At 71.1% G+C, this 57,671-nt stretch carries 46 protein-coding genes and 1 pseudogene (1 of these 47 running past the window's edge); 25 read left to right on the plus strand and 22 right to left on the minus strand.

Features of this window, described 5'->3' with window-relative positions; genetic code table 11:
* The 3 genes and pseudogenes from AB0I71_RS21060 to AB0I71_RS21070 form a co-directional block, all read right to left on the minus strand.
* A pseudogene (locus AB0I71_RS21060) lies at window positions 1-260 on the minus strand (1,4-beta-xylanase); the annotation flags it as partial.
* A 263-nt stretch (window positions 261-523) separates the two neighbouring features.
* On the minus strand, window positions 524-1,570 hold the full coding sequence (locus tag AB0I71_RS21065; RefSeq protein ID WP_357587067.1) for an acetylxylan esterase: 1,047 nt from the start codon (window positions 1,568-1,570) through the stop codon (window positions 524-526).
* 21 nt (window positions 1,571-1,591) lie between these two features.
* Window positions 1,592-2,623 carry a substrate-binding domain-containing protein gene (locus tag AB0I71_RS21070; protein WP_357587069.1) on the minus strand — a complete coding sequence of 344 codons (1,032 nt, stop codon included), beginning with the start codon at window positions 2,621-2,623 and terminating at the stop codon, window positions 1,592-1,594.
* Window positions 2,624-2,919: 296 nt separating this feature from the next.
* Here AB0I71_RS21070 and AB0I71_RS21075 point away from each other — a divergent pair, with 296 nt between their 5' ends.
* From AB0I71_RS21075 to AB0I71_RS21100, 6 genes are all read left to right on the plus strand, one after another.
* Complete coding sequence (locus AB0I71_RS21075) at window positions 2,920-5,307, plus strand: glycoside hydrolase family 3 N-terminal domain-containing protein (RefSeq protein ID WP_357587071.1); 2,388 nt, start codon at window positions 2,920-2,922, stop codon at window positions 5,305-5,307.
* Window positions 5,304-6,284, plus strand: coding sequence for an ABC transporter permease subunit (locus tag AB0I71_RS21080; protein WP_357587073.1), 981 nt, complete (start codon window positions 5,304-5,306; stop codon window positions 6,282-6,284). The genes AB0I71_RS21075 and AB0I71_RS21080 overlap by 4 nt, the downstream gene beginning before the upstream one ends.
* Window positions 6,281-7,213, plus strand: a complete 933-nt coding sequence (locus tag AB0I71_RS21085; RefSeq protein WP_357587075.1) for a carbohydrate ABC transporter permease — start codon at window positions 6,281-6,283, stop codon at window positions 7,211-7,213. Before AB0I71_RS21080 ends, AB0I71_RS21085 begins: the two co-directional genes overlap by 4 nt.
* A 46-nt stretch (window positions 7,214-7,259) precedes the next feature.
* Window positions 7,260-8,900: an extracellular solute-binding protein gene (locus AB0I71_RS21090; RefSeq protein ID WP_357587077.1), complete on the plus strand. Its 1,641-nt coding sequence runs from the start codon at window positions 7,260-7,262 to the stop codon at window positions 8,898-8,900.
* A gap of 63 nt (window positions 8,901-8,963) precedes the next feature.
* Window positions 8,964-10,484, plus strand: coding sequence for a xylan 1,4-beta-xylosidase (locus tag AB0I71_RS21095; RefSeq protein ID WP_357587079.1), 1,521 nt, complete (start codon window positions 8,964-8,966; stop codon window positions 10,482-10,484).
* Entirely contained in the window at window positions 10,481-11,188 is a 708-nt protein-coding gene (locus AB0I71_RS21100; protein ID WP_357587081.1) for a DUF624 domain-containing protein, read from the plus strand. Before AB0I71_RS21095 ends, AB0I71_RS21100 begins: the two co-directional genes overlap by 4 nt.
* Before the next feature lie 32 nt (window positions 11,189-11,220).
* On the opposite strand, the gene AB0I71_RS21105 is transcribed toward AB0I71_RS21100, so the two are convergent.
* Window positions 11,221-11,940: an AAC(3) family N-acetyltransferase gene (locus AB0I71_RS21105; RefSeq protein ID WP_357587083.1), complete on the minus strand. Its 720-nt coding sequence runs from the start codon at window positions 11,938-11,940 to the stop codon at window positions 11,221-11,223.
* A gap of 152 nt (window positions 11,941-12,092) precedes the next feature.
* Complete coding sequence (locus AB0I71_RS21110) at window positions 12,093-12,542, minus strand: MarR family transcriptional regulator (protein ID WP_357587085.1); 450 nt, start codon at window positions 12,540-12,542, stop codon at window positions 12,093-12,095.
* Between the two features lie 66 nt (window positions 12,543-12,608).
* Here AB0I71_RS21110 and AB0I71_RS21115 point away from each other — a divergent pair, with 66 nt between their 5' ends.
* The gene (locus AB0I71_RS21115) at window positions 12,609-13,382 is read left to right on the plus strand and encodes an SDR family oxidoreductase (RefSeq protein ID WP_357587087.1); all 774 of its coding nucleotides are present in this window, start codon (window positions 12,609-12,611) and stop codon (window positions 13,380-13,382) included.
* Window positions 13,383-13,539: 157 nt separating this feature from the next.
* Window positions 13,540-13,902, plus strand: coding sequence for a hypothetical protein (locus AB0I71_RS21120; protein WP_357587089.1), 363 nt, complete (start codon window positions 13,540-13,542; stop codon window positions 13,900-13,902).
* 27 nt (window positions 13,903-13,929) lie between these two features.
* On the opposite strand, the gene AB0I71_RS21125 is transcribed toward AB0I71_RS21120, so the two are convergent.
* Window positions 13,930-14,520, minus strand: a complete 591-nt coding sequence (locus AB0I71_RS21125) for a TIGR03086 family metal-binding protein (protein ID WP_357587091.1) — start codon at window positions 14,518-14,520, stop codon at window positions 13,930-13,932.
* Between the two features lie 73 nt (window positions 14,521-14,593).
* Entirely contained in the window at window positions 14,594-15,475 is an 882-nt protein-coding gene (locus tag AB0I71_RS21130) for an AraC family transcriptional regulator (RefSeq protein ID WP_357587270.1), read from the minus strand.
* 141 nt (window positions 15,476-15,616) lie between these two features.
* On the opposite strand from AB0I71_RS21130, the gene AB0I71_RS21135 reads away from it, so the two are divergent.
* Window positions 15,617-16,267, plus strand: a complete 651-nt coding sequence (locus tag AB0I71_RS21135; protein WP_357587093.1) for a class I SAM-dependent methyltransferase — start codon at window positions 15,617-15,619, stop codon at window positions 16,265-16,267.
* Between the two features lie 79 nt (window positions 16,268-16,346).
* Here AB0I71_RS21135 and AB0I71_RS21140 read toward each other — a convergent pair whose 3' ends face one another.
* Together AB0I71_RS21140 and AB0I71_RS21145 are read right to left on the minus strand one after the other, a co-directional pair.
* A complete protein-coding gene (locus AB0I71_RS21140) occupies window positions 16,347-18,404 on the minus strand; it encodes an alpha-glucuronidase (protein WP_357587095.1) in 2,058 nt (685 codons plus the stop codon).
* 109 nt (window positions 18,405-18,513) lie between these two features.
* Window positions 18,514-19,383 (minus strand): AraC family transcriptional regulator, encoded by an 870-nt coding sequence (locus AB0I71_RS21145; protein WP_357587097.1) that lies wholly within the window; start codon window positions 19,381-19,383, stop codon window positions 18,514-18,516.
* Between the two features lie 165 nt (window positions 19,384-19,548).
* Here AB0I71_RS21145 and AB0I71_RS21150 point away from each other — a divergent pair, with 165 nt between their 5' ends.
* On the plus strand, window positions 19,549-19,953 hold the full coding sequence (locus AB0I71_RS21150; protein WP_357587099.1) for a DUF2267 domain-containing protein: 405 nt from the start codon (window positions 19,549-19,551) through the stop codon (window positions 19,951-19,953).
* Window positions 19,954-19,965: 12 nt separating this feature from the next.
* Here the strand turns inward: AB0I71_RS21150 and AB0I71_RS21155 are convergent, their stop codons facing one another.
* The 3 genes from AB0I71_RS21155 to AB0I71_RS21165 are packed head-to-tail and all read right to left on the minus strand — an operon-like array spanning window position 19,966 to window position 24,255.
* A complete protein-coding gene (locus tag AB0I71_RS21155; protein WP_204007461.1) occupies window positions 19,966-20,388 on the minus strand; it encodes a roadblock/LC7 domain-containing protein in 423 nt (140 codons plus the stop codon).
* Between the two features lie 49 nt (window positions 20,389-20,437).
* The gene (locus tag AB0I71_RS21160) at window positions 20,438-22,957 is read right to left on the minus strand and encodes a LuxR C-terminal-related transcriptional regulator (RefSeq protein WP_357587102.1); all 2,520 of its coding nucleotides are present in this window, start codon (window positions 22,955-22,957) and stop codon (window positions 20,438-20,440) included.
* A 5-nt stretch (window positions 22,958-22,962) separates the two neighbouring features.
* Window positions 22,963-24,255: an Hsp70 family protein gene (locus AB0I71_RS21165; protein WP_357587104.1), complete on the minus strand. Its 1,293-nt coding sequence runs from the start codon at window positions 24,253-24,255 to the stop codon at window positions 22,963-22,965.
* Between the two features lie 295 nt (window positions 24,256-24,550).
* On the opposite strand from AB0I71_RS21165, the gene AB0I71_RS21170 reads away from it, so the two are divergent.
* From AB0I71_RS21170 to AB0I71_RS21180, 3 genes are all read left to right on the plus strand, one after another.
* The gene (locus tag AB0I71_RS21170) at window positions 24,551-25,444 is read left to right on the plus strand and encodes an IniB N-terminal domain-containing protein (RefSeq protein ID WP_357587106.1); all 894 of its coding nucleotides are present in this window, start codon (window positions 24,551-24,553) and stop codon (window positions 25,442-25,444) included.
* Between the two features lie 97 nt (window positions 25,445-25,541).
* The gene (locus AB0I71_RS21175) at window positions 25,542-27,389 is read left to right on the plus strand and encodes a dynamin family protein (protein WP_357587108.1); all 1,848 of its coding nucleotides are present in this window, start codon (window positions 25,542-25,544) and stop codon (window positions 27,387-27,389) included.
* Window positions 27,386-28,843, plus strand: coding sequence for a hypothetical protein (locus tag AB0I71_RS21180; protein WP_357587110.1), 1,458 nt, complete (start codon window positions 27,386-27,388; stop codon window positions 28,841-28,843). Before AB0I71_RS21175 ends, AB0I71_RS21180 begins: the two co-directional genes overlap by 4 nt.
* Window positions 28,844-28,849: 6 nt before the next feature.
* On the opposite strand, the gene AB0I71_RS21185 is transcribed toward AB0I71_RS21180, so the two are convergent.
* On the minus strand, window positions 28,850-30,103 hold the full coding sequence (locus tag AB0I71_RS21185; protein ID WP_357587112.1) for a hypothetical protein: 1,254 nt from the start codon (window positions 30,101-30,103) through the stop codon (window positions 28,850-28,852).
* Between the two features lie 69 nt (window positions 30,104-30,172).
* On the opposite strand from AB0I71_RS21185, the gene AB0I71_RS21190 reads away from it, so the two are divergent.
* The 5 genes from AB0I71_RS21190 (at window position 30,173) to AB0I71_RS21210 (ending at window position 35,380) form a co-directional block, all read left to right on the plus strand.
* On the plus strand, window positions 30,173-30,760 hold the full coding sequence (locus AB0I71_RS21190) for an RNA polymerase sigma factor (RefSeq protein WP_357587114.1): 588 nt from the start codon (window positions 30,173-30,175) through the stop codon (window positions 30,758-30,760).
* On the plus strand, window positions 30,753-31,487 hold the full coding sequence (locus tag AB0I71_RS21195; RefSeq protein ID WP_357587116.1) for a hypothetical protein: 735 nt from the start codon (window positions 30,753-30,755) through the stop codon (window positions 31,485-31,487). The genes AB0I71_RS21190 and AB0I71_RS21195 overlap by 8 nt, the downstream gene beginning before the upstream one ends.
* 680 nt (window positions 31,488-32,167) lie before the next feature.
* Window positions 32,168-33,469, plus strand: a complete 1,302-nt coding sequence (locus AB0I71_RS21200; RefSeq protein ID WP_357587118.1) for an extracellular solute-binding protein — start codon at window positions 32,168-32,170, stop codon at window positions 33,467-33,469.
* A 10-nt stretch (window positions 33,470-33,479) separates the two neighbouring features.
* Window positions 33,480-34,502, plus strand: coding sequence for a sugar ABC transporter permease (locus tag AB0I71_RS21205; RefSeq protein WP_357587120.1), 1,023 nt, complete (start codon window positions 33,480-33,482; stop codon window positions 34,500-34,502).
* A 62-nt stretch (window positions 34,503-34,564) separates the two neighbouring features.
* Window positions 34,565-35,380, plus strand: coding sequence for a carbohydrate ABC transporter permease (locus tag AB0I71_RS21210; protein ID WP_357587122.1), 816 nt, complete (start codon window positions 34,565-34,567; stop codon window positions 35,378-35,380).
* A gap of 124 nt (window positions 35,381-35,504) precedes the next feature.
* Here AB0I71_RS21210 and AB0I71_RS21215 read toward each other — a convergent pair whose 3' ends face one another.
* Window positions 35,505-36,017, minus strand: a complete 513-nt coding sequence (locus AB0I71_RS21215) for a hypothetical protein (RefSeq protein WP_357587124.1) — start codon at window positions 36,015-36,017, stop codon at window positions 35,505-35,507.
* Window positions 36,018-36,150: 133 nt separating this feature from the next.
* Window positions 36,151-36,816: a TOPRIM nucleotidyl transferase/hydrolase domain-containing protein gene (locus tag AB0I71_RS21220; RefSeq protein WP_357587126.1), complete on the minus strand. Its 666-nt coding sequence runs from the start codon at window positions 36,814-36,816 to the stop codon at window positions 36,151-36,153.
* 181 nt (window positions 36,817-36,997) lie between these two features.
* Between AB0I71_RS21220 and rph the strand changes: the two genes are divergently transcribed.
* Together rph and AB0I71_RS21230 are read left to right on the plus strand one after the other, a co-directional pair.
* Window positions 36,998-39,712, plus strand: coding sequence for a rifamycin-inactivating phosphotransferase (gene rph, locus AB0I71_RS21225; RefSeq protein ID WP_357587128.1), 2,715 nt, complete (start codon window positions 36,998-37,000; stop codon window positions 39,710-39,712).
* Between the two features lie 32 nt (window positions 39,713-39,744).
* Window positions 39,745-40,368 (plus strand): DUF664 domain-containing protein, encoded by a 624-nt coding sequence (locus AB0I71_RS21230; protein ID WP_357587130.1) that lies wholly within the window; start codon window positions 39,745-39,747, stop codon window positions 40,366-40,368.
* Here AB0I71_RS21230 and AB0I71_RS21235 read toward each other — a convergent pair.
* Both AB0I71_RS21235 and AB0I71_RS21240 read right to left on the minus strand, forming a co-directional pair.
* Window positions 40,270-40,875, minus strand: a complete 606-nt coding sequence (locus AB0I71_RS21235; RefSeq protein WP_357587132.1) for a DUF998 domain-containing protein — start codon at window positions 40,873-40,875, stop codon at window positions 40,270-40,272. The genes AB0I71_RS21230 and AB0I71_RS21235 overlap by 99 nt on opposite strands.
* Before the next feature lie 52 nt (window positions 40,876-40,927).
* Complete coding sequence (locus tag AB0I71_RS21240) at window positions 40,928-41,683, minus strand: DinB family protein (RefSeq protein WP_357587134.1); 756 nt, start codon at window positions 41,681-41,683, stop codon at window positions 40,928-40,930.
* A 207-nt stretch (window positions 41,684-41,890) separates the two neighbouring features.
* On the opposite strand from AB0I71_RS21240, the gene AB0I71_RS21245 reads away from it, so the two are divergent.
* Together AB0I71_RS21245 and AB0I71_RS21250 are read left to right on the plus strand one after the other, a co-directional pair.
* On the plus strand, window positions 41,891-43,984 hold the full coding sequence (locus tag AB0I71_RS21245) for a glycoside hydrolase (RefSeq protein ID WP_357587136.1): 2,094 nt from the start codon (window positions 41,891-41,893) through the stop codon (window positions 43,982-43,984).
* 118 nt (window positions 43,985-44,102) lie between these two features.
* A complete protein-coding gene (locus tag AB0I71_RS21250) occupies window positions 44,103-45,065 on the plus strand; it encodes a hypothetical protein (RefSeq protein ID WP_357587138.1) in 963 nt (320 codons plus the stop codon).
* Window positions 45,066-45,163: 98 nt separating this feature from the next.
* On the opposite strand, the gene AB0I71_RS21255 is transcribed toward AB0I71_RS21250, so the two are convergent.
* The 4 genes from AB0I71_RS21255 to AB0I71_RS21270 all read right to left on the minus strand — a co-directional run bounded on the left by AB0I71_RS21255 (window position 45,164) and on the right by AB0I71_RS21270 (window position 49,746).
* Entirely contained in the window at window positions 45,164-46,579 is a 1,416-nt protein-coding gene (locus tag AB0I71_RS21255) for a GH1 family beta-glucosidase (protein WP_357587140.1), read from the minus strand.
* Complete coding sequence (locus AB0I71_RS21260; RefSeq protein WP_357587142.1) at window positions 46,576-47,415, minus strand: carbohydrate ABC transporter permease; 840 nt, start codon at window positions 47,413-47,415, stop codon at window positions 46,576-46,578. Before AB0I71_RS21260 ends, AB0I71_RS21255 begins: the two co-directional genes overlap by 4 nt.
* Complete coding sequence (locus AB0I71_RS21265) at window positions 47,408-48,385, minus strand: sugar ABC transporter permease (protein WP_357587144.1); 978 nt, start codon at window positions 48,383-48,385, stop codon at window positions 47,408-47,410. The genes AB0I71_RS21260 and AB0I71_RS21265 overlap by 8 nt, the downstream gene beginning before the upstream one ends.
* Before the next feature lie 65 nt (window positions 48,386-48,450).
* Window positions 48,451-49,746, minus strand: a complete 1,296-nt coding sequence (locus AB0I71_RS21270; RefSeq protein ID WP_357587146.1) for a sugar ABC transporter substrate-binding protein — start codon at window positions 49,744-49,746, stop codon at window positions 48,451-48,453.
* A 144-nt stretch (window positions 49,747-49,890) separates the two neighbouring features.
* Here AB0I71_RS21270 and AB0I71_RS21275 point away from each other — a divergent pair, with 144 nt between their 5' ends.
* Together AB0I71_RS21275 and AB0I71_RS21280 are read left to right on the plus strand one after the other, a co-directional pair.
* The gene (locus AB0I71_RS21275; RefSeq protein WP_357587148.1) at window positions 49,891-51,090 is read left to right on the plus strand and encodes an ROK family transcriptional regulator; all 1,200 of its coding nucleotides are present in this window, start codon (window positions 49,891-49,893) and stop codon (window positions 51,088-51,090) included.
* Between the two features lie 565 nt (window positions 51,091-51,655).
* Window positions 51,656-53,881: a discoidin domain-containing protein gene (locus AB0I71_RS21280; RefSeq protein WP_357587150.1), complete on the plus strand. Its 2,226-nt coding sequence runs from the start codon at window positions 51,656-51,658 to the stop codon at window positions 53,879-53,881.
* A gap of 46 nt (window positions 53,882-53,927) precedes the next feature.
* Here the strand turns inward: AB0I71_RS21280 and AB0I71_RS21285 are convergent, their stop codons facing one another.
* On the minus strand, window positions 53,928-54,824 hold the full coding sequence (locus tag AB0I71_RS21285; RefSeq protein WP_357587152.1) for an alpha/beta hydrolase: 897 nt from the start codon (window positions 54,822-54,824) through the stop codon (window positions 53,928-53,930).
* A gap of 142 nt (window positions 54,825-54,966) precedes the next feature.
* Here AB0I71_RS21285 and AB0I71_RS21290 point away from each other — a divergent pair, with 142 nt between their 5' ends.
* On the plus strand, window positions 54,967-57,671 hold the 5' portion of the coding sequence (locus tag AB0I71_RS21290; RefSeq protein ID WP_357587154.1) for a BTAD domain-containing putative transcriptional regulator. 619 nt of this gene lie beyond the right edge of the window; 2,705 of the gene's 3,324 nt are visible here — the first part of the coding sequence; the start codon lies at window positions 54,967-54,969; its stop codon lies off the right edge, out of view.

Here is a 57,671-nt window from a genome sequence, read left to right on the forward strand (position 1 = left end):
GTGACCGAGTTGAACTCACGATTGAGGATGCCGACATAGGTGGAATCGGAGAGCTTGTTCGCCGCCACCGCAGCACCGAAGTAACGGCCGGACTGCGCGGCAGCCGCCCCAAGGGTGGACTCGGCAGCCTGGGCACTGGAGGTCACCACCACCATGCTGGTGGCGACGAGGGCGAGACCGGCTGCGGCCGAGACCAGCGCGGCGCGCGGTCGCAGTCGGGTAGCCAGCCGCCCGCTGGCGCGGGCGAGGGCGTTGTTCATGGCATGAGCCTTTCGACGAAGCCGTGCTGATGAGTAGCCGGCCCCGACTACTGCCCAGCACGATGGCCCTCCCTCGCCGACGCGGTCGCCCGGATGCCGCGTCGGCCGGTGCATTCAGCCGACCATCGTGAGTAGATCGAGGCTGTTGTATCGAAAACAGTATCGAAACAGGTCCGAAAGCTCAACGCGCCCGAGCAGTCTTCGACTGTTCGTCCGAGTCACGGTTCGTCTCCGGCACCGGCGGTGCGCCATGGGGAACTCGGTCACGCAGGCGAGATCAGCGCCCCCGAAAGTTTCGGTCCGTGCGGCCGGTCCGAAGTCCCGCCGCCGAGCACGTCGGCCAGCCAGCGGAGCTGCCGTCGCACGTGGGTGGCGTCGCCGTGCTCGTGGCCGTTGAACGGATACACGTGCATCGTCCGCTCGGCAGGCGGGCCATCGGCGGCGGCGCCGTAGTGGTTGTAGGCGGCGAACCCGGTGCTCGGGGGGCAGACCATGTCTCGCAGCCCGATCCCGAAGTGGACAGGTGCCACGGCCCGACGAGCGAAGCTGACCCCGTCGACGTAGGACAGGGTGCGCCGTACGACCGGCTCCGCGTCCCGGTTGACCGCCAGGTAGTTGACGATCTCGCCGTAGACGCCGACCTCGGTGATCTCGATGGCCCGTTGCAGGTGGCAGAGGAACGGCGCGGTGGTGAGCACGGCGGCCAGTTCGACGTCGAGCCCGGCAACAGCCAGGGCCAGGCCGCCGCCCTGGCTGTTGCCGGCCGCCACGACACCGTGCGGATCGACCCCCGGCAGGGCCCGCGCGGCCTCGACCGCGCGTACCGCGTCGGTGATGAGGCGGCGGTAGTAGTAGCCCTCCGGGCTCAGGATGCCTCGGGTCACCGGCGACGGCCCGCCCTGCGCCTGGCCGTGCGGGTCCGGTGTGTCTCCCGCGCCGTACTGGCCCGACTGCCCCCTGGCGTCCATGAGCAGGTGGGCGTAACCGGCGACCGGCCAGGTCAGACGTTCGTGCGGCAACCCACGGCCACGGCCGTAGCCGACATACTCGACGATCACCGGCAACGCGTCGTCGACTCCGGCGGGCCGGTTGTACCAGGCCCGGACCGGATCACCACCGAAGCCGGCGAAGGTGACGTCCCAACTGTCCACCAGGCGCAGGTCGGTCGGTACGGGGCGGACGTCGAGCAGCACCGGTGACTGCGCCGCCGCGTCCAGGGTCGACCGCCAGAACTCGTCGAAATCGGCGGGCTCGGCCACGGCTGGTGCGTACTGCCGCAACTGGTCCAGAGGCAGGTCGAACAGGGGCATGGTTCCTCGCAACGGGCTCGGTCAGGGATGTGAAGGCGGTGCGGTGCTCTCCCGGATCACCAGCTCGGCGACGAGGTCTATCCGGCTGGTGGGCAGGGCATTGCCGCGGGCGAGATCGAGCAGCATCTGGGCGGCGGTGCCGGCCATGTCGCGCAACGGTTGATTGACAGTGGTCAGGGCCGGACCGATCCAGGCGGAGAGCGGAAGGTTGTCGTAGCCGACCACCGACACGTCACCGGGAACGTCGAGGCCGAGCTGCCGGGCTGCCCGCAGCACCCCCAACGCCTGGAGATCCGAGCCGGCGAAGATCGCCGTCGGTCGGTCGGGCCGACTCAGCAGCTCGATGCCGTGCGTGTAGCCGGCGTCGAGGTGGAAGTTGCCGTGCCGGATCAGCGTGGCGTCGATCGGGACGCCGAGTTCCTCGTGGGCGCATCGGAAGCCGGCCGTACGGGCCCGGGCGCAGAGCACATCCCGTGGGCCGGAGATGACAGCGATCCGGCGATGCCCGAGATCCAGCAGGTGCCGGGTGGCGATCAGGCCACCGTTCCAGTTGTTCGAGCCGACGGTGGGCACTGAGGCGACGCTGGCGCTGTCAGTGTCGATCACGACCACGGGAATCGACTGCCGCTGCAACTGCTGTCGCTGCGAGTCGGTGAGGTTGCACATGACCAGCAGCACCCCGAGGGGACGCCGGGCGACCGCCGCGTCGACCCAGGACTGCGGCGGCCGGCGGGCGGCGTTGAGCTGTGACAGCACGACGTTCACCCCGGTGAGGGTGGCGACCGCCTCGACCCCCCTGATGATCTCCAAGGCCCAGTCCGAGCCGAACTCGTGGAACACCAGGTCGATCTGGCCTTCGCCGGGCGCTCGGCGGGCACGCCTGCGGTAGCGGTGTCGCTGCAGGCTGGCCTCGACCCGCGCCCGGGTGACGGCCGCGACGTCGGATCGTCCGTTGAGGACTTTGGAGACGGTCGCCGAGGAGACGCCGACCTCCCGCGCGATGGTCGCGATGGTCGCGGAGCCGAGCGCTGCCGGTGAACGCTTCTCTGCCATCCGATCCTCTGCAACGAGTCCGAAAATTTCGGAGACTCTAACACGCTTCGGACCGATGGAAGGTGACCCGAGTCGATGGCGCCCACTCGTCACGGTGAATGCCGGCAATCGCTTACCCGCACGGCAAGTACGGTCTGAACAGTCTTTCCGCGCCCCTTGACATGCCCTGTCGACGCCCTTAGGTTCCCGGACACAGGTGCCGAGCAGGTTTCCGAAAATTTCGATAATCGCCGTGTCCCACGGCGGTCGGCGTGGCCTGCCGGGAGACGCTCCCGGACCCGGCCGGAGGGGTTCGCATGACAAGTCAGCTGCCCGTCGACGACCGATTGGCGTCCTCCCACGCCGATCGATGGCGTGACCCGAAGCTGCGACCGGACGAACGGGCCGACGCGCTCATCCCGCTGATGTCGCTGGAGGAGAAGCTCGCCCAGCTGGTCGGTCTCTGGGTCGGCGCGGACGCCTCCGGCGAAGGCGTCGCTCCGCACCAGACCGACATGGTCGAGCACATTCCACCGTGGCAGGAGGCGATCCGGCACGGCCTGGGGCAGCTGACCCGGCCCTTCGGGACCGCGCCGGTGGATCCGGTCCTCGGCGCGCGGTCCCTGGCGGCCTCGCAGGCGCAGATCGTCGCGGCGAGCCGGTTCGGTATTCCGGCCCAGGTGCACGAGGAGTGCCTCACCGGTTTCGCCGCCTGGCGAGCGACCGTCTACCCGGCACCGCTGAGCTGGGGTGCGGCCTTCGACCCGGAGCTGGTGGAGGAGATGGCCGGCCTGATCGGCCGATCGATGCGGGCGGCCGGTGTCCACCAGGGACTCGCGCCGGTGCTGGACGTCACCCGCGACTACCGCTGGGGGCGCACCGAGGAGACGATCGCCGAGGACCCCTACCTGGTCGGCACGATCGGCGCGGCATACGTACGCGGGCTGGAGCGGGCCGGGGTGGTGGCGACGCTCAAGCACTTCGCCGGCTACTCGGCTTCGCGCGGCGGGCGGAATTTGGCGCCGACGGCGATGGGACGCCGGGAACTGGCCGACGTGATCCTCCCGCCCTTCGAGATGGCCCTGCGCCTCGGCGGGGCGCGATCGGTGATGAATTCGTACGCCGAGATCGACGGTGTGCCGGCGGCGGCCGACGAGGAGCTGCTCACCCGGACGCTGCGCGACGAGTGGGGCTTCGACGGCGTGCTCGTCGCCGACTACTTCGCCGTCCGGTTCCTGGAGACCCTGCACGGTGTCGCGGCCGACGCCGCGGCGGCAGCAGGGCTGGCCCTGCGGGCCGGGATCGACGTGGAGCTGCCCACTGTGGACGCCTACGGCGCGCCGCTGGCGGCGGCGGTGCGCTCCGGCGAGGTCAGCGAGGCACATGTCGACCGCGCCCTTCGGCGGGTGCTTATCCAGAAGATCGAGCTGGGTCTGCTCGACGAGGGCTGGCGCGAGCTGCCGGCCGAGGTCGAGGCGCTGCGCCTCGACGACGAGGCCAGCCAGGCCGTCGCCCTGCGGTTGGCCCGCCAGTCAGTCGTTCTGCTCCGCAACCGGGACGAGCTGCTGCCCCTCGCCGCCCACCAGCGGGTCGCGCTGGTCGGGCCGGTCGCGGACGACGCGATGGCGATGCTCGGCTGCTACTCGTTCCCGCTGCACGTGGGTGTGCATCATCCCGAGCACGGCACCGGGGTCGAGATCCCGTCCCTGCGCGAGGCGCTCCAACGTCGGCATCCGCAGCTCACCCACGTACCAGGCACCGGCATCACCGGCGACGACACCTCCGGCATCGCCGCGGCGGTCCAGGCGGCCACCGACGCCGATGTCTGTGTCCTTGCCGTCGGCGACCGGGCCGGCATGTTCGGCCGGGGCACCTCCGGCGAGGGCTGCGACGCGGTCGACCTCCAGCTGCCCGGGGTGCAGGCCGAACTGGTCCGCGCGGTGCTGGCCACTGCAACCCCGGTGGTCCTGGTGGTGCTCTCCGGCCGGCCGTACGCGCTCGGCGCGGACGTGGACGGCGCGGCCGCCATCGTGCAGGCGTTCTTCCCCGGTCAGCTCGGCGGCGAGGCGTTGGCCGAGATCCTCACCGGCGAGGTGAATCCGTCGGGGAGACTGCCGGTCAGCGTGCCCCGGCACGCAGGTGGCCTGCCCGGCACGTACCTCACCCCCATCCTGGGCCGGCGCACCGAGGTGTCCTCGGTGGATCCGACGCCGGCGTTCCCGTTCGGCCACGGTCTCAGCTACACCACCTTCGAGTGGAGCGACGCCGAGGTGGCCGACGCGCCCGGCGGCGTCACAGGTGAGCCGGCGACCTGGCCGGTCGACGGGGAGGTTACCGTCGGCGTCACGGTCCGCAACACCGGTGCCCGGGCCGGCACCGAGATCGTCCAGCTCTATCTGCACGATCCGGTGGCACAGACCACCCGACCGGTGGTGCGCCTGATCGGCTACGCGCGGGTACCGCTGGAGCCGGGCGCGACGGCCCGGGTCAGCTTCGCGGTCTCCGCCGACGTCACCTCGTTCACCGGAGTGCACGGCCGGCGCGTGGTCGAGCCCGGCGAGGTGCAGCTGCGGCTCAGCCGCTCCAGCGGCGAAGCGGTGGCCAGCCTGGCACTGCGGCTGGCCGGCGGCGAGCGCGAGGTCGGTCACCACCGCGAGCTGCTGTCAGGGGTACGTGTCGAGCCCTTGCCGGGGAGCCCGGCATGAGCACCACGACCACACTTACCCCGTCCGCACCCGCCCCCGGCCCGACGGCGCCGGACCGACCGCCGCGGGCGGCCCGCCAGACCTGGCGCCGCGCCCTGCGGCGGGACTGGCAGCTGTACTCGCTGGCCATCCTGCCGCTGCTGTTCTTCCTGATCTTCCGGTACCTGCCGATGCTGGGCAACGTGATCGCCTTCCGGCGGTTCCAGCCCGGCGGCAACATCTTCGGTGAGTACTGGGTCGGGCTGCGCTACTTCAAGATGTTCCTCAACGACCCGACGTTCTGGAACGTCTTCACCAACACCCTGGTGCTGGGCGCGCTGACCCTGCTGTTCTGCTTCCCCCTGCCCATCGTGCTGGCGTTGCTGCTCAACGAGGTGCGGGCCCGCAAGCTGAAGCGTTTCGTGCAGTCCGTGTCCTACCTGCCGCACTTCCTGTCCATCGTGATCGTCGCGGCCATCGTCATGCAGCTGCTGTCCATGGACGGCACGGTCAACCAACTCGTTCGCGCCGGTGGCGGTGAGGCGATTCCGTTCCTGCAAAGGCCGGAGTGGTTCCGCACCATCTACGTCTCCTCGGAGGTCTGGCAGACGGTGGGCTGGGGCACGATCCTCTACCTGGCCGCGCTCACCACCATCGACGATGACCTCTACGAGGCGGCCCGGATCGACGGTGCGAGCCGGTGGCGACAGACCTGGCACGTCACGCTGCCCGGCATCCGGCCGACGATGGTGACGTTGCTGATCCTCAACATCGGCACCTTCATGGCGGTCGGGTTCGAGAAGATCCTGCTGCTGTACAACCCGCTGACCTATCCGACCGCCGACGTCCTGTCCACCTACCTGTTCCGGATGGGCTTCGCGTCCAGCAACTTCAGTTACGCCGCGGCGATCGGGCTGTTCGAGGCGGTCATCGGGCTGATCCTGGTGATGTCGGCGAACCTGATCGCCCGCCGCACGGTGGGGACGAGCCTGTGGTGACCATCGACGCCGCCCAGCGGCCGACCGGATCCAAGCCCCGTCCCCGTCGGCGCGGCATCCAGGAGACCCGCGGGTACCGGGCGTTCCGCGTCGTCAACGGGATCATCCTGACCCTCGTGGTGGTGGTGACGCTCTACCCGTTCGTCAACATCGTCGCCCGGTCGATGAGCCACGAGTCGTACATCATCGCCGGGCAGGTGAACCTCGTACCGCGCGGCTTCACCCTGGACACCTACCAGTTGCTGATGTCCGACTCGCTGTTCTGGACGAACTACCGGAACACGGTGTTCTACACGGTCACCGCGACCGTCATCTCGATCGTGATGACCACCTGCTACGCGTACGTGCTGTCCAAGAAACAGCTCAAGGGGCGCAGCGCCCTGGTCGGCATCGCGGTCTTCACCATGTTCTTCACCGGCGGCCTGATCCCCAACTACGTCCTGGTCACCAGCCTGGGCCTGAAGAACAGCGTCTGGGCCATCGCGCTGCCCAACGCCATAAACGTGTTCAACCTGCTGGTGATGAAGGCGTTCTTCGAGAGCCTGCCGACGGAGTTGGAGGAGGCCGCCGCCGTCGATGGTCTCAACACGTACGGGATCCTGCTGCGGATCGTGCTGCCGCTGTCGAAGGCCATCGTCGCCACGATGGTGCTCTTCTACGCGGTGGCCTTCTGGAACTCCTGGTTCGCGGCGTTCCTCTACATGGACCGGCAGGAGCTGTGGCCGGTCACCGTGTACCTCCGCAACCTGATCGCCGGCGCCACCGGCGCGGAGAACGTCGGGTCGATCACCGAGGCCAACGAGGTACAGGCCGAGGCGACGCTCAAGGCGGTCACCATCGTGCTCACCACCCTGCCGATCCTGCTGGTCTATCCCTTCGTCCAACGGTACTTCGTCCGGGGCATCATGCTCGGCGCGGTCAAGGGCTGACCAGAAGCAACCACCCCTCCCACCACCGAGTTGAAAGGATCCCGCCATGTTCCGCAGATCGTGGCGTCACGCGGCGGCGGCTGCTGCCGTGCTGCTAGCCCTCGGCAGCGTCACCGCCTGTGGCGACGACCCGTCCGACAGCGAGGACCTGTCGGAGAACCGGGCCGGCGCGATGGAGAACTACGCCGCCGGTACCCAGTTCAAGGCCACCGAGCCGCTCTCCTTCTCCGTCCTCTACAACAACCATCCGAACTATCCGCTCAAGGAGGACTGGCTGTTCTGGACGGAGTTGAAGTCCCGGACGAACGTCAGCCTCGAAAAGGTCTCCGTGCCGCTGAGCGACTACAACCAGAAGCGCAGCCTGCTCATCGGTGCCGGCGACGCCCCACTGCTCATCCCCAAGACGTATCCGCCGGACGTGCACGCGTACGTCTCCTCGGGGGCGATCCTGCCGGTCAGCGACTACCTCGATCTGATGCCGAACTTCAAGGACAAGATCGAGAAGTGGAACCTGAAGGCTGAGATGGACACGCTGCGCCAGCAGGACGGCAAGTTCTACCTGCTGCCGGGCCTGCACGAGAAGCCCTGGCACGACTACTCCCTGGCGGTCCGCACCGACATCCTCGAAGAGCTGAACCTGGACATCCCCAAGACCTGGGACGACGTCTACACCATGCTCAAGGCGATGAAGGCGAAGTACCCCGCCATCTACCCGTTCTCCGACCGGTTCAGCCAGCCCAACCCCGCCGGCAACCTGCTGAACCTGCTGGCCGTGTCGCACGGCCTGGCGGGCGCGGGCTGGAACTTCCAGCACGTCAGTTGGAACGCGCAGGCGCAGCAGTTCGAGTACACCGGCGCCAGCGAGCACTACCGGCACATGCTCGAGTACCTCAACAAGCTGGTGTCGGAGAAGCTGCTCGACCCGGAGAGCTTCACCCAGACCGACGATCTGGCCCGGCAGAAGCTCGCCAACGGCAAGTCCTTCGTGATCAGCACCAACGCGCAGACCCTGGTCAACGACTACCGGCCTGACCTGGCGGCGACCAACCCGAAGGCGAAGATCACCAAGATCCCGCTGCCGGTAGGACCAGCCGGCGAGATCAACCCGGCCAGCCGGCTCGAGAACGGCATGATGATCTCCTCGAAGGCCCGCGAGAGCAAGAACTTCGTGGCCATGATGCAGTTCGTCGACTGGCTCTGGTACTCCGACGAGGGCCAGGAGTTCGCCAAGTGGGGTGTCGAGGGGACGACCTTCGTCAAGGACGCCGCCGGCAAGAACACCCTCGCCCCCGACGTCGACATGATCGGCCTCAACCCCGGCGCGCCCAAGCACCTGCAGAAGGACTTCGGCTTCGGCAACGGGGTGTTCGCCTACGGCGGCAAGCCCGAGCTGGTGCAGGCGTTCTTCTCCCCCGAGGAGCAGGAGTTCCAGCAGGTGATGAACGCCCGGGCGCCGAAGTCGCCGCCGCCGCCGTACCCGCTCAGCGACGAGGAGCGGGAGCAGGTGTCGCTCTGGGAGACCCCGCTGAAGGACCACGTCTACCAGGCGACGCTCCAGTTCATCCTCGGGCAGCGTGACTTCGCCCAGTGGGACGCGTACGTGGCGGAGCTGAAGAGCAAGAACATGGACGCCTACCTGGAGACGGTCAACAAGGCGTACAAGCGCTTCCAGGAGAACAACAACTAGAAGACGTGTCCGGTCCGGTCGTGTCGGCGCGACCGGACCGGACACCTGCCCCCGAGGACGACGATGCGCATCACCGTTGCGGAGCAACCCGTCGGCCGGCTGAGCGACGCGTGGCGGCTCGCCGTCGGCACCGGCCGGTTCGACCTGGCCCTGCGGCGCGACTACCAGGACTCGCTGGCGCTGGTCCAACGCGAGATCGGGTTCCGGTACATCCGAGGACACGGCCTGCTCAGCGACGGCGTCGGCGTGCACCGACCGTACGAGTACCGGGGCCAACGCCACGTCCGGCACGCCTTCGGCTACGTCGACCAGGTCGTCGACGCGTACCTGGAACTGGGCATCCGGCCCTTCGTGGAGCTGGGTTTCATGCCTTCCGAGCTGGCCAGCGGGGACCAGACGGTCTTCTGGTGGCGGGGCAATGTCACCCCGCCCCGATCGCACGGCGAATGGGCCGACCTGGTCCGGGCCACCGTCGGCCACCTCGTCGACCGGTACGGCCTGGACGAGGTGCGGGGTTGGCCGATCGAGGTGTGGAACGAGCCCGACCTGAAGGAGTTCTGGCAGGACGCGGACGCCGACGCCTACCACCGGCTCTACGAGGTCACCGCGCACGCGGTGAAGGACGTCGACGCCGACCTCCAGGTCGGTGGTCCGGCACTCTCTCCCGGCGCCGACGACGCGTGGCTGCCCCGGTTCGCCGAGTTCGTCACCGACCGCTCGGTGCCCATCGACTTCGTCAGCCGGCACGCCTACAGTTCCGGCCCGGCCCAACACGTGCCGTTCGGTGTCCACCAGAGCCTCGCTCCGGCGCAGCGGCTGCTGGAGCAGTTCGCCAGCCCTCGCCAGTTGCTCGCCGGCACCGCGCTGGCCGACCTGCCGGTGCACATCACCGAGTTCAACAGTTCGTACCGGCCGGACAACCCCATCCACGACACCGCCTTCCATGCCGCCTACCTCGCCCCGGTACTGGCCGGCGGCGGCGACCTGGTCGACTCCTTCGCGTACTGGACCTTCAGCGACGTGTTCGAGGAGGTGGGCATCCCGACCACGCTGTTCCACGGCGGCTTCGGCCTGCTCACCCACCGTCAGATCCGCAAGCCCACGTTCCACCTGTACGCCTTCATGAACCGGCTGGGCGGGCAGATCCTGGCCCGTGGCGCGGACCACCTGGTCACCCGCGACGACACCGGCCGGATCGCCGTGCTGGCCTGGGCTCCGGTCGACGTCACCGGCCGTGACCCGGTGGACGGCCACACCGTACGCCTGTCCCTGCCGGTCGCCGACGCGACGGCCCGTACCGCCTTCCTGCTGCGCTCCTCGGTCAGCGAGGAGGCCGGCAACGCCTGGCGGGCCTGGTGTGAGCTGGGGCGACCGCCCTCCCCCACCGCCCGCCAGCTGGACGCGCTACGGCAGGCAGCGGAACCGGCCCGGCGGCACGGCTCGCTGCCGGTGCTGGCCGGCCGCGTCGAGTTGGACCTGCACCTGGCCCGGCACGAGGTGACCCTTGCCGAGGTGAGCGCGGTGACCGACGAGACCCCACAATGGTGGGATGACAGTCGGCTGCTCGGCGGGGAGCCGTCGTGAGCACCGCGGCCCGTCGGGAGTTCGGCGCCGGCCCGCTGTCCCGGGGCGCGGCGCTGATCTACACGTTGCTCGTGGTCGAGTTGCTGCTGCTGCTCTGCGCGGCCCCCGGCCTGGTGGCACTCTTCGCGCTGGAGCGGCACGTGAGCAACCTGCCGCTGGTCGCGGTCTGTGCGGTGCCGTTCGGTCCGGCGTTCTCCGCCGCGCTGTACGCCCTGCACCGGCAGCGTCTCGACCTGACCGAGCTGCATCCGTGGCGGCGGTACTGGCGCGGCTACCGCGCCAACCTGGCCGGCTCGCTGCTGGTCTGGGTACCGACCCTGCTGTGGCTGACAGTCCTCGCGGTCAACCTGGTCAACCTGCCGGCCGCAGGGGTGCCCGGGTGGTGGGCGGTGCCGTTGGTGCTGGTCGGCGCCGGGGTGTCCGTGATCGGAGTCAACGCACTGGTGATCACGTCGCTGTTCACGTTCCGGCTGCGCGACGTGTTCCGACTGGCCGGGTACTTCGTGCTGCGTACCCCGGTGGTCGCCGTCGGCACCGCGTTGCTGCTGGTGGCCGCGACGGCGCTCACCATCGTCGCCTCGGAGGCGGCGCTCGTCGCGCTCGCCTCGGTGCTGGCCCTGGCGCTGGTCCGCGGCGGCGCACCGATGATCGACATCATCCGGGAGGAATTCGTGAAAGCCGATGAGCTCTCGCCCGGCCGTTGACGCCGGAGTCCGCTTGTCGTCCTGGTCGCCGGTCAGCGCTGTGGCTCGCGGGGCGTCCGATGGGCGGTGAGCCAGTCGACGGCGAAGTCGACAAGCGCGCGCTGGCGCATCAGCCGGCACTCGGCCCCGCCGACCCGCCCGATCCGCGTGCTGCCGATGCTCTCGAAGGCGTCGCCGACCTGGTCGAAGTCGCTCTCGTCGGTGTCGACGTCCTGCCATTCTTCCCAGGCCCGGCCGGTGGGAGTGCGGACAGCCGAGCCCTCCCGTCTGCGCGGCGGGTCCGGCAACCGGTACTCGGCCAGGTGCAGTGACGTGTTGCTGCCGTGGGCGGCGCCGAGCAGCAGGACGTCACCGTCCAGCCGGTAGACGGCACCCAGCGGTGAGTGCTCCCCGAGCATGTCGTCAAGCCGGTGCCCGGTCACCACCGCTTCGGCGGCCGGACCGACGGCCGCGAACGACACCTGCGGGTGGTCGCTGCGCCGCGCGCCCGGCCAGGTACGGACGGTCTCCGCGACCACGCCCATCCACCGGCTCGGCGTGACCGACGGGTCGAACCCGGGCATGTGGGCGCGGATCACCGGCCACCATGTCTCCGGTACGGGCGGGTGCCGCCAGCCGGCGGGATCGGTGTTGTCCGGCGTGTGCGTCGGCACCACCAGGGTGCCCTCCGGGCCCAGCGAGTCGAGCAGCGCCTGGACCACCGCGACCGGGCCGCCGCAGACCCAGCCGAGCGCTTTGAGTGACGAGTGCACAAGCGACACCGACCCGCGCCGCACGCCGAGCGACGTCAGGTCCCCGGCGAGTGCGGCGCGCGTGTATGGCGGGCCAGCGTCGATCAGCAGATCCTACCCGGGGTATGGCCGTGACCATGCGGAGTGAACCCCGGCACCGGCTGACGGTCTGCTCACTCGGTTTCGGCGGCAAGGGTGAGCAGGTTTTCCCGCACCTTCTCCAGCAGGTGCACCAGGGTGGCGCGTTGGTCGTCCGCCATCCCGGCAGTCGCGGTCTCGGCGAGCGTACGCCAGGCCGCTTCGATCTCCGGGATGACCGCCCGGCCCTTCCGGGTCAACTGGACCCGGGTGGCCCGCCTGTCGCCCGGCACGGCCTCCCTGACGAACCAGCCGCCCTGGTGCAGGCGGCTGAGGCTGCGGGTGACAGTGGGTTGTTCCACTCCGAGCCGAGCGGCGATCTCAGAGACCGTCATGCCGTCGGGCTCCTGGCCGAGCATCCACAGCAGGACGTCCTGTCCCGGATGTAGGGCGAGCGCGCTCAACACGTCGGCCTGCGCGCTGCGGTACAGCTTGGCCACCTTGACCAGGGCCTTGTTGGTTGCCAGCACATCCGTGAGCTCCACCTGGGCAGTCTACGAGTTGACGAGCCACCGTCGGATGTTACATAGTCGGCTAACCTATAGCCGGCTATGGAGCTGATGATGGAAACCGGTTTGTCGAACAAGGTCGCCCTCGTCACCGGGGCTTCCGGAGCCATCGGCCGAGCCACGGCGCTGCACCTGGCGGCGGAAGGCGCCGCTGTCGCCGTGTCCTGGCACACCAACCACGACGGCGCCATGGACGTGGTCGACGTCATCACGCGCACCGGCGGCCAGGCCTGTGCCGTCCGCCTTGATCACCGCATCGTCACCGCCGTGCCGCACGTCATCGACGAGATCACCGAACGTCTCGGACCGGTCTCCGTCCTGGTCGCCAACGCCGTGCAGTGGCCCTCCTTCGACGCCGACGAGATCGGCGGCCTCACCATGTCGCTGGCCGTCAACACCGTCGGGCCGGCAGCTCTGATCGACGCGGCCCTGCCGGCCATGCGCGCCGCCGGCTGGGGACGCGTCGTCGTGGTGTCGACCGACATCGTCGAGCAACCCATGGCCGGGCCGCTCGCCTACGCCACCGCGAAGGGAGCGCTGGAGACCGCCGCCCGCGTGCTCGCCGTCCGGGAAGCCCGGCACGGCATTCTGACGAACATCGTGCGTCCCGGCTTCACCCTCACCGACAAGGCGCTGAACGCTCCGTTCCTCGGGCCGGAAGCGGTCGCGGCCGAATCGGAGAAGACCCCGACCGGTCGCATCTGCACTCCCGACGACATCGCCACCGCCATCACCTATCTCGCCTCGGCCGCGAACGGCCACGTCAACGGGCAGACGCTGTCCCTGGCAGGTGGCCGCGAACTCGCCCGAGGGTGACGTCGACGCCGGCCGCTGACCTACGGACACGGACGGCCGCCGAGGCCTGACCACGCCCCACCCACTCAGGTGTCGGGACAGCCGAACGTGAAGGCGGTCGGCCATCATGGAGCCCTTGCCGGGGTGCGCGGCTCCTGATCACGTCGGTTGCCGTGGCGTGCAGTTGCGGGCGGGGGTCGAGATGGAGGAGCAGGACTTCTGGGTACGGCTGGAGTTCCGCATCTGCGCGGAGCTTCAGGGCTTCGAGGACCGCCACCTCCGGTGGTACTGGTGCGATGGCCTCGTTGCCGAAAGGTACGAGCTGCGGGCCGCCGAACCGTGTATCCGCGGCCGGGCCTGGTGCGGACCCAGTGGGCAGGAGCCATGGCAGTTCGTGTTGTTCATCGGCCCTGGCACGCGAACACCTGCGGAGATCCCGTGGGCGGCACTGCTACCCGACGATCGGGTGACAGGATGGCTGTCACTCGATCCTCGCCACCGGACCATGCTGGTGAACCCGCTTGCCGGCCACCCCGAATGATCGTCCCGACGCCAGCCGCCGATCGAACTAGGATCTCCACCCCCGACTACGGCCGGTGAGCCCGAGGACCCGGTCGAGCAGCGGAGCATCATCGGGCTGGGTGATCGACGGCCCGAACAGGCCGGGGGTGCCGTCGCTGCTGGCCTGTTGGGACACCAGGCGGTGAACCGTGTCGAGGGTCTGGTCATCGATGTCGTACGGCTGCCCGGTCGCGCGGGCGAGATCCCAGCCGTGGACGACAAGTTCGTTGAGCGCGACGACACCCATGAGCTCGGCCGGCAGGACCACCCCACCGACCGCGGTCTCGCCCGTCCAGGCGGCCGGCTCACGCCAGGCGGCGACCAACTCGTCGAGCCGCACCGGCAGTCGGCTGCGCCACTGCGGGTCAAGCTGGTCGACCGACGGGTCACCCGGACCGTCAGGCGCCGGATCCGGTCCCTTCTCCGCGGCCGTCCGGAACGCGAGCGTCAGCCCCATGAGGTGGTCGAGCAGGTCGCCGACCGTCCAGCTCTCGCAGGGAGTGGGAGCGGAGAGCTGGTCGTCGGCCACCCCGGGCAGCAGCGCCTTCAGCGCGCGGGCCGCGGGCTCGACATTCGGGCTGCCGTTACTGTCGATCATCTCTGCTCCTTCGACGCGAACACGTCCGCACGCTACGCGCCGGGACCGACAGACAGCCCGTGACGACGGCCGGTCATGGGGTGCCGGGGGCGGCGTCGCGCCACCGGGTCGGGGTAACCCCGTGTTCGGCCCGGAAGCGTTTGATGAAGTAGCTGACGTCGGGGTAGCCGACCCGGCGGCTGATCGCCGCCACGGTCAGGTCGGTGTCGACGAGCAGCAGGCGGGCCTGCTGCATGCGGCGCTGCCCGATCCACTGCTGCACGGTCCGGCCGGTCCGGCGGCGGACCACGGTGGTGAGATGCCCGGCGGTGAGCGCCAGGTCGGCGGCGACGTGGGCGAGCGAGATGGGCTCCTGGTAGCGCCGCTCGATGACGTCGAAGACCGCCGCGAGCAGTGGCTCCTCCGCCGAGCGCAGCTGATCGGCGACGCCGGTCGGCAACCGGGCCGCGGCCACCAGCAACAGAGTCAGGTGGGCGAGCGCGGCCTCTCGGTGACCGTCGCGCCGGGCGCGCTCGGCGTCCAGGGTGGCGAAGCGCTGCACCCAGGCCACCCGGTCGGACGGTGGGATGCGCAGCCGCTGTGCCCGGTGGGTGCCGTGGGCGAACGGGAGAAGCAATGGGTGCGACCGCCACGACGAGTAGGCCCCCGACCTACCGGGCCGCACCACGTCGGTCGGGAACCACACCGCCCACCCGTCGGAGACCGTCGTCTCGATCGGGTCGAGGAAGGAGACGACCTGCCCCGGTGCGATGACGAACAGGTCCCCGTCGGTCACCGACCACCTGCGGTTGTCGATCACTAACCTGCCGTCGGCCCGGTGCGCGTAGAAGAGCACCAGGAAGTCGTGGGCGTGAGCGCCGCTGGCTACCGGGTCCACGGTGGGTGTGCCCTGGGGGACACGAGCCACGGCGACAGGGGCGACGCCGGCCACCCGGTCGAACCCGATGACCGGCACGCCCTGCCCGGTCACTCCGACGGCCCGGGACCCGGCAACCGAACTTCGTCGCATCCGGTCCACAGTTACGCCATTGCCCACTGTGTCGCGCTCCATGACGCTGAGAGTACGACCGAACTTCATCTGATATCGGAGCGTCGCATGACCGGACAGTCCCACCCCACCGACGCACAGCAGTACCTGCCCGGCATGGGCAAGCACTGGCTGCTGCCGCTCTACGATCCGTTCTCCCGTCTCGCGGGAATCGGGCGTATCCACGGGCAACTGATGGACCGGGCGAACCTCCGGTCCGGCCAGCGGATCCTGGAGATCGGCTGCGGTACCGGCAACCTCCTGACCGCGCTCGGGCACCGCCTCCCGGACACCGACGCGCTGGGCATCGACCCGGACCCGGCCGCGCTGCGCCGTGCCCGCCGCAAGGCGACCCGGAGCGGCCTGCCGATCCGCTACGAGCAGGCGTTCGCCGGGGCGCTACCGCTGCCCGACGGCAGCGTCGACCGGGTGCTGTCCGCGTTCATGCTGCACCACCTGGACGACGAGGAACGTACCCGGGCGCTACGGGAGGTCAGGCGGGTCCTGCGTCGCGGCGGCGAACTGCACGTGCTCGACATCGACGGAACGCCGTCCGGGCGAGGCGGGGGGATGGCGCACCGCAACGCCCGGGTGGCCGCCAGCCTCCCCGAGCGGGTGCTGGCCGCACTTGTCGACGCCGGCCTGAGCGGCGTCGCGAGGAACGGCGGGGGCAAGGCGTGGTTCGGCCGCTTCGCCTTCTACCGCGCGGAGGCACCCTGAGGCGGACAACGCCGGCCGGCGAGGCGCCGTCGCCGCGCCCCGGCGGCGTCGACGGTCGGCGCGGTCGCGGACTGTCGGCTCAGTGCAGCGGGCGACCGTGCGCGTCGGGTACCCCGGACTTGCGGTGGAAGTAGGCGTTGACCTGGTCACGCCACTCCCGCGCGCAGCGCAGCTGCTCGTCGAGCCGCTCGGTCACCCGGGCGTGCACCGCCGCGTCCACCAGCCCGACCAGCGACTTCCACCGCAGGCAGGCCGCCTCCACTTCGGCCACCCCGTCGAAGTGGGTGTCGTAGATGTGCTGGATGACGGTGCGGCCACTGTGCAGCACATGCTCGTACGGCACGTGGTGGAAGAAGAGCAGCAGCTCGTCGGGGCAGGTGACCGGGGATTCGTACACCCGGGACCACGGCCGCGGGTACTGACCGGTGAAGCCGGTGCCGGTGGCTCGGGTGCGGTCCACGCCCACGCCGTCGCGGTCGGCGAAATGGTACGTGCCCCACCTGGTGTACTCGTACCCGTCGACGTCGGGGCCGTAGTGGTGCCCCGGCCGCACCATGAATCCCACGCCCAGCGGCGCCGTGTAGCGCTCGTAGCTGCGCCACGAGTCGTCCATGATCTCGTGCAGCGTGCGGCGGAGCAGGTCCGGGTCGGCGCTGCTCTCGGGGTGGAAGGTCAGCTCGATCCACTCGTCCAGCACCTCCGCCGGCCGCAGCCGCGGATCCCAGGCCAGCCGGCCGAAGGCGTACAGGTTGGCCTGGGCCAGCGGATGCCCGGTCCAGAACGGGTCGTCGCCCACGTTGGAGACGGCGACCAGGCCGCCACCGTCGGCGGCCACCCCGGCGACGGTGCTTCCGTCGTCTCCCCAACCGAACCGCAGCACCTCGCTCCACCAGGGAGCCAGATAGCACACGTGCCGCTGCTGGCCGGTGTACTCCTGCGTCACCTGGAACTCCACAGCCATCCGGGTGCCGGGCATCGCCGTGATGACCGGCGAGACCGGCTCCCGGGTCTGGAAATCCATCGGGCCGTGCTTGACCTGCACGACGACGTTGTCCCGAAAGCGGCCGTCGAGCGGGGCGAAGTGGTCGAACGCGGCCCGGGCACGGTCGGTCGAGCGGTCCCGCCAGTCCTGCCTGTGGTTGTAGACGAAGGCACGCCAGTGCACCACCCCGCCGTGCGGCGCCAACGCCTCGGCGAGCAGGTTCGCCCCGTCGGCGTGGTCGCGGCCATAGCTGAACGGGCCCGGTTGTCCCTCCGAGTCGGCCTTGACCACGTAGCCGCCGAAGTCGGGGATGCGGGCGTACACCGCGCGGGTGGTCTCGGCCCACCAGGCCCGCACCGCGTCGTCGAGCGGATCCGCGGTGGGCAACCCGGCGAGGACGACGGGCGCGGCGAAGGTGACCGACAGGTGCACCCGGATGCCGTACGGGCGAAACTCGTCGGCGATCTCGGCGACGTCGTCGAGCCGCTCGGTGAGCAGCCGTGCCTCGGTGGCGTGGACGTTCACGTTGTTCACCGCCACCGCGTTGACTCCGCAGGCGGCCAGCAGTCGCGCGTACGCCCGGACCCGATCGCGGTCGCGCCGGGGGTGCCCGTCCTGCCAGAAGATCGACCCGCCGGCATAGCCGCGTTCGACCTGCCCCATCACCGGGTGAACGTCGACGTTGTCCCAGTGGTCGAGCATCCGACGGCGCATCGCGGGACGGTACAACCGTGCCTCGTGCGGTGCGCCGAACGCCGATTCACCGAGGCGGGTCAGGTGGAACAGCCCGTACAGCAGACCGGCCGGCTGGTCGGCGAGCAGCACCGTGACCTCGCCGTGGCGGGCCAGCGCGTAGCCTTCCGCGCCCAGCGGCCCGTCATCGGCGGCGTCCAGGTCGGCCAGGGCGGCGTCGAGTTCGGCCGGGCCGTCGCCGACGGCCGGGACCAGGGCGAGCACGAGGCTCGGCGGCGGCCCGTCGACCTCCCGCCGGACGCTGCCGCCATGCACGGCACAGGCCCGCTCGACCTCGGCGACAACCGTGTCGACGAGCCCTCCCTCACCGTGGACGAGGCAGTGCCGGGAGCCGATCGCGCGGAACACCTCGGGCGGCAACCAGGTGGGGTGGACGTCGGTCGGAGCGGGGCGGCCGGTCATTGCGCAGATCGTAACGTCGCCACCAAACGCGTCAAGATACTTCCGGAAGTTCCGGTGGCCGGTGGACACGCCGTGCGGAGCGTGCCCACCGGCCGGTGACCCGTACCCGTCAGGTCGGTTCGACGGGCAGCCACAGCTCGCAGGTGGCGGTGCTGAAGTCGGCCGCACGCTCGAGGATCGCGACGATCGACGGACCGGGCCGCAGCCGCCACGGGTTCGACGGGAACCATTCGGCGGCCGTCGCGGCCCAGGTCCGTTGCAGGGTCTGCGGATACGGTCCGGCGGTACGGAAGACCGCCCACGTACCGGCCGGTGCCTCGATGCTGTCGAGGTCGTCCGGGGCCGTGGTGTCGCGGGCGACGGCGACACCGTGCAGGTAGGTCAGCTCGGTGCCCTCGACGGCGTCGGGATCGACGTCGTCGGTGACCTGGAGCAGACCGCCCGGCTCGGTGTCGCTGAGTTCCTTCAGCCGCTGGTGCTCCTCGGCCGGCAGCGCGGTGACGTGCCGCTGGATGTGCGGGTTGACGCCCTGGTGGATGAGCGGAACCCGGGTGGCGTGTCCGATGAGCCGGAACGCGGGGCGGTCGACGATGCGGGTGTCCACGGGAGTGCTCCCTTCGACGGTCAGGCGGAACCTGAGTTGTGGTTGGGTACGAAGGGGGCCTCCGTCGCGGCGAATGTCACCGGGGCCGGCGCCGTGGACGGCCCGGAACGCGCGTCCGAACGCCTCCGTGGAGCCGTACCCGTACCGCACCGCGATGCTGAGCAGGTCGTCCTCGCCTCGGACGACCTCGGCGGCGGCGACGGTCATGCGCCGCCGGCGCACGTACTCCGACAACGGCATGCCGGCCAGCGACGAGAACATCCGCCGCAGGTGGTACTCGGTCGTGCCGAGCGCCCGGGCCGAGCCGCTGACGTCGATCTCCTCGGTGAGGTGCTCCTCGACGAGATCGACAAGCCGGTTGAGTGCCGAGATCATGAGGCCTCCTTTCGACGTCCAGCCTGGCCCCCGCGACCCTGGCCGCGCCCGATCGTCCTGGCCCGATCCGATCATGCGTCGGCGGGCGGTGGCCCGGTGACGCGCCCGTTTGGGACGCCAGCGGTCGGGTAGACGCCGGATCCGCGGCGAGAGGGGTACGGCGAGGTGGACGACGATCAGTTCATCGGCTCCGTGGCGAACCGCACAGGGGCCTCGGCCGAGCAGGCGACAGCCATCGCGCGAGCCACGCTCACCACCCTGGCGGAGCGGATCGACGGCGGCGAGGCACGCGATCTCGCCGGTCAACTGCCCGAGGGGCTGCGGGCGTACGCGTTCGGCCCGCATGAGGACGCCGAGCGTTTCGGCCTCGACGTGTTCGTGCAGCGGGTCAGTGGGCGGGCGGACGTCGACCCCGACCTGGCGGCGGCCGGCATCCGCGCGGTCCTCGACACCATTCGCGAGGCCGTCGAAGCCGGTCAGTACGACGATGTCATCGCGTTCCTGCCCGCGGAGTTCTGGCAGGTGGCGAACCCGGCCCCGCAGTACGACGCGCACCGCGACCGGGGCTGACCGCGCCGGACGTCACCGGAGCAGGGCGCCCTCGGCCACCGGCTCCAGGTACACCGGCAGGTGGTCGCCGGCCTGGGCGACGAACATCGCCACCTCGTACGCCATGTCGCCGACCTCCGCGTCGCCGTCGATACCGACGGCGAGGACCGCACCGTTCCCGGTGGTGGCATGGAACAGGAACGCCCGGGACATCTGCACCACCACCTGGTGCAGTTCGCCGTCCCCGCAGACCCGCGCCGCCGCCAGGCCGAGCGCCTGAAGCCCGCAGACCATGCTGGACAGTTGGCTGGCGAGTTCGTCGTCGATGCCCCGGGAGGCGCCCAGCAGGAGCCCGTCCGGGGAGAGCACCACCGCGAACTGGGCGCCCGGCACACGGTCGACGATGTTGTCGAGCGCGCGGCCGAGGTTGTCAGCGGTGGCCACCGCAGAAGTCATGGCAGGTCCTCTCGTCAGGTGGAGCCGGTGGGTACGGGCCGGTCCAGGCTCAGTCCGCGGCCCGTCGGGGCCAGGGCTGTCCGTTCGTGGTGTACGACGGGTCGGCCAGAATGGTTCGAAGCAGGGCCAACAGGTCGGTGCGGTTGGCGCAGTTGAGCCGCGAGCGCATTCGGGCGACGTGGTGCTCCACAGTCTTGGCCGAGATGAACAATCGGTCCCCGATCTCCCGGTAGGTGAGACCGGCGACCACCAGTTCGGCCACCTCCCGCTCCCGGTCGCTGAGCCGGTGCGAGACGGCCCCGGCCGCCGGCTTGCGGTCCTCGGCGGCGGACCGGCCCTGTAGTGCCCGAGCGCAGTCCAGCAGCGCCGTCATCGCCCGCCGGTCGGCGGTGCGGATGGCTGCCTGCCCGGCCAGTCGGGCACCGTCCCAGCACAGGCCGGTGTCGTGCAGGCCCCGGGCGGCGGCCTCGACCCGGACCGGGTCGACGGTGCCGCGCAGCACCTCCAGCCAGCATTCGGCCGCGGCGGCCACCACGGCGGCGTACCGGCTGTGGCCGGCGGCGGCGAGCAGGGCGCCGACGTGCTCGTCGGCGGCTGCCGGGTCGTCGGTGAGGATCGCCGCGTGCAGTCCGCTCCAGTGCAACGGCGTACGCCACAGGGGTGGATCGTCCAACCGGCCGAGCAGCTCGTGAGCTGCCCGCAGGTAGGGCTGGAGTCGGTCCAGGTCACCGAGCCGGGCACCGGCGATGGCCAGCTCACCCAGCGGCAGCAGCGTGAACAGGTCGACCGGGTGGCGGACCACTGCCTCCAACGCGGGCACCCAGCCACGCTGCAACGCGCCGAGATCGCTGGCACGCCGGGCGATGCCCATCGTCAGCCCGGCGGCGAAAAGCAGGTCACGGGACTCCAACCCAGCGCCGGCGGTCGCCTCGGCGAGTTGCTCCCCGGCTGCGGCGATCCGGCCCCGCGTCATCAGGATCCAGGCCCGCAGCAGCCGGTGCCGGCCGGTCAGCAGCGGCCCGCCGATGCCGCTGGCCAGGGCCCGGTCGAGGACCCGCTCGGCGATGTCCAGCTCACCACAGTGCACTGCGGTCAGCGCCGCCAGAGCGGCGGGACTGTCCGGCAGCAGCACCGCCCGCCCGTCTGGTTCGAGCAGGGCCGCCGCCTGCACGAGGGTGGACAGGGCCGCCGACGGTGTCCCGTGGACGCTGTCGCGTACCCCGTCGGCCATCAGCCGGGCGGCACCGGCCTGCAACGTCGGTGGGCTGTCCTGGGTGGGTTCGGGGTGGTCGGTCGGCCGGGCGGTGGCGAGCGCGCCGACCGCCGCGAAGGCGTGGGCGCTGGCTCCGCCCGACCACCGGTACAGCTCCACGCTGCGGTCGGTCTGTCCGCGGTGGGCCAGGGCGGTGGCGGCGACGAGGGCGGCCTCCGCCCGGGCGGCGGGAGTCGCTGCGGTGAGCAGCCGGTCGGCCAGCCGCAGCGCGAGGTCGAGGTCACCGGCGAGGGCGGCGGCGACCGCCTGCCGTCCGCCGACGGGCCGGCCGGCGGCGGCGGCCGCGGCGAACAGTTGGGCCGCCAACGCCGGTTCGCCGCGGAGGGCCTCCTCCGCCGCCGCCTCCAGGGTGGCCGCCGGGCAGTCACCGGCCACACCGGCCGCCAGCAGCGAGCGCACCAGCGGCAACACCGGTGCGCCCCGGCTCAACGCGAGCTCGCTGAGCAGGTGCCAGACCGCGGTACGGTCGGCGGCCGGACTCAGCGCGGTCACCGCCCGCCCGACCAGCGGGGTGGGCCGGCCGTCGGCGCCGAGCAGGCCGGCCGCCCGGGCCTCGGCGACGAGGTCGTCGATCTCGGCCGGCTCACGGTTGAGCAGCGGGCGCAGCGCCTCGGCGGGCAGCGGGACCCCGGCGGCCAACGCGATCAGCAGCCGTCGTACGTCGGTGGTCAGGTGCTCCAGGTCGGGGCCGAGGTGCAGGATCACCTGGCGGGGCGGTTCCGTCGGTACGCCGGCGGCCGTCTCGTGCTCGCGCAGTCCGTCGACAAGCCATCCCACGTGTCGGGGCACTCCACCGGTCTGCGTGTGCACGAAGTCGACCAGGTCCGAACGGCGGCCGAGGCGGGGCACGGCGGCGAGGTACGCGGCGGTGCGTGCCCGGGTGAACGGGGTGAGCAGGAGTTGCCGCCCCTCGCGGCGCAGCGTGTCGGCCAGCTCGATCAGGGCCGCCGGTCGGGGCCACGGCCGGTAGCTGACCGCGATGCGGCGCCGGCGATCGGTCACCAGCCGGCGCAGCGTCCGCAGCCGGGCCTCGTCGAGCAGGTGCGCGTCGTCGACAAGCAGCACCGTGTCGGGGTCGTACGCGTCGTCGGCCGCCGGTACCTCGGTCTGGACGGTGACACCGGCCCGGGTGTACCGGCCGGCCAGTTCCTGGAGGTAGGTGGTGCGGCCATGGCCCCCCGGTCCGGTCACCCCGAGCGCGAGGGGCGCGGCCGGTTCCGCGCTGATCGCGTCGAGCAGGTCGGTCGGTTCGGCGTCGAGGACCAGCGGGCTGTCCGCCACGGCGCTCGTCATCATGGCGGTCATCCTTCGTGCCCCCGGCTGCGTACCAGCTTCCGGCGGGATCGTTTCGGCAGGTCGAGGGGCGGGTAGCGGATCGGCGGGCGGGGTGGCGGCTCCTCGCCGGGGGCCAGGTCGTCGGCCGGCCCGAGGGGTGGGCCGGCGGTACGCGCAATCGGCCCGTGGGACGCGGTGGCGACGGTCGCCGGAGTGCCGACGGTCGCCGGTGGGCCGGGCGGTGGGGGTGGACCGGCCGGCAGCGGACGCGGGGACAGGATCCGGGTGCCGGCGGCGGCCGCTCCGGCGGCGGCGGTGTTCTGCGGGTCGGGTGCGGTCTCGACCGGGAACCCGGCCGTGGCGAGCAGCTCGGCGACAAGCGGAACCCGGCTGGCGCCGCCGGCCAGCAGCACGCCGTCGAGCTGCGCCGGTGCCAGGTCGGCGCCGCGGACGGCCTGGGCCAGCAGTTCCACTGTGGTCTGGACGGCGGGTCGGATCAGTTCCTCGAACTCCAGCCTGGTTACCGGTACCCGGACGGGACCGGTCGGCAGCGCCAGCGCCACATCGGTCTGCGGCCCGACGGTCAGCTCCCGCTTGGCCCGTTCGCACTCGGCGGGCAGCCGGCGCAGGGCGGTGCGCGCACCGGGGCCGGCGGCGGACAGGTCGCGGGCGAGCGCGGTCCGCACGTGCGCGGCCAGCGCCTCGTCGAAGTCGGCGCCGCCGAGCCGGCTGAGCGTCCGGGGGACGCCGACGGTCTCGTACCGGTCCCGGGAGTTGCGGCGGACCAGCGCGGTCTCGAAGGTGCCGCCGCCGAGCGCGTACACGGCGGCCACGCCACCGGCGAAGCCCCGGGCGGCGTGCCCCTCCGCCACGGTGACCGTGCGGGGCAGCAGCGTCACCTCGCCCAGGCCGTAGTCCCACAACGCGCTGTGCAACAGGTCTCGGCGGTAGCGTCCCCAGGAGGCGGGGTGGCTGAGCACGACCATCTCGGCCGGCGCGCCCCGGGCACCGTGGACCTGATCGACCACGTGCGCGGCGAGCAGCGCGACAAGCGTCTCCGGCCGGTACCGTTCGCCGGCGAGCAGCAGTGGTACGTCGTCGCCGACCCGGCTGAGCACCCCCCGGGCGGTACGGTCCGGCTCGTCGCTCTCACCGAGGGTGAACGTGCCGTCGGGGGACAGCAGCAGCGTCGACGGAAGCGGGCCCGGGCCGGGGTGCAGGGCGACCGGCTCGGGGTGGCCCCAGTGCCCGTCACGGTGACGGGCGACCGCGGCGACGGTGCTGGTGTTGCCGATGTCGATCCCGAGCACGTAGGCCATCTGCTTTCTTCCTTGACCGCGTCGGCCGTGGGGGTGGGCCGGACAGGCCCGCCGACGCGGGCCGCCCCGGGGGACCCCGTGGGCTCCTACGTTCGTACCAGAGATCACTCCGGCATCAGGAGCCCCAACTTCGGCGGGCGCCGGTCCCCCACTCCCCCTAACGTACGAGAGTCCGGATGCCCCTAATCGAACGGGTCGGATTGCGGGATCGTCCCCGATGCCCGGTGTGGGGCACCGCCCGTAGCGTCGTCGGCGATCACCGGTCGTTGACGCTTCGCCGAGGAGAACCCCCAACATGGACCAGACCCTGCACGACTTCGTGCTCAACCTGCTGACCGACGCGGACGCCCGGTCGGCGTTCGACCTCGACCCGGAGGGCGCGCTGCGGGCCGCCGGCCTCGGTGACATCACGGCCGCCGACGTCCAGGACGTGGTGCCGCTGGTGGTGGACTACGCCCCGGTGCAGGGACTCGCGCCGGTCGCCCCGGTCACCGGGCAGCTCGGCCTCGACCCGCTGGTCGGCGACGCCACCGACGCGATCAGCCAGTTGCAGCACGTGGCGCAGCAGATCAGCGTCGGCAGCTCCCACTCCGGGGTGGACGTCAAGGCCGGGGTGCTGGGCACGATCGCTGTCGACCCGTCGACGGTGACCGCCGGGGCGAGTGTCTTCCCGGGGGTGGGCCTCGGCGTGACCCCCACCGGGGTGGGCGTGGACCTGTCCGGCGTGCACGACGTGGCCGACACTCTCGACGCGGGCGTCGTGGCCCCGATCGACCGCACCACGGAGCCGGCGCTCGGTGACGTCACCGGTGCGGTGGGTGACCCCGTGTCCGCGGTGAACGGCACCAGTTCCGGGCTGCTCGACACCACCTCGGGTCTGCTTCCGGGCACCACCAGTCAGGTCGGCGATCTGGTCGGTTCGCTCGGCGTCGGCGACACCCTGGGCGGGCTGGGCCTCACCGGTGACACCGGCGGCGTGGTGCCCCCGCTGGACCTCCCGTCCACTGTGGGTGGTGTGACCGGGCAGGTCGACGGCTTGTTGGGCGGTGTCACCGGCACCGTCACCGGCGGCACGAAGGGGCTGTTGGACGGCGGGGTCAGTGGTTCGGTGAGCGGGGACACGGCGACCCACGGCGAGGCCTCCGCCTCGACCGGCGGGGTGCTGGGCCTCACCGACGGTCTGCTCTGACACCCGCCGGCGGGCGGGGTCGGTACTGCCCGGTACCGACCCCGCCCGCCTCTTCGCTCTTGATAATTGAGCCGAAATCAGCACACTTGGTGCGGTGATGGCGGGAATCTGGCTCGACGCGCTCGACGACATCGCCCGCACGTGCCAGGAACACGGTCGGGGTGACCTGCTTCAGGCGGTCCGCCTCAAGCGCGCCCACCTGCTCGATCCGACGTTGACCGTGCTGGTCGTCGGTGAGCCCAATCAGGGCAAGAGCCAACTGGTCAACGCGATCGTCAACGCGCCGGTCTGCCCGGTCGGTGACGGGACCACCACCGTCCTGCCGACGGTGCTGCGGCACGCCGAGGTCGCCTCGGCGACTGTGGTGCAGACGCCGTTGCCAGGGCCGGGAACGCCGCCCGCCGCCGACCCACCGGCCGTGCAGCGAACGCCGGTGCCGACCGACCAGATCGCCGCCGGAGTGGGCGGCAGCACCGGTCGGCTGCCCGGCGGCGGCCCGGCGTACATCGAGATCGCTCTGCCCCGGGCGCTGCTCGGCGCCGGTGTGGTGCTTGTCGACATGCCAGGCGGTGGTGACGTCGCCACCGTCGGCGCGGGCACCCCGGTCGCTGCCCTGACCCGCGCGGACACGGTGCTGCTGGTCACCGATTCCACCCGGGACCTGTCGGTGAACGAGCTGAACATGCTGCTGCACCTGACCCGGTCGCACTCCAATGTGGCGGTGGTGCAGACCAAGACGGACCTGGTGCCGGACTGGCGGGCCGTGGCCGACCGCAACCGGCGGCACCTGGCTGACGCCGGGGTTCCGGCGCCGCTGATCCCGGTGTCCGCCGCGCTACGCCTGCACGCCGCCGCAACCGACGACCACACGCTCAACGCGGAGTCCGGCTTCCCGGCACTTATCGCCCTGCTGCGGCGACACCTGGCCGCCAAGCCTGACACCCTGGCCCGGGCCGCGGTGGTGCTGACCGCGCGGACCGTTGTGGAACAGCTCGCCGCGCCCCTGCGGGCGGAACTGACCGACCACCGCTCGGCGGAGGAGTCCGCTCCGATGGCCCGGCTGCACGCGGCGCAACGGGAGGTCGACGAGCTGCGTCGGTGCGCCACCCGATGGCAGAACACGCTCACCGACGAGATGGCCGACCTGATCTCCGACATCGAGCACGACCTGCGCGACCGCACCCGGCAGATCCTGCGGATGGTCGACGAGGCATTCGAGACCGCGGACCCACTGGTGGCCTGGGACGCCGTCGCGCAGTGGCTGGAGCAGAGCCTGGTCGAAGCGGCCGAGGCGAACCGTCAGTGGCTGGTCCAACGGTGCGACTGGATCGCCCGGCGGGTGGCAGCGTCGTTCGCCAGGTACGGCCACGGCTCGCTGCCGCCCTGGCCGCTCACCGCGTCGGTCGGGTACGGCGCCCCGATCCCTGAGCTGGAGCGCCCCAACGTCGACCGGTTCACCGTCGGCCAGAAGGTCTTCACCGGCATGAAGGGCTCCTACGGCGGACTGCTGATGTTCGGTCTGGCGTTGACCCTGGCCGGCATGCCGATGATCAACCCGATCTCGATCGGCGCCGGCGCCCTCTTCGGCGGCAAGAGCATCCGCGACGAGGGCAAGCAGCTGCTGCGCCGCCGGCAGGCCACGGTCAAGGCGGCGGTACAGCGGCACGTCGACGACTTTTTCATCCAGGTCAGCAAGGACAGCCGGGACGCGGCCCGTCGGGCGCAACGTGTGCTGCGTGACCACTTCGCCGCGCTCACCGACGAGTTGCAGACCGCCATCATCGAGTCGCTGCGCAGCGCCAAGGAGGCGGCCGACACCGACGCGGCGGCACGGGAGCGACGTCAGCGTGAGATCCAGCAGCGGATGATCCGGCTGGCCGAGCTCTACGAGCAGGCGCAGCAGGTCACTGCCGCCCGCCCGGCGCCGCTGGCGCCGCTGGCATGACCGGCGGGCGGCTGGACGCGCAGGTCCGGGACCTGTTGCACCGGGCCCTGCACGGCTATCGCGACAATCCCCGGGCCACCGAGCTCCTGCGGCACCAGTTGGCCCGCTACGACCAGCCGTTGCGGGTCGCCGTCGTCGGCGGCTGGCGCAGCGGAAAGTCGACCCTGCTCAACGCCCTGATGGGCGAGGAGGTGGCCCCGGTCGACGGGAGCGCCTTCGCCTGGTACGAGGACGGCCCGCAGCCGGACGCCACCGGATACTCCACGAGCCATCCGCCGCAGCGGCTGGCGGTGGTGCGCTCCGGCACCGGGATGCGCGTCGATCTCACCGGTTGGCGGGCCGGGGAACTGCGCGACATCGTGGTGCGGTGGCCGGCGCGCTCGCTGCGGCAGGTCACCCTGCTGGACACACCGGCGGTCGGCGTAGCCGACGAGCAGGCGACGGATCCGGTGCTGGACCGGGTGCTGCGGGAATCCGACGCCTTGCTGTACCTGACCCGCGACGCCCGCGGCGCCGACCTGCGGATCCTGGGGGCGACCCGGGAGGGCGTCGTCGGGCAGGCCGCACCGGTGCACACGATCATGGTGTTGTCCCGGGTGGACGAGTCCGGTGGCGGACGCGTCGACGCGCTACTCGGCGCTCGTCAGCTCGCCCGGCGGGCGCTGCGGAACCCGCAGGTGGACGCGCTGTGCGCGACGGTCGTGCCGTGCAGCGGGCTGCTCGGCCTGGCTGGCCGGGTGCTCGGCGAGACCGAGTTCGCCGCGCTGGCGGCGCTGGCCCGGGTGCCGCGCGCCGAGCTTGAGCCGTACCTCCTCTCCGCCGAGCGGTTCGCCCGTGGTGAGCCGCCCGCCGGGCTGACCGCGGCCACCCGCGGCGCGCTGCTGGAACGCCTCGGTGTGGTCGGGATCCGGCTGGCGACCACCCTCGTCCGCACCGGTTGCGACAACCGGGTGGCCCTGGCCGCCGAGCTGGTCCGCCGCAGCGGCCTCGGTGAGCTGCGCGAGTCCCTCAACCGCCTCTTCGTCGACCGTCGGCAGGTACTCAAGGCGCGTTCGGCGCTGACAGCGGTGGAGGCGGTGCTGCGGGACGAACCGGGTCCGGCCACCGCCGACCTGCTCGCCGCGCTGGAGCAGCTGCTCGCCGGTGCGCACGAGTTCGCCGAGTCACGGCTGCTGGCCGCGCTGCGCGACGGCCGGCTCGGCTTCGACGCCGAGTTGGCGGCCGAGGCACGGCGGCTGGTCGGCGGGGACGGCGACGAGCCCGCCGCCCGGCTCGGCATCGCGCCCGACGCGACACTCGCCTGGCTCTGGGAGACCGCCGCCGAGGCGCGCTGGCGGTGGCGGGAGCGCGCCGACGATCCCGCACTGGCGTTGCCGCAGCGGCGCGGCGCGCAGGTTGTGGCCCGCAGCTGCGAGGGCCTGCTCGCCGACCTGGCCACAGCCCACGCTCGCTGAGGCGGGTCAGGCGAGCCGGGCGGGCCCGTGCAGGCCCACCAGGCCGGGCACGGCGGCGCGGCCGAGTTCGCCTCCGGTGACCGGATCCTGCCAGGACAACGCTGCGCGGTGGCCCAGATAGAGGCGGCTGCCGTCCGGGCTGAGCACCAGACCGGTGACCGGGTCACCGGCCGCCCGCTCGGCGGTGACGGTGAGACCGGCCAGCTCCACGGCCCGCACGGCGGTGCCGGCGCCGAGGAACAGCCGATCGGTGGAGGCCGCCGCGTACGCCGGAGCACCGGCGGTGGGGAGGGTGGCCGTGCGGCGTACGGTCAGCTCCTCGGTGGAGATCTCCGCGACGGCGCCGGAGCCGACGTCGGCGACGTAGAGCCGGCCGCCGTCCGGGGTGATCGCCATGGTGTGGCCGTCGGCGCCGCCCTCCCCGAACGGGTGCGGCAGGTCCACGCAGTACGCCCACCGCTGTTCGAGATGCAGCGTGTGCACGAAGGCGTGCACGTCGCGGCCCGGCCGGCCGCTGATCCGGTCCCGGGTGTGCTGGTGATCGGGCTGGTGGGTGTAGAGCGTGTAGAGCACCATGCGGTTCGGAGCCAGCACCGCCTGCCGACCGTCGCCGCGCATCTCCTCCTCCGCACCCTCCGGAACCGGTGTCTTGGCGCGGGTGAGCAGCGGCCCGGCGACCCCGGTGGCGAGATCGACCAGGCGGACCCGGTAGCGGTCCGGCGCGGCCGGCGGCAGCCACTCCAGGACGAACAGCCCGGCGAGGTCGTGGGTGAACGCCTCCGGCACGAGGTTGCCCGGCAGTCGCAGCCGTTGCCGCACGCCACCGGCGTCGGCGATCAGCACGAGCGTCTCGTCGCGCCCGGCGGGACGGTCCCCGGTGGCGCTCAGGTGTTCGGTGGTCAGCGCCAGCCGGGTGCCGTCGGTGGAGACGGTCTGCGGGACCCACCGGCCCGGCAGCCGCACCCGTTCGGAGGTGCTGCCCCGGCCGGCGTCGACGCGCCACAGGGTCGTGTCGGCACCGTCCGGAGCGGCGGCGTACACCAGCCGCCCGTCGGCGGTGGCCACTCCGGCGCCGATCGTCTGCCGGTCGGTGCCACGTAGCACGGTCAGGTCGCCGTCAACCGCGACGAGCAGCGGGTCCGGCAGCGGGTCGGCGGCGGCCGGGGCGGCGGTGGGATCGCAGCCGGTCAGGGCGGCGGCGCCGGCACCGGCCAGGGCGGTCAGCAGGGTACGCCGCGAGATCGTCGTGTTCGCCATCATGACCCGGTGACACCGTCGGGCCCTCCCGGGTTCCCATCTCGGCGCAGTGGAACCCGCCCGGCTCGGGCGGTGTCAGTAGGGGTGATCCCACCGGAGGTTGCACTGGACGACGAGCAGTTCGTCACCCGCTCGCAGGCAGGTGACCTGGAGGCGTACGAGTCCCTGGTCGCCCGGCACACCGCGGCCGCGTACCGGACCGCGGTGCTGCTCGGCGCGGGTTCCGATGCCGAGGACGTCATCCAGGAGGCGTTCGTGAAGGGGTACCGCAAGCTCGACCGCTACCGCGGCGAGTCGTCGTTCCGCTCCTGGCTGCTGGCCATCGTGGCCAACGAGACGCGCAACCTGCACCGTACCCGGGAGCGGCGCAACGGCCTGGTGCTGCGCGCGGCGCGGGTGGAGCAGAGCTCGGAGATCGTCGAGGACGACGCGGTCGGCGCGGTCCTCGCCGGGGAGCGCCGGGCCGCGCTGGTGCGGGCCCTTCGGTCGCTTCCGTCCCGGGACCGGGAGGTGATCGTCTGCCGGTACCTGCTGGACCTCAGCGAGGAGGAGACGGTCACCATGCTGGGCTGGCCCCGGGGCACTGTGAAGTCGCGCACCTCGCGGGCGCTTGTGAAACTGCGTGGCCTGCTCGCGGTCGAGGAGGTCAGCCGTGGATGACCTCGAGCGGGAGCTACGCGACCTCTCCGCGTGGTTGGCGATCCCCGAGCCGCCGCAGGTCACGGCCCAGGTCCGAGCCAGGCTGGCCGCCGCGCCGGGCGACCGACGCGTCGTGCGCCGACGTCGCTGGCGGTACGCGCTGGCGGCGGCGCTGGCCGCGCTGCTGCTGGCGGTGCTGCCGCCGGGGCGGGCCGCGCTCGCCGACGCGATGGCGGGCCTGCTGCGCTTCGCCGGCGTCACGATCAGCACCTCCCCGGTCCGGACACCGCCGACAGGCGTTCCGTCGCCGCCGCCGGCGCAGCGATCCGCAGCCCTCGACGAGGCACAGCGGTCGGTGCGCTTCCCGATCCGGATTCCGGCGGCGTTGGGCCCGCCCGAGCAGACCCTGCTGGCCGACCCGGACGGTACCGGCAGGTACCGGGTGGTGACCCTGCTGTACCGGGCCGGCACCCTGCGTCTGGACACCTTCGAGGGCCGGCTCGACCCGGTCTTCTTCAAGCAGGCCGGCGGGTCGGGCGCGCAGTGGACGCAGGTTGGTGCGGCCCAGGCGATCTGGATCGCCGGCCCGCACCCGGTCTCCTACGTGGACCGTGACGGAGTCGTGCGTCAGGAGAGCGCCCGCCTCGCCGCGGCGACCCTGATCTGGGAGCACGCCGAGGTCACCTATCGCCTGGAGGGCGAGCTGACCATGGCCGAGGCGGTCACCATCGCCGCCACCCTGGAGTGACGGCGTCACGTCTCGGCAGGTGCCCCGCGTCCTTTCCGTCCATGCGGCGTCGATCGGGCGTTTCGGCGCTGCTTCCGGCGACGGTGAACCTTCCTTCGAATAGCCGTTGTAAGCGTGATCAATCTGCAACATTCGACGTCCATCCCGGCTCACCCCGCGTTTCCGGGGTGCCCGGCGTGTCCACGGAGCGGGACGGGTCGTCCCGCCCCGGCTCGCCTGGCCGGCGCGGTGACTTCTACCGGGAGTTTTCCGGGATTGCGGGGTGACCCGTCGGCACACCGAACCCCCGCGAGCCTGCTCCGAGCCCGCCTACCGGACGATTCGGGCGAGAATGCGTCCGGATCATTGTTAGCGCAAACACCTTGTTACGCAGAGCCACCTGAGGCGGGCCCGTCGCCCGCCCCCGATAAGCCCGGATTGCCGGACGGGTCGCCACCACCGGTCCTGGGCCTTGGAAGTTTCGGAAACGTGTCTTGTTTTTTTCGGATAAGTCTGCGACCGTTTGGCCGTCGGTGGCCTGGGTCACTCCGAGGTTGATCGCGAGTCACCGCGAGTCGAGCCCCGGACCAGCGCCTGTCGACCGGAGACAACCCCTTCGGAGTCCCTCGATGCGCGTTCTGGTCGGCGGCTCCGTCGGCGGGGGAGTTTCACGTGGGCAGACTTGGCAGAGAGGAAAATTGATGAGGGCGAGAAAACTACTGGCTGTGTCGGTAGCCCTGGCGACGGGCGTCCTGGCGACGGCGGCCTGCGGCGGTGGTGGTGATTCAGAGGGTCGCAACAGCGACGGCTCGGTCACGATGAGCTTCTGGCACAACGCCAGCACCGGCCCGGGCAAGGCCTTCTGGGAGAAGACCGTCGCCGACTTCGAGGCTGCCAACCAGAACGTGAAGATCGAGATTCAGTCGATCCAGAACGAGGACCTGGACGGCAAGCTCCAGACCGCGCTCAACTCCGGCGACGCCCCCGACGTGTTCATGCAGCGCGGCGGCGGCAAGATGGCCGCGATGGTCAAGGCCGGCCAGCTGATGGACCTCACGGACTCGATCACCGATGACACCAAGAAGGTGATCTCGGAGGGGTCGTTCACCGCGCAGACGATCGAGGGCAAGGTCTACGCCATGCCGGTGGCGGTCCTGCCCGGTGGCTTCTTCTACAGCAAGGACCTCTTCGCCAAGGCGGGCATCGCCCAGCCGCCGGCCACGCTCGCCGAGCTTCAGGACGCCGTGACGAAGCTGAAGGCGGCGAACGTCCAGCCGATCGCGCTCGGCGCCAAGGACGCCTGGCCGGCCGCCTTCTACTACTACTTCTTCGCGTTGCGCGAGTGCAGCTCGGAGACCATCACCCAGGCCGGCCAGACGATGAACTTCGACGACCCCTGCTGGCTCAAGGCCGGTCAGGACGTGCAGAACTTCGCCTCGTCCGAGCCGTTCAACAACGGCTTCCTGACCACGTCGGCGCAGCAGGGCGCCGGTAGCTCGGCCGGTCTGCTCGCCAACAAGAAGGCGGCGATGGAGCTGATGGGCGCCTGGAACCCCGGCGTCATCGCCTCCCTGACCCCGGACCAGAAGCCGCTGCCCGACCTGGACTGGTTTCCCTTCCCCAGCATCGAGGGCGGTGCCGGTCAGCCCGGCGCGATTCTCGGAGGCGTCGACGGCTACTCCTGCTCGGCCCAGGCTCCCAAGGCCGAGTGCAGCGCATTCCTGAACTACATCGCGAAGACCGACGTGCAGAAGGCCTACTACGAGGCGTTCAACGCGCCGCCGGTGAACAGCGAGGCGCAGGCCGCGGTCACCGAGCCGCACCTGCAGTCCATCCTCAACGCCTACAACCAGGCGCCGTTCGTCTCGCAGTGGCTCGACACGGTCTACGGGCAGAACGTCGGCAACGCGCTGAACACCGCAGTGGTGAACATGCTGGCTGGCAAGGGAGACCCGCAGGGCATCGTGGACGCGGTCAAGACCGCCGCCAAGAGGGCGCAGTAGTCCAAACGCCATGTCTGAAACGCAACACGAAAGCGTACGGCTCGCGCCGGACCCGTCACCGGGTCTGACGACGGCCGGGGGTGACACGCCTGCCGTGTCGCCCCCGGCCGGGCGCCGCCGACGCAAGGGCATCGGCTGGCCAGCCCGGCTGGAAATCGCGCTGATGACGGGGCCGACACTCATCGTGTTCCTGTCGTTCGTCATCCTTCCCGTGGCCATGGCCGCCTACTACGGCTTCTTCAGCTGGCAGGGTTACGGGCCGGCTGAGGACTTCATCGGCTTCCGCAACTACCTGCTCATCTTCGAAGACAGCACCTTCATCGACGCCCTGCGGCACAACGGCATCATCGTGGTGCTGTCGTTGCTGCTCCAGGGGCCGGCGGCCATCCTGCTCGCGCTGCTGCTGAACCGGCAGATGTGGGGGCAGACCCTCATCCGGGTGCTGGTCTTCATCCCGTACGTGATCGCCGAGGTGGTTGTCGGCACCGGCTGGAGCCTGATGCTGCACGGGGAGGGCGTCGTCAACGCCGTCCTCGAGAAGGTCGGGCTGGGCTTCCTACAGAACGACTGGCTGTCCGATCCGAGGATCGCGATCTGGACGCTGATGGGGATCCTCACCTGGAAGTACATCGGCTTCGCCGTCATCCTCTTCCTCGCCGGGCTACAGGGCATCCCGGAGGAGCTGACGGAGGCCGCAGCGATCGACGGCGCGTCGTACTGGCAGATCCAGCGACGCATCACGCTGCCGCTGCTCGGGCCGACGATCCGCATCTGGGCCTTCCTGTCGATGATCGGCGCCCTGCAACTGTTCGACCTGGTCTACATCATCTGGGGCCAGTACGTGGCGGCGACGGCCGGGACGTCGACGATGGCCACCTACATGGTGGCCAACGGGCGGAACGCGGGAGAGTACGGATACGGCAACGCGGTCGCCGTGGTCCTGTTCTTCGTCTCGCTCTTCGCGGCCCTGCTGTACCAGCGGTTCATCCTGCGCCGGGACACCGAGGGCGCGATCACCGGAGGGAGACGCTGATGGCCGTGACCGCCGTAGCTGGGCGCAGGGCACCGCGCAGGTCATCCCGGTCCCGGAAGCCGATGAGCTGGACCGACCCGTCGGTGTACTTCGTCGCGCTGCTGCTCATCGCGACGATGCTGGCCCCGGTCGTCTACATCATCCTGGGCGGCTTCCGCACCAACGCGGAAATCACCACCGACCCCGCCGGACTGCCCAGCACCTGGCAGACCCAGAACTACCTCGATGTGCTGACCGGAAGCACCTTCTGGCAGCAGGTCCTCAACTCCACGATCGTGGCCATGGCCACCACGGCGGGGGTGGTGACCCTCGGCCTGATGACCAGCTTCATCATCGCGCGCTACCGATTCTGGGGGCGCGGGGCGATGTACGCGCTGTTCGCCGCCGGTCTGATGTTCCCGCTGACCGTGGCGATCACCCCGCTGTACATCCTGGTCAAGAACCTCGGGCTGATGAACACGCTGCCGGGGGTGATCCTGCCGCAGATCGGGTTCGGCATCCCGCTGACCATCATCATCCTGGTGCCGTTCGTACGGGCGATCCCCGATGAGATCCAGGAGGCCGCGTCGATCGACGGTTGCAGCCGACTGGGCTTCTTCTGGCGGATGGTGCTCCCGCTGGCCATGCCGGGCGTCATCACCGTGGCGATCCTCACCTTCATCCAGAGCTGGAACGGGTACCTGCTGCCGTTGTTCATCCTGAACCGCGAGGAGACCTTCACGCTGCCCCTCGGCGTGCAGGCCTTCGCCTCGGAGTACTCGGTCGACACGGCAAAGGTCCTGGCGTTCACCTCGCTGTCGATGATCCCGGCACTCGTCTTCTTCAGCCTGTTCCAACGCCGGATCGTCGGCGGGCTGACCGGAGCCGTGAAGGGCTGATCCTCAGCGGTTGCGGCGGCAGTTCCTCGACGCGTCCGGCCGCCTCGGTCCGACTCAGGTCGGGCCGAGGCAAGCCCGGGCGCGTCGGTGCGTCGGGCGGCAGCGCCGGACAGCGTGGCGGGTGCTACACCCGGCCCTGCAGGATCTTGCCCATCCGCAGTGCGACGTCCTTGCGCCGGTCCGACTCGCCGATGTTGGCCTTGATGCCGCAGAAGTCACCGCTGCGGCACGGAAACCACAGCTCGCCGTGGATATCGTCGTAGACGGCACCATCGGCGGATCCGCTCACCGGCTCGCCGATCTCGGCCACCGCCTCGTACTCGTCCTTGGACAGCACTGACGCGTGGATCGCCTCCCCACCGGAGTTCGCCGTCCACACGCAACCGCCGAGCATGAAATCATGCTGGCCACCGTCGTGCGCCCCGATCTCGTCCGCGACCTCGTCCGTGGTGAGCCGTTCACACTCGTCGCCCTTCGGCTCGGTCAGGGAGCCGGCCGCATCGTCCGCGGTCCCCGCCGCACCCGGCCTGTCCCCCGGCGTCGAAGAACCCGGACCGGCATCACTTCCGCACGCCACGAGCATGGCGAGCGCCCCACCGACGAGCGCGGCCCGTGCCAGCCTTTTGAGGATCTCCATAGGTCATCCCTCCGCCGCGGCACCGCTTGCCGCCGATGACCCACTCCAACACGACCAGCCGAAACTTGAATCGGTAGATTCCCCCGGCTTTGCCCAAGGTGGTCCCATGGCCCCGTTGCTGCCGCTGGGCTGGTCACACGCTGGCGAGCAGCGCGTCGAGGGGTCCGGGCACGGTGTCCCGGGCGACGGCGGCCTCGACGAGCAGGCGGGCGTAGCGCTGGTTTCGACGCGAACTGCTACGCAGGAACCGCCACAGTTGCGCGTCGGGATTCCGGCCACGCCAGGCGGGCTGGCTCTGGAACCCACGGAACTGTCGCAGGTCGCCCTGGGCGTCGAAGAGCGCCTCGACGCCCACGCTGCCGACGGCCCGGATCAGTTCGTCCTCCAGGTCGTCGACGCAGACCTGGAACCCGAGCTGCGCCATCTCGGCGCGGGTGCCGGGCGTACCCACGCCCGCCTCCGTCAGCCCGCGCCGGAAGATCTCCTCTTCGCGCAGGTCGCAGAGGCCGGCGAGCCGCAGCCCGGTGCCCGGCGGGCCCAGCCGGGTCAGGAAACGGCCGATCGCGTGGGCCCCGCCGATCGGGACGATGACGATCCGCTCGGCGGCGAGATCGCGGCCACGGCCGGCCGCCAGCGTCTCCAGGGCGATCTGGTCGCTGATCCCCTCGACCAGCACCGCCGCCAGAGCGGACTCGGCCCGGGCCAGTGCGCGAGCGGTGGCCTGCATCGAGGCGGCGTTGCCACCCAACGGCCCGTCCAGACCGATCCGGGCCGGCTCGCGACGCGAGGTGACATCCAACGCTGGGCCTTCCCGTCCGGTCGGCGGAGCCCCGAAACGAGCGACAAAAACCAAAGGCAGGGAGATCCACCTCCCTGCCACTTCTAACGTATAGCGCACCGGGGGGCTTGTGGCAAGACCCCGGTTCTGCCGCAGAATCGTCGGCCGGACGCGGCACCGACGAAGGAGTGGGGGGCACACCGTGCGGGAGCCGTCGACGGACGAGACAACCCGGCAGTACGTGTTGGACCTGTCCGACATCGATGAGACACAGGTCCCGGAGGTGGGCGGTAAGGGCGCGCACCTGGGGGCGGTGGCCCGGATCGACGGCATCCGGGTACCTGCCGGTTTCTGCGTGACGACTGCCGCGTTCCGGCGGATGGTGGCCGAGGTGCCGTCGATCGACGATCGACTCGATCGCCTCGCCCGGCTGGACCCGGACGATCGGGACAGCCTACGGCTGCTCAGCGCGGAGATCCGGCACGCCGTCGAAGGGCTTCCCGTGCCGGATGATCTGGCGGCGGCGATCACCTGCGCCGTCGACGAACTCGACGGGCAGGCCGCGTACGCGATCCGGTCCAGCGCGACCGCCGAGGACCTGCCGACCGCCTCCTTCGCTGGTCAGCACGACACGTACCTCAACGTGATGGGTCCGACCGCCGTCGTCGAGCACGTCCGTCGGTGCTGGGCGTCGCTGTTCAGCGAGCGGGCCGTGACCTACCGCCAGCGCAACGGCGTCGAGCACCGTGCGGTCGAGATGGCCGTCGTCGTGCAACGGATGGTCTTCCCGGACGCGGCCGGCATCCTGTTCACGGCCGACCCGGTCACCGGCAACCGGAAGGTCTCCTCCGTCGATGCCAGCTTCGGCCTCGGGGAGGCCCTGGTCTCCGGTCTGGTGAACCCGGACGTGTTCACGGTGCGCGACGGCGAGATCGTCGGGCGGGCGATCGCCACCAAGCAGCGGGCCGTCCACGCCCTGCCGGCCGGGGGTACCCGGGAACAGGCGATCGACCCGCAGCGGCGGGAGCAGCCGGCCTTGACGGACACCCAGGTCGTGCGACTCGTGCAGCTCGGACGGCGGATCGAGGCACACTTCGGTTGCCCCCAGGACATCGAATGGTGCCTGGTCGGCGACGCCTTCCAGATCGTGCAGAGCCGGCCGGTCACGACGCTGTTCCCCGTCCCGACTGTCGACGATGCGGAGAACCACGTCTACGTCTCGGTCGGCCACCAGCAGATGATGACCGACGCCATGAAGCCGCTGGGGCTGTCGATGTGGCAGCTGACGGCGATCGCGCCGATGCAGGAGGCCGGCGGGAGGCTGTTCGTCGACGTCACCCAGCGGCTGGCCTCCCCCGCGAGCCGCGCCGCCCTCCTGGAGATCATGGGCAAGGGCGATCCGCTGGTCCGGGACGCACTGGAGACAGTTCTCGACCGCGCCGACTTCATCCCCACGCGTCCGGACGCGGGAGCCGGCCGGGCCCCCGCCGGCGGGGCGGCGGCCGGCGAGGCGGCGGCCAGCGGCGCGGCGGCCAGCGGCGCGGCGGCCAGCGGCGCGGCGGCCAGCGGCGCGGCGGCCAGCCCAACTGCCACTCCGATCGAGACGGACCCGGACATCGTCGTCGGGCTGGTCGAGCGCAGCCAGGCCTCCGTCGCGGCCCTGCGCCGCGACATCCGGACAAAGACCGGTGTGGCCCTGTTCGACTTCCTGGCCAGCGCCTTCGACGAGCACAAACGAGTCCTCAGTGAACCGCTGAGCATGCAGGCGATCATGGCGGGGATGGAGGCCACCTGGTGGCTCAACGACAGGTTGTGGGAGTGGCTGGGCGAGAAGAACGCGGCCGACACGCTCACCCTGTCCGCCCCCGGCAACGTGACGTCGGAGATGGGGTTGGCGCTGCTCGACGTCGCCGACGTGATCCGCCCCCGTCCGGAGGTGGTGGCCTTCCTGCACGACGTCGAGGACGAGAGCTTCCTGGACGAGTTGCCGAAGCTCCCCGGCGGCGCCGAGGCACGCCACGCCATCGAGGAGTACCTCGACCGGTACGGCATGCGCTGCGTCGGCGAGATCGACATCACCAGGCCACGATGGCGCGAGCAGCCCACCACGCTGCTGCCGATCCTCCTCGAACACGTCAGGAACGCCGAGCCGGGTGCCGCTCAGCGGCGTTTCGAGCAGGGACGGCAGGCGGCGGAGGAGAAGGCGCGGGAAGTGCTGTCCCGACTGCGGGCCCTGCCGGACGGGGAGCGCAAGGCAACCGAGACCAGGCGGATGATCGACCGGGTCCGCACCTTCGCCGGCTACCGGGAGTACCCGAAGTACGACATCATCAGCCGCTACTTCGTCTACAAGCAGGCCCTGCTGGCCGAGGCCGAGCGCCTGGTGACGGCACGGGTGATCCGGGAAAGGGAGGACGTCTTCTTCCTCACCTTCGGCGAGTTCCACGCTGTCGTCCGCACCAACCAGGTCGACGACGAGCTCATCCGTCGGCGCCGGGAGGCGTTCCGCTCCTACCAGGCGCTCCGCACGCCCCGGGTGCTCACCTCGGACGGTGAGGCCGTCGCCGGGGCGTACCGACGCGACGACGTGCCGGCCGGCGCCCTGGTCGGGCTGCCGGTCTCTACCGGCACCGTGGAGGGACGTGCCCGGGTCATCCTGGATCTGGCCCGGGCCGATCTCGAACCGGGCGACATCCTCGTCACCACCCACACCGACCCCAGCTGGACGCCGCTCTTCGTCGCCGTCGCCGGCCTGGTGACAGAGGTCGGCGGGCTGATGACACACGGGGCGGTGATCGCCCGGGAGTACGGCCTGCCGGCCGTCGTCGGGGTGGCAGACGCGACCCGGCTGATCCCCGACGGGCAGTGGATCCGGGTGCACGCCACCGACGGGTACGTGGAGATCCTGCCCCGATAGACGCGCCGGCGGCGAGATGGCAGGCTCACCTGGTGGTCAAGTTCCCGGACGTGGCGGCGGACGAACGCAGCACCCTGGAGCAGTTCCTTGACTTCCATCGCCAGTGCGTCCTGGACACGTTGGACGGACTCAGTCACGTCGACGCGGCTGCCACGCTGCTGCCGGCGACGGAGCTGACAATCGGCGGCATCGTCAAGCACCTGGCACGGGTGGAGGACTTCTGGTTCCAGGAGAAGCTCCTCGGAGTCCCCCCGCCCGAACCCTGGGCTTCGGCGCCGCTGGACGTCGACCCGGACTGGGACTTCCACTCCGCCGGCCAGGATTCTCCCGCCGACCTGCATGAGTTGTACGCGGCCGCGTGCCGGCGGAGTCGACGCGCAGCCGCCGGTTGTTCGAATCTCAGCGATCGCGCCGCCCGACCGTCGTTCGGCGGCGGGCCGGTGAGTCTGCGGTGGATCTTCGTACACATGATTGAGGAAACCGCCCAGCACCGCGGACACCTGGATCTTCTTCGAGACGCCCTGGCCCGGCGGGCCGCTGCGCCGGTCGCCGCACAGCTACCAGCTCAGGCCGAGCGCCTGGGCGGTGAAGAGGGCGGCGAGCCAACCCCATCCGATGATGACGACGGCGCGCTGGATCAGGCCGAGGCGCGGTGACACGTCCTCCCACGCCCTGCTGAACCAGCCTAATCCGACGAACAGGGCGACGGCCACACCGGCCGAGACGATCCGCCACGTTGTCCCGGGCAGCGTGAAGATCCCGATCGCCGCGGCGAGGGGCAGGGACAGGAAGACGACGGCGCCAGCGAGGTCGTGGAGTCGGTGCTGGGCGCTGTGCTCCTCGGGTGTCCCGGCCGGAGCGCCCGGCGGATATCCGAGCATCGGGTCCATCCGGAACACCCCGGAGGCGACGAGGCTGAGCCCGAACACGGCCAGCAGCGCACCGAGCAGAATGCCCGGCCCGTCGAGGACCGTCCCGACCGCCCCCACCGTGATCGCGGAGCCGGAGACGATGAAGTTCGTCGTCTGGATCCAGCCTCGTCGCCCGAGCGCCAGGGCGCTGATCGGGTGGCGTGCCGGCGCGTAGCCCGGTCGGCTCCAGCCGTCGATGAGGAACACCAGCACGAACAGCACGGCACCTACGGTGCCCGCCCAGAAGGCCACGTGACATTCTCCTGCCGTCTGCCGGGCTCTCCGGCGGTCTCAGTACATCGCGTCAGCCGCCGGCCCGGGCAGTGCCGATCGTCATGAGGTCGCGCAGTGCGAAACGGAGGTGCTCCCACTCCTCGTGCAGGATCACGTGAAGGCAGCGCAGAACCGACACCTCGGTCTCGGCTGACCACGGGTTCCGCCGAGGCTCGGCAAGCAATTCCGGGGTGACGGTGGCGAGGAACTCGCGGACCATGGCCTGCCGCTCAACCCGCAGTTCGAGTACCTCGGCCAGCCCCGGCTGCCCGGTGGCGAAGATCGAGGTGTCGAAGCCGTCCGTGGCGTACTCGACGTGCGGCTGCCCGAGCGGATGGAAGGGCTGCGGCAGGCGCAGGACCGCCTTGCCGAGCCAGGCGTCGGCGGCGAACGCGAGGTGCCGCAGCGTCTGCGCGAAGGACCACTCGCCGCCGACCGAGGCGTCGACGGCACCGGCTGGCATCGCGGTCGCACGCTCCACCGCCGTCGCCCAGGCCTGTTCGAGCGCCGCCCACGCCGCCCGCAGTCCTTCCGGATCCCCGGCCTGCCTCAGCTCCCGACCCGGGAACCGCCGGTTGAGCTCGGTCTCGATCAACGGCACGACGTCGATCCCGTTGACCAGCAGCGACCCCTCCGCCAACCAGGGTGCGTCGATATCGAGCCCTCGCACCTCGACACCGCGCATCACCGCCCCGGCCAACGTCGACCTGATGAACCGTGCCCCCTGTAGGTCCCGGTCGACGAATTCCACCACCTGCTTCTGGACCACCCGGATCCCTCCCGTCATGAATCGCGGCGACAGTAACGCCCGGGTGCGACGTCGCCGCCCGGTCGCTGGTACGCGGAGGCGACGCGCCTTGCCCGTCGACGGACAAGTCCCATAGCCTTGATTCGCAGACGTCGATGGACTACCACCGTGGCGTCGCGCCGGTGCCGGCTGCCCGCGTTTGCGCTGTCCGCACCGCCGGGTGCCACCAACGACGGGGAGTCATTGATGCGACGGCGCACGACATGGACGATCCGGCTGGCCACCGCCCTGGTCGCGGCGGGAAGCCTGGTGGCCTCGACAGCCGTGGGCGGCACCGCGCACCGGCCCACCACCCCGCCCACCGCCGTGGTCGACTGGAACGCCGAGCGACAGATGGTCGACGGCTTCGGTGGGGCCTTCGCGTTCCACAAGGCGGGTGGGATCCAGCGGCTCGGTGAGCCGCTCACCTCGCAGATGCTTGACATGATCTTCGACGACGAGGCCGGGATCGGTCTGGACATCGTGCGGGTCATGGTGGGCGACGGCGGGGTCTGGGGCGACCAGCTCTACGACGGCCCGACGCAGACGATCGAGCCGGAGCCGGGCACCTTCGTGTGGGACCGGCCCGACTGGGCGCAGCGCAAGGCCGACTTCGACGCGCACCAGATCTGGTTGATGCGGCAGGCGCAGGCGCGCGGCGTCGAGACGATCCTCGCCAGCGTGTGGAGCCCACCGGCGTGGATGAAACAGAACAACAGCGTGACCTCGTCCGGCTCCTCCGGAGCGCCGAACAAGCTGCGACCCGACATGTACCAGGCGTTCGCCGACTACCTCGCGGAGTACGTGCTCGGCTACGAACGCGAGTTCGGGATCAGGATCACGCACCTCTCCCCGACGAACGAACCCGACATCTCCACCGGGTACTCCAGTTGCCAGTGGACCGCCGAGGAACTGCGCGTCCTGGTCCGCGACCACCTCGGTCCGACGTTCGAGCGACGGGGGGTGACCGCGAAGATCGTGCTCGGCGAGGGCGTCGGCTTCCACGAGGGGTACGCACTGCCCACGATCACCGACCCGGAGGCGAACCGGTACGTCGACGTCGTCGCCGCGCACGGCTACGCCGGACTTGTCGACGACGCCACCCGGGCCGCGCCCACCGCGTTCACCACCTCACACGCGCTGGGCAAGACCATCTGGCAGACGGAGTACATGAACCAGGGCGCACCGCGCGACAGGTTGTTCGTCAACAACACGATGAGCGACGGTCTGCGCTACGCGACCCTCATCGGCAACCTGTTCGACGAGACCCGGCTGGGCGCGTACTTCTGGTGGTGGCCGGTGGCGAACAACGGCGCGGACGGCTCGGACCTGATCCGCCTGGTCAACACCGGCACCCCGCAGAGCGGCAACCCGACCGAGAACGGCCAGTACCGCATCTTCAAGCGGTACTACACGTTCGGCCAGTACAGCCGCTTCCTCGACCCGGGTGACGTGATGATCGGCGCCACCAGCGCCCCGTCGCCCGGGGTGACTGTCACCGCGTACAAGGACGAGGCGACGCACGACTTCACCATCGTCGTGGTCAACAACAACCCGGACGACGTCCCGCTCACCGTCGATCTCACCGGCGGCTTCCCGCTGCCGCCGGAAACCAGGCAGGACTGCAAGAAGGGCGGGTGGGCCAGCTTCGTCAACCCGACCTTCCGGAACCAGGGCGAGTGCGTCTCCCATGTCGCGGCCGGCAAGGGTCCACGTCCGTCGGTGGTGCCGTACCGCACGTCGGGCAACGAGAACATGAAGAAGCTGGCCGACATCCACACCCACGGCGGGTCCTTCAGCACGAACCTGCGTGGCCACAGCGTGACGACCTTCGTACCGAAGTGGTCCGAGCTGCCCGCGCTGCCCGACCGCAAGGACGTGTTCTCCACCTACCTGGCCGAGAAGAACGACGGGCAGTCCCGCGGGCTGAGGGTCGTCACGGCGCCCGAGCACGGCAGGGTCGTCACGGGCGTACGCGATGGCAGCCACCTCCGCTGGGCGAACGTCAACTTCGCGGACGGCTCGGCGGCGGGTTTCGCCGACCAGAAGGGTCAACTGCGGCTGCACGTCACCGTCGCCCCGAAGGCCGGCGGCGTGATCGAGGCACGGATCGGCAGCCCGGACGGACCGCTTGTCGGCTCGATGACCGTACCGCCGGGCACCGGCACCGACTGGGTGACCGCGACGACGGGGATCGACACCAGCCCGCAGGCCGCGAACGGCTTCCACGACCTCTACCTGGTGTTCACCGGCGGTGCCGGCACCCTCTTCACGGTGGACCGCGCCGAGTTCAGCGACTGACAGCCACCGACGGCCATTTACCACCCTCAGTAGAGTCGTTGACACGCCGACGCGTTCACTCACCGCGTTCCGGCTGATGCTGGTCAACCGTCTGAGCACCACGGGGAAGAGGTCGGGAATGGTCGACGCGGAGCAGCAACGCCGGAGCGCAGTGGCGGCGGTGCTGGCCAGAGCACTTCCTCGGACTGCCGCCGACGTTCCGTTGGCGATGGCCCGCGAGATCCTCGACGTGCTGCCCGACCTGCGGCTGCTCGACGATGCCCGAGCCGCCCAGGCCACCATGGAGCAGACGATCGAGCGAGTGCAGGCGGAGCTCGACCGCAGCCCCTGGCCGGTCGAGCTGCCGTCGTCGGGGACCGACCTCCGCGAGGCGTTGCTGGACGAGGCCCGGCTGCTGCGGCGGAACACCGCAACGAAGACCGGCCCCTACGCCATCGGATTCGCCGCCGGGCGGGACGCGTTCGTGCGGGCCCTGGAGGCGCGCGCCACCAGCGTCACCCCGCAGGCGCGTCCGGGCCTCGCTGGCAACAGTTCCGCACCTGCCGTGCCGGACGAACGCCCCAACAGCGTACGGCTCGCCGTCACGCTGCGCATCGCAGGGCTGCCCGACGATCCCGCTCTGCGAGAGCAGAATCGGCGAATCCTGGTCGGTAACGAGCTCGTTCGCTACGCCCACAACACCGGGGTGAACTCGACGGAGCTGGCGTCGGACATCGCCGATCTCGTCCTGGCGGCGCTGCCGGAGATCGACACCCTGCTGCCGGAGGCACTCGACGCCCTGCGGGCCCGCGAGGATGAGCTGCTGGCTCTCTGGCAGCGGCTTGCCGTGGAGCAGGCGAACTGCGGGCTCACCGAGCCTGAGATGCGCTGGCGTAACGCGCTGGCCCGGGAGTTGCGCCACCAGGCCGACACGGTGACGCTGAACTCCGGGATGACCGACAGCTTCACCGTCGGCTTCAATCTCGCCAGTCAGAGCCTGGCCCGCAAGCTACGCGCCCGAGCCGACGAGATCGCCGTCCTGCCCGTCCCGGTCGACCCGTGGGCGAGGTCGGAGCGCCAGGACGACCAGCCTGGTTCGTAGGGCAGGCCAGCCGCACCTGCCTGCCGACGGCCGACGCACGGGTGCCCCGGGTGCCGCCCGGCGCGGCACCCGGGGCGTCCCGGGCCCCGTCGGCCCGCTTATCCGCGCACCGCGACGATGTCGGCCGTCGCGGTGCGCCGCTGGTGGTGCCGGATCAGCTCGGCGTAGCGGTGGCCACTGGCCTTGACCGTCCGCTGTTGGGTGGCGTAGTCGACGTGCACCAGTCCGAACCGCTTGTCGTAGCCGTACGCCCATTCGAAGTTGTCCAACAGCGACCAGGCGAAGTAGCCGGCCAGCGGCGCGCCCCGGCCGACCGCCGCGGCGCAGGCGGCCAGGTGCCGTTCCAAATGGTCGGTGCGCTCGGTGTCGTCGACGGCGCCGTCGACGGTGACCGCGTCCGGCCAGGCCGAACCGCTCTCGGTGACCAGGATCCGGGCCGGCGCGTACTCCTGGCTCACCTCGACCAGGAGCCGTTCCAGGCCGTCGGGGTGCACCTCCCAGTCCATCGCGGTGTGTGCCGCGCCCGCCACCCGGACCTGCCGGGCGTACGGTGCCGGGCCGTCCGGGTCGTCGGCCGCCACCTGCCGGAAGTAGTAGTTGACGCCGAGGAAGTCGGCCGGCGCGGCGATCACGGCGAGGTCGTCGCCGCGTACCGGCGGCTCGACACCGTAGGTGGCGATCATGTCGGCCGGGTAGCCGCGTCCGTGCAGCGGGTCCAGCCACCAACGGTTGACGTGCCCGTCCATCCGGTGGGCGGCAGCCACGTCGGCGGGACGGTCGCTGGCCGCGTCGATCGGGCTGAGGTTGAGCACCGGGCCGATCGAGGCTGGCCGGTCGGCGTGGGCCCGGATCGCGGCGGTGGCCAGGCCGTGGCCGAGCAGCACGTGGTGGGCGGCGGACACGGCGCGGCTGAGCTCCTGCTCGCCGGGGGCCATCCGCCCTTCGAGGTGGCCGATCCAGGCCACGCAGAGCGGCTCGTTGACAGTGCACCAGTCGGTCACCCGGTCGCCGAGGCGGGCCGCGACCACTGCGGCGTAGTCGGCGAACGCCTCGGCGGTCTCCCGGCGCGGCCAGCCACCCCGGTCCTGCAACGCCTGCGGCAGATCCCAGTGGTAGAGGGTCGCGTACGGGCGGATGCCGGCGGTGAGCAGCGCATCCACCAGGCGGTCGTAGAAGTCCAGGCCGGCCGCGTTGACCCGGCCGACCCCGTCGGGCTGGACCCGGGGCCAGGCCACCGAGAAACGGTACGCACCGACGCCGAGGCCCTGCATCAGCGCCACGTCCTGCGGCCACCGGTGATAGTGGTCGCAGGCCACCTCCCCGGTGTCGCCGTTGTCGATGGCGCCCGGCCGGGTGCAGAAGGTGTCCCAGATGGAGGGCTTACGGCCGTCGGCGGTGACGGCGCCCTCGATCTGGTAGGCCGAGGTGGCGACACCCCAGAGGAAGTCGGGCGGCAGCGTGGACAGGTCCGGCACGGGTGGGTTCTCCTCGGTTCTGGTGGTGGACGGGCTCACTTGACCGCCCCGGCGGTGAGGCCGGCGACGAAGTAGCGCTGCAACGCCAGGAACCCGGCGACCACCGGCACGCTCACCACCAGGGAGGCGGCCATCACCTGGTTCCAGTAGACGTTGAACTGGGTCGAATAGCCCTGCAGGCCGACGGCGAGGGTCCGGCTGTCCTCGTTGGTCAGCACCGAGGCGAACAGCACCTCGCCCCAGGCGGTCATGAAGGCGTACACGGTCACCGCGACCACGCCGGGCACGGCGGCCGGCAGCACCACCTGGAACAGGGTGCGCAGCGGTCCGGCGCCGTCGACCTGGGCGGCCTCGTCCAGCCCACGCGGAATGGAGTCGAAGTAGCCGACCAGCATCCAGATCGAGAACGGCAGCGAGAAGGTGAGGTAGGTGATGATGAGGCCGGTGCGGCTGGCGTAGAGCGCGATGCCTGTGGCGTTGCCCAGGTTGACGTAGATCAGGAACAGCGGCAGCAGGAACAGGATGCCGGGGAACATCTGCGTCGACAGCACGGTCACCGAGAAGACCTGCCGGCCCCGGAACCGGTAACGGCTGACCGCGTACGCGGCGAAGATGGCCACGCTGACCGAGAAGATGGCGGCGACGCTGGCCACCAGCAGGCTGTTGAGCAGGTAGCGGCCGAGCGGCACGGTCGACCACATGTCCACGAACGCCTGCAGGGTGGGACGTCGGGGCCACCAGGTGAAGGCACCCTGCACGTCCTGCAACGGTTTGAGCGCCGAGCTGACCATCACGTAGAGCGGGACGAGGACGAAGCCGGCGAGCAGGGTCAGCACGATCCGGCGGGACCAGCGTTCGGCGGCGGTCTCACGCATCGTTTCTCCGTCGGTTGGTCAGTAGCAGGTATCCGGCGGTGACCAGGAGCAGGAACAGCAGCAGCACCACCGACATGGCCGAGCCGGTGCCGAAGTCCCAGGTCTGGAAGGAGCTGCGGTAGATGTGCAGCGAAATGAGGTCGGCCTCGGCCGGGGCGGAGCCACCGAAGAGGACGTACGGGGTGTTGAAGTCGTTGAAGGTCCAGAGGAAGAGCACGAGCAGCAGGACGAGGTTCACCGGGCGCAGCATCGGCAGGGTCACCGAGCGCAGCCGTCGCCAGAAACCGGCACCGTCCATCGCGGCGGCCTCGTACAGCTCGTCCGGGACGTTCTGCAGGCCGGCCATCACGCAGAGGAAGGCGAACGGCCAGGTCCGCCAGATGGAGACGATCAGCAGGGCCACGAAGCTGTTGTCACCGATCAGCCAGAACGGCGGCTCGTCGACCAGGCGCAGCTGGTCGACCAGGACGTGGTTGACCAGGCCGGTGTCGCGCTGAAAGAGGAAGGTCCAAGTGATCACGGCGGTGTAGACCGGCAGCGCGTACGGGGTGAGGAAGAGCGCCCGCAGCACGGCCCGGCCCCGGAACGGTCGTTGCAGCAGCACGGCGGCGGTGGTGCCGAGCATCCAGGACAGGCCGACCGACAGCACCGTGTAGACGACTGTGACCCGGAACGAGCGCAGCAGCTCGGCCCCGGCGGCGGAGTTGACGTCGAACACCACCCGGTAGTTGTCCAGCCCGACGAACGGTGCTCCGGACCAGTCGCGGATGTGGAACTGGGTCAGTTCCAGCAGGCTCATCCAGGCACCCACGAGCATCGGGATGACGTGGATCGCCAGCTCCAGCACGACGGCCGGGGCGAGCAGCAGGTACGGCAGCAGTGACCGGCGGGGCCGGCGGGCGGCGGATCGGGCCGGCCGGGCGGTGCCGGCGACGCGGTCGGCGGCGGGTGGCGAGGTGGTGGTTGCCATCGTGGTCCCTTCGCGGGCTGGCCGTGGGAGGGTCGGCGGCACCTCCCACGGCCAGCGGTCCGTGGTCAGCGCATCTGCTGCTGGGCCCGGGTCAGCTTCTCCCTGACGCTGTCCTCGGTGACCGGCCTGCCGCTGGCCGCGTCGGCGAAGAGCTCCTTGATGGCGGTGCCGACGAGCGTCTCGAAGGTGCTCTCCTCGGGCACCTGCGGCAGTGGCGCCGCGGTGGTGGCCAGGGTCTGCGCGAGGACCTTCTGCTCGTCGGCGGCGAAGGCGGGGTCGGCCGCGACGGTGCCGACCGCCGGTAGTGAGCCGTACGTCTTGTTCAGCGTCACCTGCTCGGTGTCGCTGGTCATGAACTTGACGAACTCCAGCGCCCCGTCGAGGTTCTTGGTGTGCTTGAACACCGCGATGTTGATCCCGGCGACCATGCTGTTGACCCGCTTGCCGCCGGCCGGCGCGGTGGCCGGGAACGGCACCGGGGCGACCCCGTAGGCGTCGGCCGCCATGTTCTGTGACTTGAGGTTCGCGCCGGCGGCCTGCCAGAGCAGCATGGCGGCCTTGCCGTTGGCGAAGTCGGAGACGGACTGGTTCTGGGCGTACTCGGCGTTGCTCGGGTTGACGATCTTGTCGACCGCCATCAGGTCGATGTAGCGCTTGACGGCGGCGACATTCTGCGGTGTGTCGAAGGTCGGCCTGCCGGCGGCGTCGAACCAGTCCCCGCCGTACTGCTGGCCGAAGGTGAAGGCGTGGTGGGCGTTCTCCGACGGGTTGGCCCCCTCCACGGCGAGACCCCACTTGCCGTCGCCGGTGAGCTTCCTGCCGACCTCGGCCACCTGCTCCCAGGTGGTGGGTGGGGCGGTGATGCCGGCGTCGGCGAAGGACTGCTTGTTGTAGTAGAGCGCGTAGGCGAGGCTGTAGAGCGGCACGGCGGCCGGCGGCTTGTCGGGCGCTCCGGCGGCGGCGAGCGCGGCGGGGACGAAGCGGTCCTTGCCACCGACCTTGTCGAGGGTGGCGTCGTCGAACTCGACAAGGGCGCCGGTGGCCTGGAGCGAGGCCGACCAGGTGTTGCCGATGTTCACCACGTCGGGGCCCTGCCCGGTGGTGGCGGCGGCCAGCAGTCGGTTGAGCAGGTCGGACCAGGGAACGACCTCGACGTTGACCTTGATGCCGGTCTGCTGTTCGAACTTGTCCAGCTCGGGCTGGAGGATCTCCTTGTCGGCCTCCAGACTGGCACCCTGGTTGCTGGCCCAGTAGGTGAGGGTCTTGCCGCCGTCGCCCGGCTCGTCGCCGGAGCCGCAGGCGGTGAGCGACGCGGCGGCCAGGACGGTCGCGGTGAGTATCGCGAGGTGTCGTCTCGACACGGTCTGCCCCTTCGGTCTCAGGGTGGTGGTGGGGAGAGTTACATCACGGCTTAATTAATGTCGTCATTAAAATGGTTCGGCGGAGGGTCGTCAAGCACGGGGTCGTACAGTCGCCCGGGGGCGGCCGACGGGATGAGGTGACACGTGGAACTGGCGCGGGCGACGAACCGCAGCGTCCGGTTGCGCAACCGGTCGGCCCTGCTGTCCAGAATCTTCCTCGACGGCCCGCTGACCCGGCAGGATCTCGTCCGGGGCACCGGGCTCAGCCAACCGGCGGTCAGCAACGTGGTCGGCGACCTGATCGACGAGGGCCTGGTGATGGAGGCCGGTGCCGCCGAGTCCGACGGTGGCCGGCCGAGCATGATGCTGCGGGTGGCACCGCGCCACGCCGTCGTGGTCGGCGTCGACGTGGGCGAGACCCGGGTCCGCGTCGAGCTGTTCGACCTCACGATGACCGTGCTGGGCAGCGTCGAGTACCCGCTGGAGCACAACGGCACCGAGCCGGCGACGGTGGCCGGACACGTGCTGGCCGGCATCGACCGGGTGCTGGCCGACTCCAGCGTCGCCCGGTCCGAGGTGCTGGGCGTCGGCGTGGGCGTCTCCGGGGTAGTGGAACAGGGCACCCACGCGGTGGTGGACGCGCAGACCCTGGGTTGGCACCGGGTGCCGCTGGAGCGGCTGATCGCCGAGGGCACCGACCTGCCGCTGCACCTCGACAACGGGGCGAAGACCCTCGGTCAGGCCGAGATGTGGTTCGGCGCCGGGCGGGGCGCCCGGCACGCCGTGTTCGCCCTGGTCGGCTCCGGTGTCGGCGCCGCCGTGGTGACCAACGGCGTCACCTACCGCGGCGCGTCCAGCAGTGCCGGCGAGTGGGGGCACACCACGCTGGTGTACGGCGGCCGGCCCTGCCGCTGCGGCGCGCGAGGCTGCCTGGAGGCGTACGTCGGAGCCGAGGCGGTGATCGACCGCTACCGGGAGGCACGGCGCGGCCGACCGGTGCCCGGCGACGACGAGGAATCCCAGCTCGCGGCGCTGGTTGCGGCGGCGGAGAAGTCGGAGACCGCACGGCGGGTACTCGACGAGACCGCCGGCTACCTGGGTGCCGGGGTCGCCAACCTGATCAACCTGTTCAACCCGGAGCGGGTGGTGCTGGGCGGTTGGGCCGCGATGGCGCTGGGCGGACTGCTGCCCGCCATCCGCGAGGCCGCCGGGCGCCAGGCCCTACGCGCGCCCTACGCACAGGCCACCATCGAGCTGGGCCGGCTCGGCGTGGACGCGGTCGCGCTCGGCGCCGCCACTCTCCCCATCGCGCGCCTGCTCGCCAACGGCGGCATCCGCCGCTGACGCCGCCATCCCCGCCGACGGCCAGCCACCATCGCCCTGGCCGAGAACCAGCCACCCGCCCACTGCCCGCACCGGCAGCCGCCCACCCGCCGGCTGATGGCCGCCGCAACCGCCCACCCGCCGCCAGGTGACCGCCACAGCCGCCCACCGACCATCACCTTGCGCGACGTCCCACCCGACCCACACCCTGCCCCCGCCCCGCTTTGCTCTGCTTCAACCGACGCAACAGTTACTCTCCGTGCCGCCATCGAATCGGACGGCATTTCACCGTCGACGCGCCGCCGCTGGTCAGCGGCGGTTGCGTGGATTGAAGCAGAGCAAAGCGTGCAGCGGGCACACCGGCAGGAAGGCCAACGGAGACACGCTGCGTGAGGATCACCGAGGGTTGTCACCAGGGTAGATGCAGATCGATGTCTTGACGGCAGCGCAACGTCGCCGCAACACTCTTCCGCAGGCGCTCCCCCACAGCGGTGCCAACCCGGCGGCATCACCGTGCGGCAGCGTCAGCCCGTCCCGAATCCCCGTCGCGCCCGTCGTCAGCAGCCCTCGAACGACAGGCGACGTCATGACACCACCCGTTTCCCTCGTACGATCCGCGCCAGGCCGCACACCGCGCACCCGGTGCCTGCTCGCCGGCCTGGCGGTAACTCTGGTGGCCGCGCTGGTTCCGGCCGTCAGTGCCACCCCCGCCCAGGCCGCGCCGGTCCTGCTCTCCCAAGGTCGCCCGGCCACCGCCTCCTCCACCGAAGGGGGTGCCTTTCCCGCCTCGGCGGCCGTCGACGGCGCCACCGACACCCGCTGGTCCAGCGCCTTCAGCGACCCACAGTGGCTCCGGGTCGACCTCGGTGCCAAGGCCACCATCACCGGGGTCACCCTGACCTGGGAAGCCGCGTACGCCCGCGCCTTCCAGATCCAGACCTCCGACGACGGCAACTCCTGGACCACCATCCACAGCACCACCAACGGCGGCGGCGGAACCCAGACGCTGACCGTCACCGGCAGCGGCCGGTACGTCCGGATGTACGGCACCCAGCGGGCCACCGGCTACGGCTACTCGCTCTGGGAGTTCCAGGTCTTCGGCGAGGTCGGCGGCGGTGGACCGGGCAAACCGGTCGAACCGGTCGACCCGCGCAACCCGAACCTCGGCCCGAACACGTACGTGTTCGACCCGGCCACCCCCACCGCCACCATCCAGAGCCGGCTGAACACCATCTTCAGCCAGCAGGAGACCAACCAGTTCGGCCCGCAGCGGTATGCGGTGCTGTTCAAGCCCGGCACCTACACCGCCGACGTCAACCTCGGCTTCTTCACCCAGGTCGCCGGGCTCGGCATGTCCCCCGACGACGTCAACCTCAACGGGCACGTCCGCGCCGAGGCGGCCTGGTTCGGTGGCAACGCCACGCAGAACTTCTGGCGGGCCGCGGAAAACCTGTCCGTGACGCTACCCGCCGGGGTGGCCGTCGAACGGTGGGCGGTGTCGCAGGCCGCGCCGTACCGACGGATGCACCTGCGCGGCGGACAGAACCAGATCCAGCTCTGGGACGGGTACACCGGCTGGGCCAGCGGTGGGCTGATGGCCGACACCCGCATCGACGGGCTGGTGGTGTCCGGCTCGCAGCAGCAGTGGTATTCGCGCAACAGCGAGTTCGGCAACGGCTGGACCGGCTCGGTGTGGAACATGGTGTTCCAGGGGGTGGCCGGCGCTCCAGCCGCCAATTTCCCGAACCCGTCGCACACGGTCATCCCGACCACTCCGGTGGTCCGGGAGAAGCCGTTCCTCTACGTCGACGGCACCGGCGAGTACCGCGTCTTCGTGCCGGCGCTGCGGACCAACTCCTCCGGCACCAGCTGGTACAACAAGACTCCGGCCGGCTCGTCCATCTCGCTGGCCGACTTCTTCATCGTGCGGCCGGGCACCTCGGCGGCGACCATCAACACCGCTCTGGCCCAGGGGCGGCACCTGCTTTTCACCCCGGGCGTGCACCGGGTCACCGAGCCGATCCGGGTCGACCGGGCGAACACGGTCGTGCTCGGTCTCGGGCTGGCCACGATCCAGGCCGACAACGGCACCGTGGCGATGCGGGTCGCCGATGTCGACGGGGTCAAGGTCGCCGGCATCATGTTCGAGGCCGGCACCGTCAGCTCCCCGGTGCTGATGGAGGTCGGGCCGGCCGGCTCCGCCGCCAGCCACGCCGCCAACCCCACCTCGCTGCACGACGTCTTCTTCCGCATCGGCGGGCCAGGGGTCGGCCGTGCCGCCACCAGCCTGGTGATCAACAGCGACCACGTCATCGGCGATCACATGTGGCTGTGGCGAGCCGACCACGGCGACGGCGTCGGCTGGACGGTCAACACCGCTGACACGGGGCTGATCGTCAACGGCGACAATGTGACCATGTACGGCCTCTTCGTCGAGCACTACCAGAAGTACCAGACCATCTGGAACGGCAACGGCGGGCGGACGTACTTCTACCAGAACGAACTGCCGTACGACCCGCCCAACCAGGCGGCCTGGATGAACGGGTCGACCCGGGGCTACGCCGCGTACAAGGTGGCCGACTCGGTGACCAGTCACCAGGCGTGGGGCCTGGGCAGTTACGCCTACTTCAACGTCGACCCGTCGGTGGTCGCCGAGCGTTCGTTCGAGGTGCCGAACAATCCGAACGTGCGCTTCACCAACATGGTGACCGTCTCCCTCGGTGGGGTCGGCACCATCAACCGGATGATCAACAATGTCGGCAACACGGTGAACACCAGCAACCAGGTGTCGTACCTGACCGCGTACCCCTAGGACGCTCGGGTGCGGGCCCGGCCGGTGAACCGGCGGGCCCGCACCGTCACGCCGGCCGGGCGGGCTCTCGGGCCAGCAGCGCGCGTAGCGCCCGGACCACGTCGGCCGGCGCCTCCTCGGCCATGAAATGGCCGCAGGTGACCGTCTCGTGCACCAGGTCCGGCGCCCACTGCCGCCACAACCCGGCGGCGTCGTACCCGAGGGCGGCACCCCAGCCCTGCTGGAGCACGGTCACCGGCATCCGCAGCCGGTTACCGGCCGCTCGGTCGGCCCGGTCGTGGACGACGTCGATGCCGGCGGTGGCCCGGTAGTCGGCGACGATCGAGTCCACCGCCGCGCGGGACGCCGCGAGGTAGGCCGCCCGTACATCGGTGGGGATCGCGCCAGGGTCACGGGTCCAGCCGTCCAGGAAATGGCCGAAGAAGGCGTCGGCGCTCGCCGCGATCATCTGTTCGGGCAGGCCCGGTGGCTGCGCCATCAGGTACAGGTGGAAGCCGACCGCCGCGTCGACGCCGTGCAGCACGTCCCACATGTCGAGGGTGGGCAGCACGTCGAGGACGGCCAGGCGGCTGATGCGTTCCGGGTGGTCGAGGCCGGCCCGGATGGCGACGAGGGCTCCCCGGTCGTGGCCGGCCAACGCGAACCGGTCGTGACCGAGCGCCCCGGCGAGCGCGACCACGTCGGCGGCCATTGTTCGTTTGGCGTACGCGGTGCCGTCCGGGTCGGCGGGCTTGTCGCTGTCGCCGTAGCCGCGCAGGTCCGGAACGATCACCGTGTGGTCGGCGGCCAGGTCGGCGGCGACGTGTCGCCACATCAGGTGGGTCTGCGGGAAGCCGTGCAACAGCACGATCGGGCTGCCGGAACCGCCGATGGCGGCGTGCAGCGCCACCCCGTCCGCGACGGGTACACGCTGCTGGTCGAAGCCGCTGATGCGCGGGGTCATTCAGGTCCTCCGGGTCGGATCGGTGTGCCGATCGGCGGATGCCGGTCGCCGACACCGAGGTTCGCCGGGCCGGATCAGCAGCGGATGAGTGCCCGATGAGTACCGGCGGACCGCCACCGTGACCGGCACCTAGAGTGGTCGCATGACCAGGCAGGACACGGTCCCGGCGGTGTCCTTCGGGGTACTGGGTGCGGTGACCGCGTGGGCCGGTGGTGACCCGGTCGGGTTGAAAGGCCCCCGGCATCGTGCCGTGCTGGCCCGGCTGCTCATCGCCCGTGGCCGGGTGGTCCCGGTGGACCAGCTCCTCGCCGACCTCTGGCACGCACCGTCGGAGGGCTCGGTCGCGGCGATCCGCACCTTCGTGGCCGACCTGCGACGGGCCCTGGAGCCGGACCGGCCGGCCCGCCGACCGGCCCAGTTGCTGATCACCGCAGCACCCGGGTACGCGCTGCGCGCCCCCGCCGACGCCGTCGACGCCTGGCGGTTCGAGGCGGCGGTGGTCGGGTCGGGGCGGCTGCTCGGCGAGGGCCGTGCCGAGGCGGCGCTGACCGGCCTGGACGAGGCGCTGGCCCTGTGGCGGGGTCCTGCCTACGCCGGGTACGACAACGAGGGCTGGGCCCGAGGGGAGATCAACCGCCTCGACGACCTGCGGCTGCTCGCCGGCCAGCGGCGCGCCGAGGCGCTGATGGCGCTGGGCCGCGATGTCGAGGCGGCCGCCGATCTTCGGTCCGACGCCGAGGCGCATCCGTTGCGCGAGGACATCTGGCGGGTGTGGGTGGTCGCGCTGTACCGCTCCGGCCGCCAGGGTGAGGCCCTGGCCGCGCTGCGCCGGGTCCGCGACACCCTGGTCGACGAACTCGGCGTCGACCCCGGCCCCCGGCTGCGCCAACTCGAAGCCGACATCCTCCGCCAGGCGCCACACCTCGCCCCGACCACGCCCACCGCGTCACCGGCACCGGTGCCCGCTTCGTCCGCCACGGTCGCGGTCACTCCCGCCGGGACCGAGGGCGCACCGCGGCGACGGCGTCCGTTCGTCGGTCGCGAACCGGAGCTGGCCCGTCTGGTACAGGTCGCCGCCGTCGTGGCCCGCACCGGCGTACCGGCCGTCGCCCTGATCTCCGGCGACGCGGGTGCCGGCAAGACCGTCCTGCTCGACGCGCTCACCCGCCGCCTCGCAGCCGACGGGTGGTTGACCGCCTGGGGACGAACCCCCGAGTACGACGGTGCCCCGGTCGCCTGGCCCTGGACGCAGATCAGCGAGGCGCTGGCCGTCGTGTCCGGGCCGGAAGCGCAGGCCCCGCGTCCGGCACGGCCCGGCGGGTCCGTGTCGAACGTCGACAGCGACGGACCGAGCCCGGAGACGCTGCGGTTCCGGCTGCGGCGTGAGGCGGTCGAGCTTGTCGACGCGGCGGCCCGGCGGGCCCCGGTGCTGCTGGTCCTCGACGACCTGCACCGCGCCGACGAGGGAACCCTGGACCTGCTCACCGGTCTGTTCGCCGAGCCCGAACCGGCCAGCGGCCCCGTCATGATCGTCGCGGCGTACCGCACCTCGCAGGTCGGTGCCGGACTGACGGCGACGCTGGCCCGGCTCGCACCCCGCGAGCCGGCCCGTGTCTACCTCACCGGACTGTCCGAGGCGGCGACCGCCGAACTGACCCGGGCCGTCGTCGGGACCGACGTCGACGCCGCCACCCTCAGGTCGATCCAGCACCGCAGCGGCGGCAACCCGTTCTTCGTCCGCGAACTGGCCCGACTGCTCGCCGCCGAGGGCCCGCAGGCGCTTGCGCGGGTGCCCGCCGGGGTGCGGGACGTGATCCGGCACCGCCTCGCGCAGCTACCGGAAGCCACCCGCACGCTGCTGCGGCAGGCGGCAGTCGTCGGCCGGGACGTCGACCCGGAGGTGCTCTCGGCGCTGGCCGGCGAGCGGGAACCGGTCGTCCTCAACGCCCTCGACCAGGCCGAACAGGCCGGTTTTCTCAGCGCCCACGGTACGGGCGGGCAACTGCGCTTCACCCACATCCTGGTACGCGACACCCTCTACGACGACCTGCCGGCAGCGCGCCGCGCCGGGTGGCACGCCGCCGCGGCGGAGGCCTTGGAACGGCTGCATCCGCACCAGGCCGCCGCCCTCGCCCACCATTTCACCGCCGCCGGTACCCGGGCCACCGCCGGCCGTGCGGCCCGCTACGCGCGGTCGGCGGCCGAGCAGGCCGAGGCGAGGGCCGCCCCGCACGACGCGGTCCGACTGTGGGAGCAGGCGGTCACCGCGTACGACCGGGCCGCCGACGACGACGTGCCCGGCCGGCTGGCGGCGCAGATGGGTCTGGGACGGGCCCTCGCGGTCACCGGTCGGCTGGCGCAGGCCCGCCGGCACCGGGCCGAGGCGATCACCACCGCGCGGCGACTCGGCGACCCCGACCTGCTGGCGGACGTGCTCACCGCCTTCGACGTACCGGCGATCTGGACCCGCAACGACGACGAGCCGCTGTCCCGGCAGGTCGCGGTGGCCGTCGACGCCGCACTGGCGGCCCTGCCCCCGGACGAACGGACCCGCCGAGGTCACCTGCTGGCCACCCTGGCACTGGAACTGCGCGGCACCACCGGCGACCGCGGCGAGCGGGCCGCCCGCGAGGCCGAGGACATCGCCCGGCAGACCGGCGACGTGCCGCTGCTCGCGATGGCGCTCAACGCCCGCTACCTGCACACCTTCCACCGGGCCGGCCTGGCGCCGGAGCGGGCACGGCTCGGGGTGGAACTGGCGGAGGTGGCCCGTTCCCGGAACCTGGTGACCTTCGAGGTACTCGGACACCTCATCGCCCTGCAGGCGTACTGCGCGGTCGGCGACCT

Source organism: Micromonospora sp. NPDC049891, from assembly GCF_040660295.1.
Classification (GTDB): Bacteria; Actinomycetota; Actinomycetes; order Mycobacteriales; family Micromonosporaceae; genus Micromonospora.

Coding starts and splice junctions, on each gene's coding strand:
- AB0I71_RS21075 (WP_357587071.1), top strand. CDS start 2,920: ATGACAAGTCAGCTGCCCGTCGACGACCGATTGGCGTCCTCCCACGCC.
- AB0I71_RS21125 (WP_357587091.1), bottom strand. CDS start 14,520: ATGATCGACAGTAACGGCAGCCCGAATGTCGAGCCCGCGGCCCGCGCG.
- AB0I71_RS21240 (WP_357587134.1), bottom strand. CDS start 41,683: ATGACGGGAGGGATCCGGGTGGTCCAGAAGCAGGTGGTGGAATTCGTC.
- AB0I71_RS21160 (WP_357587102.1), bottom strand. CDS start 22,957: ATGATGACGAGCGCCGTGGCGGACAGCCCGCTGGTCCTCGACGCCGAA.
- AB0I71_RS21140 (WP_357587095.1), bottom strand. CDS start 18,404: ATGACCGGCCGCCCCGCTCCGACCGACGTCCACCCCACCTGGTTGCCG.
- AB0I71_RS21115 (WP_357587087.1), top strand. CDS start 12,609: ATGGAGCTGATGATGGAAACCGGTTTGTCGAACAAGGTCGCCCTCGTC.
- AB0I71_RS21070 (WP_357587069.1), bottom strand. CDS start 2,623: ATGGCAGAGAAGCGTTCACCGGCAGCGCTCGGCTCCGCGACCATCGCG.
- AB0I71_RS21145 (WP_357587097.1), bottom strand. CDS start 19,383: ATGATCTCGGCACTCAACCGGCTTGTCGATCTCGTCGAGGAGCACCTC.
- AB0I71_RS21095 (WP_357587079.1), top strand. CDS start 8,964: ATGCGCATCACCGTTGCGGAGCAACCCGTCGGCCGGCTGAGCGACGCG.
- AB0I71_RS21180 (WP_357587110.1), top strand. CDS start 27,386: ATGACCGGCGGGCGGCTGGACGCGCAGGTCCGGGACCTGTTGCACCGG.
- AB0I71_RS21165 (WP_357587104.1), bottom strand. CDS start 24,255: ATGGCCTACGTGCTCGGGATCGACATCGGCAACACCAGCACCGTCGCC.
- AB0I71_RS21175 (WP_357587108.1), top strand. CDS start 25,542: ATGGCGGGAATCTGGCTCGACGCGCTCGACGACATCGCCCGCACGTGC.
- AB0I71_RS21080 (WP_357587073.1), top strand. CDS start 5,304: ATGAGCACCACGACCACACTTACCCCGTCCGCACCCGCCCCCGGCCCG.
- AB0I71_RS21215 (WP_357587124.1), bottom strand. CDS start 36,017: ATGGAGATCCTCAAAAGGCTGGCACGGGCCGCGCTCGTCGGTGGGGCG.
- AB0I71_RS21205 (WP_357587120.1), top strand. CDS start 33,480: ATGTCTGAAACGCAACACGAAAGCGTACGGCTCGCGCCGGACCCGTCA.
- AB0I71_RS21090 (WP_357587077.1), top strand. CDS start 7,260: ATGTTCCGCAGATCGTGGCGTCACGCGGCGGCGGCTGCTGCCGTGCTG.
- AB0I71_RS21200 (WP_357587118.1), top strand. CDS start 32,168: ATGAGGGCGAGAAAACTACTGGCTGTGTCGGTAGCCCTGGCGACGGGC.
- AB0I71_RS21155 (WP_204007461.1), bottom strand. CDS start 20,388: ATGACTTCTGCGGTGGCCACCGCTGACAACCTCGGCCGCGCGCTCGAC.
- AB0I71_RS21185 (WP_357587112.1), bottom strand. CDS start 30,103: ATGATGGCGAACACGACGATCTCGCGGCGTACCCTGCTGACCGCCCTG.
- AB0I71_RS21170 (WP_357587106.1), top strand. CDS start 24,551: ATGGACCAGACCCTGCACGACTTCGTGCTCAACCTGCTGACCGACGCG.
- AB0I71_RS21250 (WP_357587138.1), top strand. CDS start 44,103: ATGGTCGACGCGGAGCAGCAACGCCGGAGCGCAGTGGCGGCGGTGCTG.
- AB0I71_RS21265 (WP_357587144.1), bottom strand. CDS start 48,385: ATGGCAACCACCACCTCGCCACCCGCCGCCGACCGCGTCGCCGGCACC.
- AB0I71_RS21280 (WP_357587150.1), top strand. CDS start 51,656: ATGACACCACCCGTTTCCCTCGTACGATCCGCGCCAGGCCGCACACCG.
- AB0I71_RS21210 (WP_357587122.1), top strand. CDS start 34,565: ATGAGCTGGACCGACCCGTCGGTGTACTTCGTCGCGCTGCTGCTCATC.
- AB0I71_RS21285 (WP_357587152.1), bottom strand. CDS start 54,824: ATGACCCCGCGCATCAGCGGCTTCGACCAGCAGCGTGTACCCGTCGCG.
- AB0I71_RS21245 (WP_357587136.1), top strand. CDS start 41,891: ATGCGACGGCGCACGACATGGACGATCCGGCTGGCCACCGCCCTGGTC.
- AB0I71_RS21065 (WP_357587067.1), bottom strand. CDS start 1,570: ATGCCCCTGTTCGACCTGCCTCTGGACCAGTTGCGGCAGTACGCACCA.
- AB0I71_RS21260 (WP_357587142.1), bottom strand. CDS start 47,415: ATGCGTGAGACCGCCGCCGAACGCTGGTCCCGCCGGATCGTGCTGACC.
- AB0I71_RS21135 (WP_357587093.1), top strand. CDS start 15,617: ATGACCGGACAGTCCCACCCCACCGACGCACAGCAGTACCTGCCCGGC.